This is a genomic window from Mesorhizobium sp. M1088 (genome assembly GCF_040318575.1).
Lineage (GTDB): Bacteria > Pseudomonadota > Alphaproteobacteria > Rhizobiales > Rhizobiaceae > Mesorhizobium.
Window position 1 is genome coordinate 1 of sequence record NZ_JAMYMO010000017.1, and the last position, 55956, is coordinate 55956.

Consider the following 55956-nt stretch of genomic DNA (forward strand, 5'->3'; position numbering starts at 1 on the left):
AAGGACCGTGCTCAAAGGCCGGACATATGGACGCAAGCGATCGAAAACGACGCAAAACAACCGTTGCAGGCAGGGCGCCGTCCACATATGGATCCCAGGGTCTGCGCTCCGCTTCGCGTTCGCTCCGCCCTAGGATGACGAAGGTAAGTGCTTACTTCCTGCCACCCCGCCGCTCCGCTCGATCGAAAAAACCAGCGATCCTGCCCGGCAGGATCCCGGACTCCAAAAACGGTGCATGCCCCTGGCCCTCCACGGTGATCGTCTCGATATCGGTATGGCGCGTCCGCATCTGCTCGAGCATTTCGGCGGACAGCAGCTTCGAATTGGCGCCGCGTATGACGAGCATCGGGATGGCCGCCAGCGCGTCGAACTGTGGCCAAAGATCGGGCAGCGGCCGGCTGGGATCGAGCCCCGCCAGCGTCTCGACCAGTTTCGGATCGAAATCGGTCAGAAATCCCTCCTCGGTCTCGCGGTAGAGGGCTGATGCCATCCGCTCCCAATCCGCATCGGTCAGCGCCGCAAAATCCGCGCCATGGGTGCTGCGCAGGCCGCGGACCACCTCTGCGTACATCTTCGGCCTTGGCGCGGGGTCGAGGTAGGAGCGGATATGGGCGAGACCTTGCGACTCGATCACCGGGCCGATGTCGTTGAGAACGACGGCCTTCAGCACGGCCGGCCGCATCGCCCCGAGCACATGGATGATCAGTCCACCGCGCGAGGTGCCGATGAAGGCAGCCTCGTCGGCGCCAAGTGCAGCCAGCCCGGCGAGAATATCCCCCGCTTCGATGCCGATATTGTAATGGCCGATATCGGCATCGTAGGCGGACTGCCCGCGCCCGCGATAATCGAAGGCGACAACCCTACGCCTCGCCTGCGTCGACAGATAAAGCGCCAAATCGTGAAAATCACGGCAATTGCGGGTCAGGCCAGGCAGACAAACGACTGGCCAACCGCCGGAATTCGCTTCGCCGTAGATGCGGGCGTGCAGGCACAGCCCGTCCGGCGCGGCGTAGAAGAAATCGGAAAAACCCTGCTCGATTCGCATGTAGACTCCGTTCCTCTCACCGCCGGATCGCTTCGATTGCTACAGGCGAGGGGCAGGTAAGGTCAAATAGGGAAGGCGCCGGCGTTGGAGGTCCCTCAACGGGAAGATTGGCTGCCATAGTCGCTTTCGCCAGGTTTCGTAGGATGCAGAAAGGCACTGTCCCCGCAGCTGCCGATCTCCCACTTGGGGGCAGGGCTATTGCAGATGGAAAGTCGAGGCTTTCGCTCTACGACGGACCCCCACCCCTAACCCCTCCCCACAAGGGGGAGGGAGACTTCCGTTGGCACTGACCTCGGCAAATTGCCTGCCTTTCGGCGCCAAAAGGGGAAGTAAGGGCATGCGGCAGCATTCCCTCCCCCTTGTGGGGAGGGTTAGGGTGGGGGTCCATCTTCGTAAGAATCCAAATGCGATTGCCCTGCGCTTGGGGGGATGTCTGGTGATTGGCAAGGAGGGCAGGACAGAGCGGGCCGCTGTCCCGCCAACTCCACGTCCGGAACCTTCATAGCCAGAAACAAAAAAACCGCCTCGGTGGGCGGGTCGTTGGAGCCAATTAGCACCATTACCGAAATTAGTAGCATAGCTGCCGGCACAAAGCAAGAACAAAATACGCCGTGGCCGACAAATTCGCGTTTCTTCGTAGCCTGACTCGGTTTGAAGCCCGGTCGTCACCCCCGGCCGTTCACCAAGTCCCCGACAATGTCATATTTGCCGGAGATACGCATCTTGTAGACCTCGTAATTCTCCATCACGCGCTGAACGTAACTTCTTGTTTCCGTATAGGGAATCCGCTCGATCCAGTCGACGACTGCATCGACGTCCTCGCCGCGCGGGTCGCCGTATTTCGCCACCCACTGGGCGGCGCGGGCGGGGCCGGCATTGTAGCCGGCGAAGGTCAGCACGTAGGAGCCGTCGAAACGGCCGAGCTGCTCGCCCAGAAAGGCGGCGCCCAGCGTTGCATTGTAGCCGGCATCGGTGGTCAGCCGCGCCTGCGAGAAAGTCATGCCGGCCTTCTTCGCCAATTGCTTGGCCGTGCCTGGCATCAGCTGCAGCAGTCCGCGCGCGCCGGCGCTGGAGACGGCGCCGATGTTGAACTCGCTTTCCTGCCGGGCAATCGCATAGGCCAGCGCCTTGCCCGAGCCGGAGACGTTGGCGGTGTCGGGAATGACGCCGAGCGGATGCGACAGCGCGCCTACGTCGATGCCGCGGGCGCCGGCGATCTTGCCGACCTTCAGCGCCATGAAATGGTTGCCTTGTCTTTCCGCCAACACCGCAAGCAGCGCCAGTTCGCCGGGGCTGTTCAGCTGCCCGGCAAGGTCGCGGTAGAGGGTTTCGGCATAGCGGTCATAGCCTGCCTGCTGCAGCCGCTCGATGGCGCTGACCGCCTCGCGGGTGGTAAAATTCCGGCGGTCGGCGGCACTTGGCTGGGGGTAGACGATATTGAGGGTCTGCCGGCCGACACGCTCGCCGGCGAGCTGGCCGTAAAAGGTCGTGCCGTAGCTAGCGGCACGGCTGAAAAAATCCTTGGCATTGCCGGGCCCGCCGACTTCGGCGGCACGGCCGAGCCAGTAATAGGCGCGCGACAGCGACATCGGCCCTTGGGCGAGCTCCGCGATTTGCGCAAAATGCTTGGCGGCGGTGCTCGGGTCGTTGAGGCCGCGCAACGCGTACCAGCCTGCATGGAATTCCGCCTCGGCGGCATTGGCGGGACTTTCGGCGGCATGCGCGGCGACTATTCTGTAGGCGGTCTTCATGTCGCCCTGGTCGACCAGCTCGCGCGACAGCACCCGGCGTTCGACCCACCAGGCGTCCGCATCGACCAGAGCGTCACGATCGCCCGGCGCCTTCATCACCAGCGCGGCTGCGTCGGAAAATTTCTGTTGCTTGCGCAGATATTCGGCTTCGGCAAAGAGATAGCCGACCGCCCGCTGCGCTGCCGGCACCGCCTTCAGCAGCTTGGCCGCGTTCTTGTCGCCCTTGCTGACCGCCGCCCAGGCGTCGGCCAATTGCTGGGCGCCGGCGAGACCGGCGACGCGTAGCGCCGAAGCGACCCGGTCGGCATAAAACATGCGCTCCATGCGGAAGCGATGGTCGGCGGCCGGGATCAGCGCGCCGAACTCGCGGATGACCGCCGCCTCGTCCCCGGCTTCGAGCTTTTCGGTGCGCCAGAATGGCGACAGCACCGAGCGCGCCGCCTTGGTATTGCCTAGCGCTACATAGGAGCGCGCAAGGATCACCACGCCCTCGAAGGTCAGCGGCTGGCTGCCGTCGAACGCCCGCACCACGACCTGTGGCGCGGGGTTCTCGCGATAGAGCGCGCGCTCGCTGTTCTTGCGCAAGGCGATCGTGCCCGGCCAGTTCGGCAGCATCTTCGCGGCATCGGCGATGTCGCCGCTCGGCACCTGGTCGCCGCCATAGAGCGCAATCGCCCAGGCAAGGATGTGCCGATCGAGCGATTTGGCCGGCAGCGCTTCGCGCACCTGGCGCGCGCGCTGAATGTCGTTTGCCGCAAGCGCATCGAGACCGCTCTTCAGCGCCGCGACGCTGGCGGATGGCGAAGGGGACTGCTGCAGTGCATCGTTCTGCGGCTCCGTCATCGGGATCGCCGACGTGACCTGCCCATCGACGCTGCCGCCGATCGCCGCGCCGGGGACCAGCACAACGATCGCGCCGAGAAGCGCGAAAAGATGAGGCCGCCTGGTCGGCATGGATTTGGTCATTTCCTATTCTTCGATGCTACCACTGGCACAGATGAACTGCAGCCTATTCGTCTGTGATGAAGGGCCCGTAAAGAAAACCTTATCGAGGTCGTTCGAATTGCAATTGCTGGCGCAATGCTTGCCGCGCAACAATGTCGAGACTATGGTGCGCCGCTTCGCTTTCGGCTAGAAGGCGCGCACGACAAACACCTACAGCGCCGCGGGTCTTCTCAGACGCGCAAAGGACGTTGTAGCAATTTAAATTTGGCGCATAACCCTTTCCGAAATCGACTGCGATTTTCGGGGTCATGCGCTAGTCCCAAGGAGTTGGACGACATGCTAAGAGGCTCGCTGACCGCGCTCGTCACACCGTTCGAAAAGAGCGGCCGTTTCGACGAGAAAGCCTTTCGCGCGTTCATCACCTGGCAGATCGCCGAAGGCACGACGGGCGTGGTCCCGGTCGGCACCACCGGCGAGTCGCCGACGCTGTCGCATGACGAGCACCGCCAAGTCGTCAAGGTTTGCATCGAGGTCGCCAAGGGCCGGGTTCCGGTCGTCGCCGGCGCCGGCTCCAACAACACCGAAGAGGCGGTCGGCCTGGTCCAGTATGCCGAGAAGGCGGGTGCCGACGCGGCCCTTGTCGTCACGCCCTATTACAACAGACCGACACAGCGCGGCCTCTATGCGCATTTCGCCGCCGTCGCCAAGGCAACCAGTCTGCCGATCATCATCTACAACATTCCGCCGCGCTCGGTGGTCGACATGAGCCCCGAGACGATGGGCCAGTTGGTGCATGACTTCAAGAACATCGTCGGCGTCAAGGATGCCACCGGCAAGGTCGAGCGGGTTTCGGAGCAGCGCGCCACCTGTGGCAAGGATTTCATCCAGCTCTCCGGCGAAGACGCCTCGGCGCTCGGCTTCAACGCGCATGGCGGCGTCGGCTGTATTTCTGTGACGGCAAATGTCGCACCCAGGCTTTGCGCTGAATTCCAGGAGGCAACGCTTTCCGGCGACAGCGCCAAGGCGCTCGACCTGCAGGACCGTCTGTTGCCGCTGCACAAGGCGATTTTCATGGAGCCCGGCGTTTCCGGCGCGAAATATGCGCTGTCGAAGCTGGGCAAGGTCGAGAACGTGCTGCGCTCGCCGCTAATGACGGTCGAGCCGTCGACCGCCGAGAAGATCGACGCGGCGATGAAGCACGCCGGCTTGATAAACTAGGGATGAGGCGCCACCTCTCCGCATCATGAATCAAGTCAGAAAAGCCGATCCCAACAACAAGACCGTTGCGGAAAACCGCAAGGCGCGGTTTTCCTATGAGGTGCTCGACACGATCGAGGCCGGCCTGGTGCTGACCGGTACGGAAGTGAAATCGCTGCGCCAGGGCCAGGCCAATATCCAGGACAGCTACGCCTCGGTCGAGGGCGGCGAGATCTGGCTGATCAACTCTTATTTGCCGGAGTATCTGCAGGCCAACCGCTTCAACCATGAGCCGCGCCGCCGCCGCAAACTGCTGCTCAACAAGCGCGAGATGGCAAAGCTGGCGCAAAGCGTCGACCGCGAAGGCATGACGCTGGTGCCGCTGAAGATCTACTTCAACGACCAAGGCCGTGCCAAGCTGCTGCTCGCCGTTGGCCGCGGCAAGAAGCTGCACGACAAGCGCGAGACCGAAAAGCAGCGCGACTGGTCGCGCGAGAAGGGCCGGCTGCTGAAGGAGCGAGGGTGAGGAGCGGTCCGCGAAGCGGAGGAAAAGCCAGCGATTTGGCTTTTCGAGCGACGAACGCCCGGAGCCTTAGCGGCGGGCAGGGCGGACCAAAAGGGATAGGTCTCGTTTGAAAAACCGGATCGTCTTATGGGGCGCGGCCGGTCTGCTCGTGGCGGGCCTCGTTCTGGCCGGCGGCTATACCTACTTCCAGACGTTTTCTCCGGACCGCCGCAAATATCCGGTCAGGGGCATCGACGTCTCCCATCATCAGCGGCAGATCGACTGGCGGCGTGTTGCCGCCGACGATGTCGCCTTCGCCGTGATCAAGGCGACGGAAGGCGGCGATCATGTCGACGATGCCTTCGCCGCCAATTTGCGCGCGGCCCGCGCCGCCGGTCTTGCCGTCGGTGCCTATCATTTCTTCACCTTCTGCAGATCGGGTGCGGATCAGGCACGCAACTTCATCTCGGTGGTGCCGCACAATCAGCCTTTGCTGCCGCCGGTGGTAGACATCGAGTTCGGCGGCAATTGCCCGCAGCGGCCAACTCCCGAACAGCTGAGCGCCGAACTCTCCGCCTTCCTCGGCCCGGTCGAGGCGGCGTTCGGCAAGACGGCGATCCTCTATGTGACCGACGAGGTGGCGCAAGCCTATGCCGGGCAGCTAGCCAGCCGCCCGCGCTGGCTGCGTTCGCTGGCGCTGCGGCCGGGCCATGACAACTGGATCTACTGGCAGTATCACAACCGGGGCCGCGTCGACGGCATCAGCGGCGACGTCGACCTGAATGTTCTCCAGGGCGGACCTGCGACGCTGGCCGCATTGTTTGCCGCAGCGCCTGAAACGACAGCGTCGGATTGATGCTATTCCCGTCCACCAAAACACCCTCTCATATCGCAGGCGGCGCCGTGCTAAGTACATTTGATGCCGGAGCGCCCTTCATCAACCAATGACAGCAACGCCCCGCCTGCTGCGACGGACGGCGGCGACCCCCGCCTGGCATTTGTCTATGCGGAGGCGGTGCGTGGCCTCCAGCACCAGCAGGGCGTGGTTGAAAGTCTCAATACGCGCGCCGGCAATCTGATCTTCGCAACCGCGTTCGCGAGTTCTCTCCTCGGAGGCAGGGCGCTCCTGGATGGCGTGGGGCCCTGGGACTGGCTGGCGCTGATATTGCTTTTTCTTATCGGGCTGCTGGTCGCGATTATGGTGTGGCCGTATTATAACTATACGTTCCGTTTCGATCCAGAGAAGCTGCTCCAGGACTTCGTTGATCAGCACCCTCCCGCAACCCTGGACGGGATGCACCGAGCGCTTGCGCTGCGCATCAAATCCGACATGGCCAGCAATTGGCGGATCATCCAACGCCTGCGCGTCGCGCTGCAGCTTGCATTGTTTCTGTGGTTGCTGGATCTCCTGGCCTGGTTGTTCGCGATCGCCCGAATCTAGGGCTCGTGCCCTGGCGGGCGTCGTCCGACTCTATGTCTTCAGAAAAGCTTCTATCTGACTGAAGACGTTGACGAACATCGCTTCCGTCAACACGCCGGTATTGGTGTTGTAGCGCGAGCAATGATAGCTGGAAAACAGCGTGATGCCATTGGCCTGCTGCTGCCCACCATGCCGGAACGGATAGGCGGCAACGCGTTGGCCGAGCGCCCGCACGGTCGACTGGTGCGCGATCGAGCCAAGCGCCAGCACAGCGCGCAGATTTGGAAATCGCGCGATCGTCGGCACCAGGAACGTCCGGCAGGTCGCTATCTCGGCGCCAACCGGCTTGTTGTCCGGCGGCACGCAGCGCACCGCATTGGTAATCGCCGTACCGACAAGCTCCAGCCCGTCATCCGGTCGCGCTTTGAATTCGCCGCGCGCAAAGCCGTGCGCGATCAGCGTGTTGTAGAGCAGGTCGCCGGCAAAATCGCCGGTGAAGGGGCGCCCCGTCCGGTTCGCCCCGCGCAGTCCAGGCGCCAGCCCGACGATCAGCAGACGCACTGCGTCCTCGCCTTCCGGCGGCAAAAAGGTCGGCACCGGCGCGTTGAACCAGGACGGCTCGCGCCGCCGCCACTCGGCGATGAAGTCGTGCAACCGCGGGCAGAGCGGGCAATCGCGATCGGGTTCGGGGGAGACGACCAGGGGAGCGGTCAAGGCAACGACCGTCAATAGTCTTCCTCGTCGACTTCGGCCGGTTCGGGCCGGCGCACCGGCCGCTCCGACGGGTCGCGGCCGACTTCATTCTTGAGCGTCATCAAGTCGATGAAATGGTCGGCCTGGCGGCGCAGATCGTCGGAGATCATCGGCGGCTGCGAAGCCATGGTCGAGACGATCGACACCTTGCGCCCGCGCCGCTGCAGCGCCTCGACCAGCGTGCGGAAATCGCCGTCGCCCGAAAAGATGACATAATGGTCGACGACATCGGCAAGTTCGAGCGCATCGACGGTCAGCTCGATATCCATATTGCCCTTGATCTTGCGCCGGCCGGTCGAGTCGGTGAATTCCTTGGCCGGTTTGGTCACCACCTTGAAGCCGTTATAGTCAAGCCAGTCGATCAGCGGCCGTATCGAGGAGTATTCCTGATCCTCGACCAGCGCGGTGTAGTAATAAGCGCGCAGCAGATAGCCGCGTTTCTGGAAACTCGCCAGAAGTTTGCGGTAATCGATGTCAAAGCCCAGCGCGCGCGAGGTGGCGTAGAGATTGGCACCGTCGATAAAGAGAGCGATTTTTTCACGAGGATCGAACATGGAAAATGTCCTTTTTCGAAATAAGCGGTCGTCTAAATGCGTGGCGACTATCGGCCGGTCTGATAATAGACCTGTTGGCCTTCATCGTTCGAGATAACGCCAGTTTTACGGCAATCCAAGGCACCATGGCGCACCGCAAGCAATTGTGATCGGCGCTGTGTCGCCGCAGGCGGCCCGCGTCAGAGCTGCGCACCGCCATAAAAGCTTGTATTTTGGCGGCGTTCGGGTTATGGACCGCGCCTGTTTTCCATCAAATCCAGGCATGAAAGGGGCAACTCATGGCCCGCGTAACCGTTGAAGATTGCATCGACAAGGTCGACAACCGCTTCGAGCTGGTGCTCCTGGCCGGCCACCGCGCCCGTCAGATTAGCCAGGGCGCGCAGATCACCGTACCGCGCGACAACGACAAGAATCCGGTCGTTGCGCTCCGCGAAATCGCCGAAGAGACGCTGTCGCCGGACGACCTCAAGGAAGATCTCATCCATTCGCTGCAGAAGCATGTCGAGGTCGACGAGCCGGAAGCCGATGGCGAGGCGATTGCCGACCAGACCGGCAGCGCCGTTGCGGCCACCGATGCCGACGACGCCGAGGACAACGTCACCTTCGATCGCATGACCGAAGAAGACCTGTTGGCCGGCATCGAAGGCCTGGTGCCGCCGGAAAAAAGCGACGATTATTGATCTTAGCGACAACTGCCGACACTTTCGCGTCGGCAGTTTCGTGGCTATCTATGACATGCGCCGTACGCCAGTGCGGCGCATGATTCATTTCAGCATTGCGAGATCCCGCCCATGATGCGTCAGTATGAGCTTGTCGAGCGCGTGCAGCGCTACAAGCCTGACGTCAACGAGGCGCTGCTCAACAAGGCCTATGTTTACGCCATGCAGAAGCATGGCCACCAGAAACGCGCCTCCGGCGACCCGTATTTCTCGCATCCGCTCGAAGTCGCCGCCATCCTCACCGAAATGCACATGGACGAGGCGACGATCGCCGTTGCCTTGCTGCACGACACGATCGAGGACACCACGGCGACCAGGGCCGAGATCGACGAATTGTTCGGCCCGGAAATGGGCAAGCTGGTCGAGGGCCTGACCAAGCTGAAGAAGCTCGACCTCGTCTCGAAGAAGGCCGAGCAGGCGGAGAACCTGCGCAAGCTGTTGCTGGCGATCTCGGAAGACGTGCGCGTGCTTCTGGTCAAGCTCGCCGACCGCCTGCACAATATGCGCACGCTCGACCATGTGCCGGAAGCCAAGCGCCTGCGCATCGCCGAAGAGACGATGGACATCTACGCGCCGCTGGCCGGCCGCATGGGCATGCAAGGCATGCGCGAGGAGCTGGAGGAGATTGCCTTCCGCTTCATCAATCCGGAAGCCTACCGCGCCGTCACCGCACGGCTGGCCGAAATCTTCGAGCGCAACAAGGGCGTGCTGTCGGAGATCGAGAAGGCGCTCTCCGCGCTGTTCGACAAATATTCGATCAAGGCCGAGGTCAAGAGCCGGCAGAAGAAGCCGTGGTCGGTGTTCCGCAAGATGGAAGCCAAGGCGTTGTCCTTCGAGCAGCTGTCCGACATCTTCGGCTTTCGCGTCGTCGTCGATACCGTCGAGGACTGCTACCGGGCGCTCGGCGCCATCCACACCACCTGGTCGATGGTGCCCGGCCGCTTCAAGGACTACATCTCCACGCCGAAGCAGAACGACTACCGCTCGATCCACACCACCATCGTCGGCCCGTCGCGCCAGCGCGTCGAATTGCAGATCCGCACCTATCAAATGAACAAGATCGCCGAATACGGCGTCGCCGCTCATTCGATCTATAAGGATACCGGTGGCAAGATGAATGGTGCCGCCCATGCGATCTCGAAGGAAACCAATGCCTATGCCTGGCTGCGGCGCACCATCGAGCAGCTTGCCGAAGGCGACAATCCCGAGGACTTCCTCGAAAACACCAAGCTGGAGCTGTTCCAGGACCAGGTATTCTGCTTTACGCCGAAGGGCATGCTGATCGCGCTGCCGCGCGGCGCCACGCCGATCGACTTTGCCTATGCCGTCCACACCGATGTCGGCGACACTTGCGTCGGCGCCAAGGTCAATGGCCGCATCATGCCGCTGATGACGGAGCTGAAGAACGGCGACGAGGTCGAGATCATCCGCTCGAAGGCGCAGGTCCCGCCGGCGGCGTGGGAATCGGTGGTCGTTACCGGCAAAGCACGCTCGGCCATCCGCCGCGCCACCAAGAACGCTATTCGCAAGCAATATTCGGGTCTCGGTATCCGCATTCTGGAGCGCGCCTTCGAACGGTCCGGGAAGACCTTCACCAAGGAAAACCTGAAGCCGGTGCTGCACCGGCTGGCGCGCAAGGACATCGAGGATGTGCTGGCCGCGGTCGGCCGTGGCGAACTAGCCTCCACCGATGTCATGAAGGCGGTGTTTCCCGACTACAAGGACGAGCGCGTCACGCTGGTCGCGCCCAAGCAGCGCGAGGAGGGCTGGTCGAAGATCCGCAACGCCGCCGGCATGCTGTTCCAGATTCCGGGCCGCGCCGCGCGCAAGGACAAGAACCAGCCGCGCGACGACGCGGTGCCGATCCGCGGCGTGCGCGGCGATCTGCCGGTGCGCTTCGCGCCGGAGGGGGCAGTGCCAGGCGATCGCATCGTCGGCATCGTGCAGCCGGGAACCGGTATCACCATCTATCCGATCCAGTCGCCGGCGCTGCAGGCCTTTGACGACCAGCCCGAGCGCTGGATCGACGTGCGCTGGGACATTGACGAGCGCACCAAGGAGCGGTTCCCGGCGCGCGTCTCGGTCACCGCCATCAACGCGCCGGGTTCGCTGGCCGATATTGCACAGGTCGTCGCATCCAACGACGCCAACATCCACACGTTGTCGATGGTGCGCACCGCGCCCGATTTCACCGAAATGCTGATCGATCTCGAAGTGTGGGACCTCAAGCACTTGAACCGGCTGCTGTCGCAGCTAAAGGACAATTCGAGCGTCAGTGACGCAAGGCGCGTGAATGGGTGAATAGTGAATAGTGAATAGTGAAGAGGGTGCTCTCACTACCATTCACCATTCACCATGGACATGGAGTGAACGATGAACACCGATGAAGTGCTGGGTATTTTCCGCGAGGCCGGCGCCGTGCTCGAAGGGCATTTCATCCTGACGTCGGGCCTGCGCAGCCCGGTCTTCCTGCAGAAAGCGCGTGTTTTCATGCATGCCGACAAGACCGAGCGCTTGTGCAAGGCGCTCGCCGAAAAGATCCGCACTGACGTGCCCGGCAGGATCGACTACGTCGTCGGCCCGGCGATCGGCGGGCTGATCCCGGCCTATGAGACCTCGCGCCATCTTGGTGCGCCGGCGATCTGGGTCGAGCGGGAAGGGGGTGAATTCAGGCTGCGCCGCTTCGAGATCGCCAAGGGATCGCGCGTCGTCATTGTCGAGGACATCGTCACCACCGGCCTGTCGATCCGCGAGACCATCGACTGTCTGCGCGCACTTGGCGCCGAAGTCGTTGCCGCCGCATGCATCATCGACCGCTCGGCCGGCAAGACCGATGTCGGCGTGCCGCTGATCGCGCTCGCCGAATATGAAGTTCCGGCCTATCCGGCCGACAGGCTGCCGCCCGAGCTCGCCGCCCTACCGGCGATCAAGCCGGGCAGCCGCAACATCTAATGCATGTCGCCCAAAAGTGTGCGGCGGTTTTGGGACAACGACATGCATAAAAAAAGCCAAGAGGCGCTGCCGTGATTGCCGGCATCGATCATTTCGTGCTGACGGTTCGTTCGGTGGACGATACCTGCGCCTTCTATCAGCGCGTGCTTGGCTTCAAGCGCCTCGACGAGCCGGACCGACCAACGGCGCTGCTGTTTGGAACGCAGAAGATCAATGTGCATCAGGTCGGGCGTACCTTCGAGCCGAAGGCCAAGGCGCCGACGCCGGGCTCCGGAGATTTCTGCTTGATTGCTGCCCGGCCGCTCGCCGAGATATGTGCCAACCTCGCCGCCAATGGTGTGGTGATAGAGGTCGGCCCGGTCGAGCGTGTCGGCGCTCGGGGCGCGATGATGTCGGTCTATTTCCGCGATCCGGACGGCAACCTCGTTGAGGTCAGCGAATATCGATCCTGAGTGACGCTCCTTAAATTCGCCGCGATCATGCCCTGTTCAGAACGGCGACACCCAGGGCCGGCGCGAGCGGCCACCGAGCGGATGCCGTCGGCCTCGTTGTTCTTCGGCCAGCGCATCGCTATATCAAAGTCGTAGTTGCTTTTCGGCGACCGCAGAGCGCAGCATAGGCTGTCGCGCCTGGCTGGAAAGGCCGGCGTGAAGCCATCGACGGAACTAGGAACAGGAACAGAGTGCTTTTTCGACGGCGCAAGCCTGATGGTTTTTTCGAGCGGGTGCGTACTTATTTGTGGCCGCGCCGCTCGTTCTCGCGCTCGCTGCGGTATTTCTCCAAACGCATCCTGCGGCTTAGGGCCACGCCGCATGCCGTGGCCGCCGGTGTTGCGGCGGGCGTATTCGCGTCGTTTTTCCCGCTTGGCTTTCACTTCATCATTGCTGCCATCCTGTGCTGGCTGATCGCCGGCAATCTGGTCGCGGCAGCACTCGGCACGGTCTTCGGCAACCCCCTGACCTTTCCGCTGCTATGGGCCGCCTCCTGGGAGGTCGGCAAGCTGATCCTGCATGAACACCTGCCGGCGCATGGCCCGCCCGCGCATCTCGGCGACATGCTGCATAATCTTTCCTTTGCGCAATTGTGGGGACCGGTGCTGAAGCCGATGACGATCGGCGCAATACCGCTCGGCCTGGTTTTCGGCCTGCTGTTTTACGGCATCACCCGCTGGGGCATGGTCACTTTCCACGAGCAGCGCCGCAAGCGGCTGGCCGAAAGAGCGGCAAAGGCTGGAAAAACCGGGCCGGAAGTTCCTGCCGAATGATTATCGGTATTGGCAGCGACCTCATCGACATCAGACGCATCGAGAAGTCGCTGGAACGCCATGGCCAACGCTTCATCCAGCGCATCTACACCGAGATCGAACAGGCGCGCTCCGAAAACCGCGCGGCGCGTGCGGCCTCCTACGCCAAGCGTTTCGCTGCCAAGGAAGCCTGCGCCAAGGCATTGGGTACCGGTATGGCGCAGGGTGTGTTCTGGCGCGACATGGGGGTCGTCAACCTGGCCAGCGGCAAGCCGACCATGGCGCTGACCAATGGGGCGGCAGCGCGGCTGGACGAAATTCTGCCTGAAGGGCACCGCGCGGTGATCCACCTCACCATCACCGATGATTTTCCGCTCGCTCAAGCCTTTGTGATCATTGAAGCGTTGCCGGTCGAAGAAGCGCCACATTGATTGCATCTGACCACCGGCATGACGTTGCCCAGCGCGCGCCGAGACTCTATACCATCCAACGCACAATCGAGGACGACATGAGCGTGGCTGAAAAAACCCAGAAGAAATCCGGCGGACTTGGCGAAACCGTCAGCGTCATAGTCCAGGCCCTGCTGCTTGCGCTGGTCATCCGCACGCTCCTGTTCCAGCCGTTCTCGATCCCGTCCGGGTCGATGCGGCCGACTTTGCTCGAAGGCGACTATCTCTTCGTCACCAAGTGGTCCTACGGCTTCTCGCGCTATTCACTGCCGTTCGGGCCGAACATCTTTTCGGGCCGCATCTGGGGCTCAGAGCCGAAGCGCGGCGACGTGGTGGTGTTCAAGTTTCCGCCCGATCCTTCTGTCGATTATATCAAGCGCGTCGTCGGCCTGCCGGGCGACAAGATCCAGGTCAAGGATGGCCAGCTCTTCATCAATGACGTGGGCGTGCCGCGCGTCAAGGTCGGGCAGATCGACAACCGCGACATCACCGAGGAGAACGGGCCGGTCGATGTCTATCGCGAGACGCTGCCGAACGGCGTCAGCTACGACACGCTCGACCTGACGCAGGCTTCGATCGGCGACAATACCAAAGAGTTCAAGGTGCCGCCCGGTCACTATTTCATGATGGGCGACAATCGCGACAACTCGTCGGACAGCCGCTTCACCGTCGGCTTCGTGCCGGACGAGAATTTGGTCGGCCGCGCCAACCTCATTTTCTTCTCGATCGGCGGCAGCGCCAGCCCGCTCGAAATCTGGAAATGGCCGTCACTGATGCGCGCCTCGCGCCTGTTCCATTTCGTCAATTAGGGCCATGGCGGCGACGAAACGGCTGACCGCCGATGCGCTCGCCGAGGCGCTCAGGGAGCGCACCGGCCACAGTTTTGGCGACCATCAGCGCCTGCAGCGGGCGCTGACCCATGCCAGCGCTCGCGGCAGTCACGCCGGCGTCGACTACGAACGTTTCGAATTCCTGGGCGACCGCGTTCTCGGCCTTGTCGTTGCCGATATGCTGCTGGCGGCATTTCCCGACGCCGCCGAGGGTGAGCTGTCGCTGAGATTGAACGCTCTGGTCAACGCTGAAGCCCTGGCGGAAATTGCCGAGGAGATCGGCCTGCCGGAACTTATTCGCGCCGGTTCGGACGTACGCGGCCTCGACGGGCGCAAGCGCGTCAATCTGCGCGCCGATGCATTGGAATCGCTGATCGCCGTGCTCTATCTCGACGGAGGGTTGGAAGCGGCCCGTGCCTTCATCCACAGATACTGGCAGCCGCGCTCGCAAGCCATTGACGCCGCCCGTCGCGATGCGAAAACCGAACTGCAGGAATGGGCGCATCAGGCGGCAGGCGCAGTGCCGGTTTACATAATCGACAGCCGCGAGGGACCGGACCACGATCCGCTGTTCACCGTCAGTGTCAAGGTCGGCGCCTATCCGCCGGCGACCGGCAGCGGGCGCTCCAAGCGCGAGGCGGAGCAGGCTGCAGCCGCGGCACTTCTGCAGCGGGAAGGCGTCTGGCTCGATCAAGGGAGTGCCGCATGACCGCCACCGAAGCTCCGGCAACAGAAGCTCCCGCTACCCGCTCCGGCTTCGTCGCGCTGATCGGCGCGCCCAATGCGGGGAAATCGACGCTGGTCAACCAATTGGTCGGCGCCAAGGTGTCGATCGTGACGCACAAGGTGCAGACCACCCGCGCTATCGTGCGCGGCATTGCCACCCACAACAACGCGCAGATCGTCTTCGTCGACACGCCGGGCATATTCAAGCCGAAGCGCCGGCTGGACACCGCGATGGTGACCACAGCGTGGGGCGGTGCCAAGGACGCCGATATCGTGCTGCTCTTGATCGATGCCGAGCGCGGCATCCGGGGCGATGCCGACGCCATCCTCGAGCGGCTGAAGGATGTCCGGCAGCCGATGGTGTTGATCCTCAACAAGGTCGATCGGGTCAAGCACGAGACGTTGCTGGCATTGTCGGCGGCAGCCAACGAAAGGGTGCCGTTCAAGCGCACCTTCATGGTTTCGGCGCTGACCGGGTCCGGCTGCAAGGACCTGCTCGACTATCTAGCCGAGACCTTGCCGGCCGGCCCCTGGTACTATCCGGAGGACCAGATCTCCGACCTGCCGATGCGCCAGCTCGCGGCCGAGATCACCCGCGAAAAGCTCTATCTCAGGCTGCATCAGGAACTGCCTTATTCCTCCCACATCGAGACCGAGAAATGGGAAGAGAAGAAGGACGGCTCGGTGCGCATCGACCAGACAATCTATGTCGAGCGTGACAGCCAGAAGAAGATCGTGCTCGGCCATAAGGGCGAGACGATCCGCGCCATCGGCCAGGCCGCGCGCATGGAAATCGCAGGCATACTCGAGCAGAAGGTGCACCTCTTCCTGTTCGTCAAGGTGCGCGAGAACTGGGGCGACGATCCCGAGCGCTACCGTGAAATGGGGCTCGAATTTCCGCACTGAGCCTGTTTGGGCGATCCGCAGAGCGGCCTGTTGGCCGCCTCAGGATTTTGAGAGGTCGCCGGGGTGCCCGATCGGTCGACTTGCATCTTGAACAGCGTCGAATCATTCCGGAAGCCATGCGTCGACCACGTCGGTCGAGCCGTTTCTTATTGGCACCGGCGCGGCCCGAAATCCTGAGCGGGTTCTGAGAAATTTCCGATATTTCATGCAGAACCGGCCAGTTAGACCGGTTGGAGCACCTGCCGACACTGCGATCGTCCATGGTTCCCGTTCGTCGTCTCTCCGTCACACACTCTGCCTATAGGCTGTGCGAAAGACCCGCTTCCGAGCAAACCGGAACCGGCGGGCAAGCAGCCAGATCAGGACATGACCGGGACTTGGAATCGCACGACCCCATCCGTCAGATCGAGTTTGCAAACGCCGTCGCTGTTGAGATCGAGCGCGTGCTGGCGCGGCAAGGCAAGGTGACGAACAGCGATGCGGTCGTTGCAGCGGGCAGGGTCGCCGGCGCCGTTGCCGCCGCCGTCGCTTTGCTTGCGCCGACCGACATCAGTGCGATCGACACCATGCAGGAAAGATTACCCGGCATGGCGTCGCGTTTCGTGCGGATATTGGCAGCCGAAGCGGCGGAACGCCGTGCCCGGACGCATCTGTCGACGGCGCACGAAGGCCAAGGGGCAGACATCCAACGCCTGGCCGGAACGGGCGACCTCGACTCGATGCGGCTCGAGGACTGGGCCGGTCGGGTTGCCGGGTCGACGTTCCTGCAGCAAAATCTCGGCATATCGCGCTCGACCCTGCATCGCTGGCAGCGGAGCGGCACGGTCGTTGCGTTGCGCACCGGTGGCCGCAAACATGTATTTCCCCTGGCCCAGTTCATCGACGGCAGGCCGGCGCCGGGTGTCAAGGAAGTGTTATCCGCGATGCCCGATCCACGGCATGCCTGGTCGTGGCTGATCGGCCCCGCGCCCGGCCTCGCCGGACGTATTCCCATTGAAATGCTCAAACGGGATCTGGTGGCGGAAGTCGTTCTTGCCGCACAGAACGCAGCGATGGCGAAGTCGGCTTGATCTCGCTGCCAACGTTAGAAGTCTATTCTAAAAAAAGAACACGTAGAAGGAATGTATGTCGGGTGCCGATCGGTTTGCCGGCTAATGGCATAAGTATATTTTTGTACAATTGTGACAGTGTTTCGTTTGTGCCACGGGAAAAATGTGAAGCAAATATGAAGTGATATTTGTGCAACATGGATTTATTCTGTTATGCAAACGTTGATTATTTTTGCAATCGTCATTGAGACTGGAATGCGGATGAGTATGTTCGCCGCCTGAAGAGGGGGTGCGGTGCGCGCCTTTTTCGACGTGGGTGAGGCGTTCAGCCGTTCAACCCATGAATCCAAAGCCATTTTTAACTTTGACTGGAGAGGTCAGAAAATGAATATCAAGAGCCTTCTTCTCGGCTCAGCCGCGGCATTCGTCGCGGTCTCCGGTGCGCGCGCCGCCGACGCTGTTGTGGTCGCCGAGCCGGAACCCGCCGAATACGTCAAGATCTGCGACGTCTACGGCGCCGGCTACTTCTACATTCCCGGCACCGAGACCTGCCTGCGCATCGGCGGCTATGTCCGCTATGACGCCAGCTTCGGCGACGCCGGCCGCGTTTTCGATGGCGCGACGACACACGACCTTTTGGACGGTGACGAGCAGCAGACCTGGAACAAGAATGCCCGCTTCAATTTGAAGACGTGGACCGGCCAGGAAACCGAGCTCGGCACGTTGAAGACCTATACCGAGACCCGTTTCAACTTCGGCAATACCAAACGCACCGTGAGCGGTGTTGATTTCAGCGTGCAGGACAACAAGGCGGTTACCCTGAACTTCGCCTGGATCCAGCTTGGAGGTTTCCGCGTCGGTAAGGATGAGACTGTCTATGATTCGTTCATCGGCTACGCCGGCAACGTCGTCCAGGACACTATCATTCCTTACGGCACCAAGGACACCAACCTGATCAGTTACTACTTCGACGGCGGTAATGGCTTTACGGCAGTCGCCTCGGTCGAAACGGGCTCCGGCGCTGACCAGTCGATCGACAGCTACGTTCCGTTTGTCGCTGGCGGCGTGAAATACAAGGGTGACTGGGGTGCGATCACCGCGGTCGGCGCCTATAACAGCACGTCGGAAGAATGGGCCGGCAAAGGTCGCCTCGACGTCAAGCCGATTACTGACCTGACCCTGTTCGTGATGGCGGGCTACGGCAGCGACGACAACGTCGCGAAGAACTTCTACAAGCCGTGGACTGGCAACTTTGCCGTCTGGGGCGGCGGCAGCTATGCCGTCAACAAGAAGACCTCTTTGAACGCCCAGGTCTCCTATACCGACGACCAAGACTTCGCCGTTGCGGCCAACGTCGCCTACACCATCGTTCCTGGTTACACGATCACCGCCGAAGTCGATTATTACGACAATTTCGATGCCGACGATGCCGACGCAATCGGCGGCATCTTCCGCTTCCAGCGCTCGTTCTGATCAAACGACGATCTCGCAAAAAACGGCCCGTAGCGATACGCTACGGGCCGTTTTGATTTGGCGGCGGATACGTCGCTCATCTTGATTTCGCCATCCAACCGGTGACAAGCTCTCGTCATGGAATGGCGCGACGAGGGAATCATTCTCGGCACCCGCAAGCATGGCGAAACCAGCGCCATTCTCGAGGTGATGACGCGCGCGCATGGCCGCCATCTCGGTCTCGTGCGCGGCGGCCGTTCGCGCAAACAGCAGCCTGTCTTGCAGCCCGGCAATCGCGTCGACCTATTGTGGCGGGCGCGGCTCGACGAGCATCTCGGCACCTTCCAGGTCGAGGCTATCGAGATGAACGCCGCCCGGCTGATGGACAGCGCCGTTGCCGTCTACGGCCTGCAGACGATGGCCGCGCATTTGCGTCTTCTGCCTGAGCGTGACGCCCATGGCGGCCTTTACGAGACGCTTGCGGTGATGATCGCTCATCTCGACGATGCCGATGCCGCCGGCGAGCTGGTGGCCCGCTTCGAGCTGCTGGTACTCGACGAACTCGGTTTCGGCCTCGATCTCAGCCAGTGTGCGGCGACCGGCACCAGGCAGGACCTTGCCTATGTCTCGCCGAAATCCGGCCGCGCCGTGTCGCGGGCGGCGGGCGCGCCGTGGCGCGACAAGATGCTGGCGCTGCCTGCCTTCCTGCAGCGCGGCTCCGGGCTGCGCGCTGATCCGGCGGCGATCGAGGACGCCTTCCGGCTGACCGGCTTCTTTTTGACCCGCCATGTCTACGAACCGCGCGGCATCGAGCCTCCCGGCGCCCGCGCCGGGTTTCTCGCCGCCTTGCGCAGGCATCATTCACCCGGCCGTGAATCCGGCAAGGCAAGCGCCGGGGAAGCCGCCACCGGGGAAACCACCAGATGAGCGAAGTTGAACCTGATCCCGAAAACGTTTCGCCGCTCGGCCTTGGCACCATTTCGCAGGTGGGCGAGGCCTATGCGACGGCCGAGTTCAAAGTGAATTTGACGCGGCCGATCACGCCAAGGACGGGCGAGGTGGTGTGCGAGGGCAAAGTGGTGCACAAGGGCCGCACGCTGACGGTTTCGGAAGCGGCGCTGAAGGACGCCAACGGCAAAGCTGCTAGCTTTCGGCACCGAAACATGCTCGATCTTTCCGGCCAATCTGGCGGCACGTTGAATGGACCGGCCGTTTGGCCGCCGCATTTGAATGTCACTGAACATTGAATGTCAGTGACAACTGGCCTGGTTTGGGGGAACCGCCATGTTTGAAGGCCTGATTGGCCTCGTCGCCATCATCGTGCTGTTCGTCATCATTTCACGCCAGCAGAGCCGCATCGGCCTGATCGAGCGCGAGCTTGGCGCCTTGCGCAGCCTTGTGCTTTCGGGCACGCCTGCGCTGCCGCCGCAAGCCAAGGAACCGGCTGCAAACGACAGCAAACCGGCGGATGCCGCAATCCCGCTTGCGGCCGCAGCCGACATGGCCGTATCGCCACGGCCCGCAGCGGTCGTGTCAGCTGCAGAGGCCGATGCCGATACAACGGCGCCGTCCGCGCCGGGGTCGGCGCAACCGGCGGCAGCGGCGAAGGCAGCTCGCCAGTCCGACGTCGAAACGGCGCTTGGTACCCGCTGGGCGGTCTGGGTCGGCGGCATCGCGCTGGCGCTGGGTGGCTTGTTTCTGATCCGCTACACCATCGAGGCCGGCATTTTCGGGCCACGCGTGCGGCTTGTCATGGCGGCGGCACTCGGGCTGGTGCTGGTCGCCGGCGGCGAGTTCATCCGCCGCACCGGCTTCAGGGTGCCGGTGCAAGGTGCTGCCGGTGCCTATATCCCGGCGATCCTGACGGCGGCCGGCGCTTTCATCCTGTTCGGTACCGTCTACGCCGCGTACAGCATTTACGGCTTCATCGGCCCGACGCTCGCTTTCACGTTGCTCGGCGCCATCGGGGTGGCGACGATCGCGGCAAGCCTGGTCCACGGCCAGGCGCTGGCCGGCGTCGGCCTGCTCGGTGCCATGGTGACGCCGCTGCTGGTCGCCTCGCAGGCGCCCAATCCGTGGGCGCTGTTCGGCTATCTGGCGATCGTGCTCGCCGCCACCTGCGTCATTGCCCGCATCCGCGACTGGAGGCTTTTGACGGCCGCAGCCTTCGTCGCGACGGGGATCTGGACCATCTTCTATATGACCGACGCGCCGGGGGCGAACCTTGACGTCATCCTCTTTATCGACGGGGTGACACTGGCCGTGCTCGCCTTCGTCTGGCTTGGCCGCCGCGACGATGCGGGCGCCGGCAGCGGCTTCGACTGGCCGTCGATCGCGCCGGGCTTCTTCGTCGGCCTTTCGGCGCTGGCCCTGTTTGTCGATCCGGCCTTCGTCGCCATCCGCGGTGCATTGCCGGGGGCCGCCCTTGTCGCAGCCCTGGTGGCGGTGGCGCTCTACCGGCCGCGGGCGCTTGCACTGCTGCACGCCGCCGGGCTGGCGACGGTACTGGTCTATCTCGGCATCATTCCGCCGACCACGATCGCTTCAGATTTTTCGGGTGGAGCTCTCGGCGTCGACGGCATGCCGGTCGTGGCGTCCGATGCCTTGATGTTCAGGGTCGGCATCGCTCTCGGCCTGGTCTTCATCGGCGCCGGCTTTTGGGCGGCGCGCCATTTTGCGGCCTCTGGCTGGCTGCGCGCCGCCGCATGGGCGGCCTGGAGCGCTGTCGCGCCACTGGTCATCCTGCTGGCGCTCTGGTCTACCTTCGGCAATCTCGACCGAGACCTTGCTTATGCGGCGGTCGCAGCCGTTTTGGTCGGAGTCTTCGTCGCCGGCGGCGAGTGGATAGCACGCGGCGAAGCGCCGCCGCTAACCGGCGGCGCTGCTGTCTCCTTTGCGCTCGGCGGGGCGGCGATTGCCGGCCTGCTGATGCTGCACATGGCCTTTGGTTCCGGCTGGACAACCATCCTGCTCGGAGCAGCCGCCGCCGTGCCGGCGCTGGCGACGCGCTGGCGCAGCTATCCGGTGCTTGGCTGGATTTCCGTTGGTGCGGTGATTGCAGTGCTTGGTCGCGCTGCCTTCGACCCGACCATCGTCGGTGCCGAGTTCCTGTCGAAGACGCCGGTGTTCAACTGGCTGCTGCTTGGATATGGCGTGCCGGCGCTCGCTTTCGGTTTTGCCGCCTGGCAGCTTGCCCGAACCACCAACGGCCGACCGCGCCTCGCAATGGAGGCCGGCGCCGCGCTGTTTGCCCTGCTCACCGTCGCCATGCTGGTGCGCCATGCCATGCATGGCGGCGTCATCGATACGGCTGCTGCGACGCTTGCCGAACAGGCGATCTACACGCTGATCGCCATCGGTGCCGGTGCCATCCTGGTCGCCATCGACATGCGCTCGCCAAGTTCGGTGCTGCGCTACGGCTCGATTGCAGCGGGCGTGGTCTCGGTCGCGTTCATCGTCCTCCAGCATTTTCTGGCGCTGAACCCGCTGCTGACGGATGAATCGACCGGCAGCATTCCTGTGTTCAATCTTCTGTTCCTCGCCTACCTCTTGCCGGCGGTTGCGGCCGGCGCACTGGCGCTCTATGCCCGCGACAAACGACCGAAATGGTATGCAGCGATGCTGGCGATGGTGGCGGCGGTGCTCGGCTTCGCCTATGCCACGCTGTCGGTCAGGCGCCTGTTCAAGGGCGAGTTCATCGGGCTGTGGAGCGGTCTCGGCCAGCTCGAGACCTATACTTATTCGGCACTGTGGCTGGTCATCGGCGTGGTGCTGCTCACCGCAGGTGTATGGCTGAAGTCGCAGGTGCTGCGCATAGCGTCGGCGGCGCTGATCTCGATCGCCGTGCTCAAAGTCTTCATCTTCGACATGTCGGAACTGGAAGGCGTGTTGCGGGCGCTGTCCTTCATCGGCCTCGGCGCGGTGCTCATCGGCATCGGCCTGTTCTATCAGCGGCTGCTGACAAGGGCGGCGAAAGCAAAGCTCGAGACGAGCAATAGCTGACGATTTCAATTTGGCCGGGAATAAACCTGCCACTGGCAGCGTTATTCATTTGCTTGGGTGACCGGGGCGGCGGACCGCTTCGCGCTGGCCGCTTGCGCCGCGCTGCAAAGGCGCGTTCAATCATCACGGACAGGGGCCCTCCAGAACCAGCGGTCATGGACGAAAAGAAGGCAGCAATCCTTGGTGAAATACCGCGTCTGCGCCGCTATGCACGCTCGCTGTTGCGCGACCGCGATTCCGCTGACGATCTCGTCCAGGATTGTCTCGAGCGGGCACTTGTGCGGCTCGACAATTGGCAGACAGGAGAAAGCCCCAGGAGGTGGCTGTTTACGATCATGCATCATTTGTTCATCGACCAGATGCGCAAGGTGAACCGGCGCGGCGAGGCAGCGATGCTGCCGCTCGAGGCGAGCGAGGCGCAGGCAGCACCCGCCGAGCAGGTCGAGAGCATCGCCTCGCGCGAGATCGTCGACGCGCTGCAGGCGATCAGCCCTGACCGGCGCGCGGCACTTGTGATGGTCGCCATCGAAGGGTTTTCCTACGCCGAAGCCGCCAACATCCTTGGGGTTCCCGCCGGCACCTTGATGTCGCGCATCGCGCGCGGGCGCGAGGAACTGCGCGCGCTGCTTGATGATACCGCGCGCCGCCGGTCGATAAGGATCGTCGAGAAATGAGCCGACGCGATTTCTCCGAACGCGACATCCACATGGCTCTCGATGGCGAGTTGCCGGGCGACGAGCGGACGGCCTATGAGGCATGGCTCGAGGCCAATGCCGAGATGAAGGCCAGGAGCGCACGCTACGCCGCCGACCGGGCAGCGTTGCGCGCAGCCTTTAACGGCGTGCTGGACGAGCCCGTCCCGGTGCGGCTGACCAAGGTGGTGCTTGGCGAGGCGCCGGTGGTCAGAGTGTCGCCATCGCGCTCGCGTTGGTGGCTTGCGGCCGCCGCTGCCGCCATCCTGGTGATTGGCGGCGCTGGCGGCTACCTTGCCGGCATCGGCCGCCTCGGCCTGGAAAACACGGCCGAAGACCAGCTTGCCGAAGAGGCGATCGCCGCCCATGTCATCTATGCCGCCGAAAAGCGGCATGCGGTGGAAGTGCCGGCAAGCGACAAGGATCATTTGCAGAGCTGGTTGTCGAACCAGGTGGGTTTGAAGCTCGTCGCACCGGATCTGGCGGCGCAAGGTTTCCAACTGGTCGGTGGCCGGCTGCTGCCTGCCGGCCAGGGCAAGGCCGCGATGCTGCTTTACGAGGACGACAAGGGCGAGCGCATTTCGCTCTTCGTCATCGCCGAATCGGCAGCCAAGGCCAAGGGCACTTATGGGGAAGAAGATGGTCCTGAGGCCGTCTACTGGCTGGACAAGGGTTATGGCTGCGCCGTCGTCGGATCGCTGCCGCGCGAGCAGCTGGCCGCAGTGGCCAAGAGCGCCTATGGCCAGCTTCTGGCGGGCTTGAAAAGCTGAGCAGGATCTCGTTTTTCCGGAGCCGCGCCGATGCCGAAACACGAAGGTCGTTTCAAAGCCTTTGCGCGACCTGCCTGCCTTGAAAACTGTCACAATTCGGCCCTAATCGAGGTGCGATAGCGCTTGCTGAATGCTGGCACTTCGGCTGGTGTGACCGATGTTTAGACTAGGGCAGTTTCCACAACCCAATCGAGGTTTTCTGAGCCCGCATGCCTGCCGAGATTCGCAAGGCCCGCGCGTCCGACGTCGATGACCTCGCCGCCATCGAAAAAGCTGTTTTCTCGAGCGACCGCATTTCTCGTCGCTCTTTTCGCCAACTGATCGAACGCGACACCGCCGAACTGCTGGTTGGCGAGAACGATGGCCACGTCGCCGGCTATGCGGTCGTGCTGTTTCGCAAGGGCAGCGGCGTCGCGCGGCTTTATTCGATCGCCGTCGGTCCATTTTTCGGCGGCCGCGGCGTTGGCCGCCTGCTGCTGGAACAGGCTGAAGCCGCCGCTTTCGAGCATGGCCGCATGATGCTTCGTTTGGAAGTCCGCGAGGACAACCCGCGCGCCATCCAGATCTACGAGCAGAGCGGCTACCGCAAGATCGGTCGTGAACCGGACTACTATGAGGATGGCGCCACTGCGCTGCGCTATGAAAAGACCTTGCGCGGCGACATTCCGGTCGCCACCGAAGTGCCGTTTTATCAGCAGACTTGCGAATTCACCTGCGGACCATGCTGCCTGATGATGGCGATGGCTAACTTCGACCCCGGATTCGTGCCGGATCCGGTTATGGAAATCAGGCTGTGGCGTGAGGCGACGACCGTTTTCATGATGTCGGGGCCGGGCGGCTGCGAACCGTTCGGGCTGGCCGTCGCTGGCTATGAGAGCGGGCTTGCTGCTGAGATCTATGTCTCCTTCTACGGCGCGCTGTTCCTGCAGTCGGTGCGCAGCGAGGACAAGCGCCGGGTGATGGAGCTGGCGCAGGTCGACTTTCGCCGCCGCGCGGAACTTTACGGCATCCCGGTGAATTACCGTTCATTCGGGCTTGACGACATTCGCACCGCGATCGCAGAGGGAAAACTGGTACTGGTCCTGATCAGCGGCTTCCTGATGTTCGGCAAGAAGGTTCCGCACTGGGTATTGGCCATCGGTGACGACGGCGATCATATCCTGATCCACGACCCTTGGGTCGAGGACGAGCGGCAGGAGACGATCCTCGATGCTGCCAACATTCCCGTGCCTTACGGCATCTTCATGAACATGGCGCAATTCGGCCGCGACGGATTGCGCGCCGCCATCACTCTCGGAAAGCGCGACAGCCAATGACCTGGGTCATCCTTACCGGCCGGCAGAACGATCTCGACCAAGTGGCGACGCCGCACAAGATCATCACCAATCGCGACTACCTTGCCCATCCGGCACTCTTTCGCGGTCAGCGGCCGAAGGTAATCAACCTGTCGAACAATTACGGCTACCAGAGCCGCGGCTACTACGCCTCGCTGCTCGCGGGTTCGCGTGGCCATAAGGTCATCCCGACGGTCGAAACAATGATCGATCTGTCGGAGCGCAAGCTCTATGAGCACGCGTTGCCGGAACTCGAACTCGCACTCAACAAGTGCCGCAAGGATCTGGGCGGCGCTTTCCCGCAGAAGGTCTGCATCTTCTTCGGCATCGGACCGTCCAGGATCTGGGACCGCTTCGCAAAACTTCTGTTCGACTGGTTCCGTGCCCCGGCACTCGAGGTCCACATCAGGGACAGCGCCGAATGGGCCTCGATCCGCAAGATCGGCTTCCATCCCCTGGCCAGGATGACCGAGGACGAGGAAACGCACTTTCTCCAGTGCCTGGAGACCTACACCAACCGCGAGTGGCGCGACACCAAGGGCCGCACGCCGGCGCGCTACACTTTCGCAACGCTGGTCGATCCGCATGAGGAACTGCCGCCGTCGGAGATTTCGTCGCTGCGCCACTGGGCCAAGATCGCTGAAAAGATGGGCGTCGAAATCGAGCCGATCACCAAGCGGGATCTGGCCAAGCTCGCCAACTACGACGCGCTGTTCATCCGCGAGACCACTTCGATCTCCAACCACACCTACCGCTTTGCCCGCCGCGCCCAGCAGGAAGGCATGCCGGTCATCGACGATCCGCTGTCGATGATCCGCTGCACCAACAAGGTCTATCTCAACGAGCTGATGACCTACAACAAGGTACCGGTGCCGCCGACGGTGATGATTGCTGGCACGTCGGACCTGGAAGTTGCGGCACAGACGCTGGGCTTCCCGCTGGTGCTGAAGATCCCGGACTCCTCGTTTTCGCGCGGCGTCAAGAAATGCGGCACCTTCGAAGAGTTGAAGACGCTCGCAACCGAATGGCTGGAGGATTCCGACCTCCTGATCGCGCAAAAATTCATTCCGACGGAATATGACTGGCGCGTCGGTGTCCTCGGCGGCCAACCCTTGTTCGCCGTCCATTATCTGATGGCCAAGAAACATTGGCAGATCGTCAATCATAAGGCCAACGGCAAGCCCGACCAGGGCGGCATCAAGACGTTCACCCTGAAGGAAGCACCGGCCCATGTCGTCGAGACGGCGGTGAGCGCGGCGCGCTGCATTGGCGATGGCCTCTACGGCGTCGACCTCAAGGAAACCAGGGACGGCGTCTTCGTCATCGAGGTCAACGACAACCCCAACCTCGACCACGGCTGGGAAGACTCCGGCGAAAAAGACGAGGTCTGGGTGCGGCTGACGCAGTGGTTCCTGGAGCGGCTGGACCGGCCGGGGCGATAATATCCGAACTGAGGGGAAAAAGATGCTGTTCTTCGTAACCGAGGATTTTCGTGGCTGCGACCGCAAGGAGATCTACCGCCGTTTCCGCGACCAGGGCCGCCTGAAGCCGGACGCGCTTCTCGTGCACCACAGCTGGATCGCAGCGGATATGAGCCGCTGCTTCCTGCTGGTGGAGGCCGATGACGTCACGCTCCTGCAACGGTGGGTCATCGAATGGGCGGATCTGGTCGAATTCGAGATCGTTCCCGTGGCGACGAACAAGGATATGGTGGAGGCATTGAGCGGACATCTCTGACCCGTTGGGAACCTCCTGGTTCGCCACACCTGAATGCCGCCTTCTCCTATCAAGGAATTCGCGGATCGAGCGTCATCTCAAGGAGCCGGTTGCCCGCGCTTCCGCGAGACTGTCGCACTTAGCCGGACTGCCGGATCGTCGCGCTCGACTTCAGCAGCCGATTAATGTCCGACGCCTTTGACGGCACCCCGATCAAATAGCCTTGGGCCTCAACACAACCCTCCTTTTGCAGGAATTCAAGCTGCGCTTCGGTCTCGACACCTTCGGCGGTGACGGTGATGCCCAGCTGTGCGCCAAGCCCGATGATGGTGCGCACGATCGCCGCGGTATCGCGACTGTCGATGTCACGGGTGAAAGAGCGATCGATCTTGATCTTGTCGACGGGAAAGCGCCTGAGGTAGCCCAGCGACGAATAGCCGGTGCCGAAATCATCCAGCGCGATGCGGACGCCCAGATCGCGTAGCTGCCTGAGTGTCTTGAGCACCAGATCGCTCTCGTCCATCAGCACCGTTTCGGTGATTTCCAGTTCAAGCCGGTTGGCCGGCACGCCCGAGAACGCCAGGGCCGAGATAACGCTGCGGGCAAAGGTACCGCTTTTGATCTGTACGGCGGAGACATTGACGGCGATGCGCCAAGCCGCCCAGCCTGCCGCGGTCGTGCAGGCTTTTCGCAGCGCCCATTCTCCAAGCGGCACGATCAGCCCGGTCTCCTCGGCGGCCGGAATGAAGTCGTCCGGCCGTACCAGGCCGCGCACCGGCGAACGCCAGCGCATCAAGGCTTCGGCACCGACGATTTCGCCGGAGGCGATGTTCATGATCGGCTGGAAATCCAGCTCGAATTCCCGGCGCGACAGCGCTGCCCTGAGATCGATTTCGAGCGCCCGGCGTGCCCGCACCATCGCGTCCATGGCTGGTTCGAAGAAGCGGTACAGGTTGCGCCCTTCGCTCTTTGCCCGATAGAGCGCCATATCGGCATTTTTCAGCAAAGTGTCGGCGTCCTTGCCGTCATTCGGAAACAGCGCAATGCCGAGACTGATGCCGACACGCATGTCGTGTCTTTTGTCGCGAAACGGCTTTCCGATGATCTCGACGATGCGTTTGGCCAGCTTTTCCGCGTCGCCCGGGCTTTTGAGATTGAACTGGATGATGACGAATTCGTCGCCGCCGAAGCGGGCGACAACGTCCGTTTCATTGCGCAGGCACCGTTGCAGCCGTTCGGCCACGCATTTCAGCAGCCAGTCGCCGGCGGGGTGGCCCCAGCTGTCGTTGACCGCCTTGAAATGATCGAGGTCGAGCGAGAATATCGCCAGCGATCCGTCTCTCGTCTCACTCAGGGCTTGGTCGAGCCGTTCGCGAAGCATCGAGCGATTGGGCAGGTTGGTCAGTGTGTCGTGGTGCGCAAGATGGGTCATGCGCTCTTCCACGCGCCTGCGCTCGGTGACGTCGTCGAACGTCGCGACCCAGCCGCCGCCGCTCATCGGCCGGCGCGCAACCAGCAGCGTCCTGCCGTCAGCGAGATGGCGATGCGTTACGTGTGTTTTCCCCGCCCGCAGGCAGGCTTCGATTTGCGAGATTTCGCTGTCGGGGTCGAGCTTTGTATAAATGCCCAGTTCCAGCAGCCGCTTGAACGCATCACGGTGGCTCATACCAAGCGGGAAGTCGGCCGGCCTGACATGATAAAGTTCCAGGAAACGTTCGTTGCGCACGATCAGCTTGCCATCCGCATCGTACATCAAAAGGCCTTGCGACATGTTGGCAAGTGCCGCGTCGAAACGGCGATGCTGCTCCTTCAACTCCTGCTCGGCGCGCCGTTGCTCGGTGATGTCCTCGTAGATCGATACCCAACCGCCTGACGCCAGCGGCCGGTGCGAAATGTTGACGATACGCCCGTCTGCAAGCGTTTCCTCATAGGTGGAAGGTTTTGCCTGGTCGATATAGGGCTTGCGGATGGCATAGAGTTGCTCAGCGCTTTGCGAGGCGATGCCGATATCCACGCTGTGCTGGAGGATGTCGAAAAACCGGATGCCGGGCCGCACCACTTCGGCGTCGAGGCGAAAGATACTGATGTAGTTCCCGTTGCAGATGATCATCCGTTCATCGGCATCGAACATGCACAGGCCATGCGACATGTTCTCGACCGCTGCCGAAAAACGCTCGTTCTGTTCGCGCAGCTCGTCTTCAATAGGTTGCGGCTGACCAACGCCTTTGGCCCTCTGTCGGCGGACGGACGAACCAGCCTTGATACCGGCAACGGGCATGAGGCAAGCCTATGGACCATGGTTAACCATGGCACTGTTGTCCCTGCCGGTTAATTTACCGTTTTCAGCCGGCTGGAACGGCAGTCTGGCGTCGCGACTTTTCGATCGCCGCAAAGCGTTTGAGAAAGGCATTCTGCGCCCAAGTCACCGAGCGCGGCGTGACGTCGAAGCGCTCGGCATTGAAGCCGCGCGGCCGGCCGAAGAACTCCGTCGCCTCTGCCGTCGAAAAACCCGCAAGCAGCGTTGCTTCGAAATAAGCGGCGATCTGATCCGCTCGCTTGATCTCCTTGCGCAGTCCCGCGTCGAGTTCGGCCGGCAGTGAAAAGCGCAGATGGATGGCGCGCTGCAGCCTGATCTCGCAATCCCTGTAGCTGCCGCCCATGACGGATTTGAACGGCGAGATCATGTCGCCGATGACATATTCCGGCGCGTCGTGCAGCAGCGCCGCCAACCGCGCGTCGGCGTCGGCATCCGGCATCAGCTCGCCGACAAGCGTTTCGACCAGCAGCGAATGCTGGGCGACAGAAAAGGCGTGCTCGCCTCTGGTCTGGCCGTTCCAGCGTGCGACGCGGGCAAGGCCATGGGCAATATCGGAGATCTCGATGTCGAGCGGCGAGGGATCGAGCAGATCGAGCCGTCGGCCGGACAGCATGCGCTGCCAGGCGCGCGGCGGCGCCCCGGCGCGATCGGCAGCCATCAGGCGTCCTCCGCGCCAATGGCTTCCCGCGGAAAGCTGAATTTCGCCCAGGACGGGATAGCGAGCGACACGGCGACGTCCTCCGCAAGGATCGGCAGGCCGGCGTCGAGCGCTGCCTTGACCCGGTCGATGCGGGCAATGGCAAGGCCTGTCCTGGCCGCGGTCGAGCCAAGCGTGCCGACCGGTCGCCCCTCCACGGTCAACTCTGCGCGCGAAGTGGGCAGGGTGCGTTCGGCCGAGACAATCAACACCCGACGCCTGGCAGTGCCGCGATGCTGCATGCGCGAGACGACCTCCTGGCCGACGTAGCAGCCTTTCTTGAAGCCGACACCGCCGATCTCGTCGAGCAACACGTCATGCGGAAAAGCGTCGCCGAGCTGGTAGTCCGCACCGCTTTCGGCAATGCCATGGGCGATGCGAAAGGCTTGCCATGCAGCAAGGTCGCCGCCATCTGCGGTGTCATCGTAGAAGCGCTTGACGGCAGTATCGACAAACCGCGCATCAGCAAACGGTGCTGATTCAAATTGCGAAGTGGTTGAATCGCTTCCCCATGCGACGGCCACAACCGGCTGATCCAGCTTGGCAATTTCGACTTTGGCGCGCAATTTGTAGAGCGTCAGCCGGCGCATGAAATCATCGGCGGTCTCGGTACGGCATTCAAGTCGGAAAGCATTTTCGCCGGCGCGCGAGATCAGGAAGTCGAAAAGGATCTTGCCTTGCGGCGTTAGCAGCGCGCCGGGCTTTGCTTCGCTGCTGCCGAGCACGTCGAGGTCGGTGGTCACGATGTTCTGTAAGAAGTGCTCGGCATCCGGCCCGGACACGGAAACGAGTGCGCGATCTCTGAGCGGGGCAAAGGGCATGGTGGGAAAACGAGCCTGATCTTGCAAAACTATCGGCCATTACGTAAGCCGCTGGAACTTCCCCCGCAAGAGACCGGATCCGTATGGCCCCCATCTACGATCTCATCCTGACAGGCGGCACCGTGGTCAATCACGACGGCCAGGGTTTTCGCGACGTCGGCATCAATGGTGGGCGCATCGCTGCCATCGGCGACCTCCGCCAGGCGTCGGCCGGTGAGACGATCGACTGCCGTGGGCTGCACATCCTGCCGGGCGTCGTCGACAGCCAGGTGCATTTCCGCGAGCCGGGCCTGGAGCACAAGGAAGATCTGGAAACGGGCTCGCGGGCAGCGGTGCTCGGCGGCGTCACCGCCGTCTTCGAGATGCCGAACACCAATCCGCTGACCACCAGTGAGGCAACCCTTGCCGACAAGGTGCGGCGTGCCACCGGCCGCATGCATTGCGACTTTGCCTTCTGGGTTGGCGGGACCCGCGACAATGCAAAAGACGCTGGCGATCTCGAGCGGCTGCCTGGTGCGGCCGGCATAAAAGTTTTCATGGGCTCGTCCACCGGCGACCTGCTGGTCGAGGACGACGAAGGCGTTGCCTCGATCCTGAGGAACACACGCCGCCGCGCCGCCTTTCACTCCGAGGACGAGTTCCGGCTGCGCGAGCGGCTTGGCGAGCGCATCGCGGGCGATCCGTCCTCACATCCGGTGTGGCGCGACGAGATCGCTGCGTTGCGCTGCACGGAGCGCCTTGTGCGAATCGCGCGCCAGGTCAGCGCCCGGATCCATGTGCTGCACATCTCGACCGCCGAGGAGATAGGCTTCCTCGAACAGCACAAGGATGTCGCGACCTGCGAGGCGACGCCGCATCATCTGACGCTGAGCGCCGACGATTATGCGCAGTTGGGCACCCTGATCCAGATGAACCCGCCGGTGCGCGCCACGCGCCATCGCGACGGGGTCTGGTACGGCGTTGCGCAAGGCATCGTTGATGTGCTCGGCTCCGACCATGCGCCGCACACGCTGGCCGAGAAGGCAAAGCCTTATCCGGCGTCGCCGTCCGGCATGACCGGGGTGCAGACGTTGGTGCCGATCATGTTGGATCATGTCAACGCCGGCCGGCTGACGTTGCAGCGCTTTGTCGACCTGACCAGCCACGGCCCGCAGCGTATTTTCGGCATCGCCAGGAAAGGCCGTATTGCCGCCGGCTACGATGCCGATCTGACCATCGTCGATCTGAAGCGCCGCGACACCATCGCCAACGCCCAGCAAGGCTCCAAGGCCGGCTGGACGCCTTATGACGGCAGGCAGGTGACCGGCTGGCCCGTCGGCACCATCGTGCGCGGCCGGCGCGTGATGTGGGAAGGCGAGATCGTCACGCCAAGCCAGGGCAGGGCGGTGGAATTTTCCGAGGCGCTGGCGCGCTAGTCGCCGGCGACGAAGAACGTCCATTGTCCGGTCGGCGTGATGCCGACGCGGTAGAAAATGTAGGCACCGAACTGCTTCATGTCGTCATAGTCGCTGGCGGTGACGATCTTGAACAGCTCGACCCGTTGTCTGGCGTCGAGCTTGTCCAGTGGCAGGGCGAAGAAATAGGGCCAGACATAGAGATCCTGCGGCGTGCCGGCATCGACATGGACAAAACCGGCACTGAGCACTTCTTCCAGGATGGCGAGGATCTCCTGGCCTTCCGTATCGCCCGAAAGGCCCTTCAGGAAGGCGATCGGGTCGCCCTCGATGTCCCCCAGCGACAATTGGGTCATCGTGTCGCCCTTGCCGATCAGCGGGCGAAGTTTTTCGATGTCGCCGCTTTTGCAGGCCTCGACTATCAGATCGTGCATGCGCCTGACCGGTTCCGGCAACTTGGCCAGGTCGTAGACGACTTCGGGCACGGGCGCGTCCGGATCGACATGCGGATTGGCCATGCCGCCATCGTTGGCCGGCCCTTTCGGTTCGGTTTGTTCCGGCTCGTCGGATGGCGTCGGCTGGCTGGCCGGTGGTGGCGTCGTGCCGAGCGGGCCGGGCATCGGCACGGTACTTCCGGGCGGCGACATGTCAGCGTCGGGCGGCGGCGTGACCGGTGAGGGAAGGTCTTCGCGCTTGATCTCGCTGAGAGCTTGAGAGGGACTGCTCGCAAGAAACAGTGCAGAAGGAATCATCGCGCAGGAAGCGGTGAACCAAATGCTGAGGACCAGGCCGCGCGGCTTGCCTGATATCGAAAAATTCACCGCCTGCTACTCCCTGGTTCCAGCCCATCCATGTGCCCGGACATGATGTCCGGCGGCGCGCCGTCGTCAAAGAACCGGGGTCAGTGACGCAGTCTTTCGGGCTCGAAGGCCCCGGCAATCACCTTTTCACGCATGCGATCGAGCAGGGCAAGCGCCGAGGTCTCGCCATTGGTGCGCAGCATTTCGCCGAATGCCGTTTCGAGGGCCGCCTCGGCGATGATTTCCGGCTCGATCCCGGCCGACAATCCTTCTGCCCAGGCTTCGCTGTGGCTTTCCACGGCGGTCAGGCGCTTTTCTTCCCTGACCAGCGCGTCGATGTCGTTGACGCCATGTTCCATTGCGATGTCCACCCTTTCAAGCGGTGATCCGTTGGACAGGGATCAAGCTTGAGTTGTCCCTTTTACACGCAGGCGCAGTAAGTATTTGTAAATGCGACATTTTTTTGGTCGTCGTCTACAATTTCCGTCGCGTCCAGCAAACCTGCGTCCGATCCGTTTCAAACTTAGCCGATTAGGCAGGCCAAGGGGACGGAAACCTTCAGTTTGAGTTAATTTCACATCTGCGCGCTAACGTTTCGTTAACATAGTTGCAAAAGTGCAACATCAGGTTTGCACCAAGACCTCACTCGAGGCAAGCGGAGAAGCGTCGAACGCGTCCGCCGCAACGGCGCCGACCCTTGATGCGGCTTTTCCGCAAAGCGGCTGCCGCCGTCAGTTTCCGTAGCGCGAGGCGATGTCGCGAGACAGCGTCTCGCCTTCCTTCATGTAGCGGCTGATGGCTTCCGTCGCCGAGGCGGTGCATTGCGTATAAGTGCCGCCGAACGACCGGTAACCGCGGTTGAAGCTGGCGATGAAGCGGGCGCGCCGCTCCGGGTTCGGATTTTCCGATGCGATCAGTTTTTCCATCTCGGCTCGCCACCGATCGCCCTTCTCGCCACACAGATTACGCAGGAAATGCAGCGAGCCGAGCACTTCCGCCAGCCGCATCAGCCCGGGCTCGAACGGTGCTTCGGCGGCAATCGCCGGGCGCGCACCGACAACCACACTGACGGCGAGGCATGCGGCGAGAAACGAAGACGTGCGGCTCATGGGTCCTTGTGCTGAAACAATTTGTCGCCTGCAAGGCGATTCTCTGGCTCAGATCTCGCCGTCTTTGTCGGGACCGAGTAGATCGTCGGCAATTTCAAACACTGCATCGGCGAGCGGCATCGCTGTCATTTCGGCCAGCGTATAGAAAGCCGCGGTCTCGGCATCGTCGCTGGCCACCGCCTCGCCGCCAGCATACTCGGCCCCAAACACCGTCAGCCAGTAGTCGACCGGATGCCCGTCGCCGCTGCCGTCGATGTGGATTTCCCGCAGCGGCCGGTAGCTGCGCGCCTGCAATCCGGTCTCTTCCAGCAATTCGCGCCGTGCTGCCTGTTCCAGCGTCTCGCCGGCTTCGACCTTGCCGCCGGGAAAGGCATGGAGACCTTGCGAGGGCGGCCTGGCCCGCTTGACCAGCAGCACCGTGTTCTCGCGCACGACGCAGACCGAGACTGCCGGAATGATCTTGCGTGCTTCCATGGGCTTCGGATCGCTCGATTGGCATAGCCCGTTGTGGACCGGCCGCCGGCGAACAGCTTTAGCGGTTGCGAAAGGCGGATTCCATGGCCACTTTCACATGCCACCAATTCGAGAGCTGAATTCATGTGCGGACGCTTTGCTTTGACGGCCACTCCGGACCAGACCGCCGCCTTTCTCAGCCTAGCGGAACTTGAGGAGTTTCCGGCCCGCTACAACATCGCGCCGACGCAGCCGGTGCTGATGGCGTTCGCCGGATTGCCACAGGCGCCGGGCTCGAACCTGCCCGACCGCCGCTCGATGCTGGTGCGCTGGGGCCTGATCCCGGCCTGGGTCAAGGATACGCGTAACTTCCCGCTGCTGTTCAACGCGCGTTCTGAGGGGGCTTCGGAAAAGGCGTCGTTTCGCGCTGCCATGCGCCATCGCCGCGCCCTGGTACCGGCTTCGGGATTCTACGAATGGCACCAAACCGGTGGCAGAAGAGGGCAGCCCTATTGGGTGCGGCCAAGGCATGGCGGGCTTGTCGCCTTCGCCGGGCTGATTGAGACCTATGCTGAGCCGGGCGGCTCGGAAATGGACACCGGCGCTATTCTGACCGCCCACGCCAATGCCGATACTGCCCATATCCACGACCGCATGCCGGTAGTGATCCACCCCGAGGATTTCGCGCGCTGGTTGGATTGCCGCACGCTCGAGCCGCGCGACGTGGCCGATCTGCTGAGACCCGCCCAGCTCGATTTCTTCGAAGCGATCCCGATTTCCGACCTCGTCAACAAGGTCGCCAATACCGGGCCGGAGATTCAGGAGAAGGGCGTCGTCGAGCTTGAGCCCGACAAGGTCAAGCGCCAGAAGTCCGGCGCGAACGACAGTCAGATGAGTTTATTTTAGCAAAAGCTACTATTACTGGTTCGCCGTGAGCGCCTCAAATCTTTCCCGACGGCATTCTCAGGCAGCGCGCGGCGAAACGATTTTTTGCGCCGGCTTCTTCTTCTTCGCGGTGTGCAGAAGAGCTGCGACGATTGCTGCCGGGCCGATCGCCCGGTAATGGCTGGCGAGCGCCGGTTGCTTGGCGCGGTTGGATTCTTGCTTAGGCATTGTTCTCTTCCCTGGTAACGTCTTCGTGTCTGCGTTTGCTGGCCGAATCCGACCAAATCGTGACGCTTGCTGATCTAGCCGGCGAATGTTTCATCACAGTGCCGACCTGTTTAATAAAATGTTTCAGTGGCTCAATTCCTGTGAGCCAACGATATTTTTGGCGAAGGTAGCGACTTGACGGCAACACCGGGCAAGGCGATAAAGCCGGCCATGAGAACGTCTTTCGCCATTTGTGGCATTTGCATTATTGGCTAGCCTCGCGCTGGTCCTGGACGTTTTCGCCTCATCTCCTCCCAGATTGGACAAACGCCCCGGCCAGCAGGCTGGAGCCGATTTGCGCCTCGGCGTAACCGACTCCATCCAGAGCACGATCCCAGAAGGTCATGCCAAAGTAACGCACCGGGAACGCACGTATGTCTGACGCATCGAAGAGCCTGCGCCTCTACAACACGCTAACGCGGAGCAAGGAGGATTTCTTCCCGATCGATCCGCGCAACGTGCGCATGTATGTCTGCGGCCCGACGGTCTATGACTTCGCCCATATCGGCAATGCGCGGCCGGTGATCGTCTTCGACGTGCTGTTCCGCTTGCTGCGCCATCTCTACGGGCAAGCGCACGTCACTTACGTCCGCAACATTACGGACGTCGACGACAAGATCAACGCTCGCGCGCTGCGCGATTTCGGCGGCGAAATTGCATCGGGCAAGCTGTCGCTGAACGAAGCGATCAGGCGGGTCACCGAAAAGACCGCCGGTCAGTTCCACAAGGACGTCGCGGCGCTCGGTTGCCTGGAACCGACGGTCGAGCCGCGCGCCACCGAGTTCGTCGAGCCCAGGCCCGACGGCAAGGTCGACATGATCTTCTTGATTCAACGCTTGATCGAACGCGGCCATGCCTATGTCGCGGCTGGAGAAGTCTTGTTCGACACCGCTTCCATGCCGGATTATGGGCAGTTGTCGAAGCGCAATCTCGATGAGCAGCAGGCCGGCGCCCGCGTCGCCGTCGATGAGCACAAGAAGAACCCGCAGGATTTCGTGCTGTGGAAATTGTCTTCGCCCGAGGAGCCGGGCTGGGACAGCCCGTGGGGCAGGGGTCGGCCGGGCTGGCACATCGAGTGCTCGGCGATGTCGGCCGCCTATCTCGGCGAGGTGTTCGATATCCATGGCGGTGGTCTCGACCTGATCTTTCCGCACCACGAGAACGAGATCGCGCAATCGCGTTGCGCCCACGGCACCGAAACGATGGCCAAGATTTGGATGCACAACGGTTTCCTGCAGGTCGAGGGCCAGAAGATGTCCAAGAGCCTGGGCAATTTCTATTCGATCACCGAATTGCTGGAGACGGATACCTTTGGCGGCCGCAAATGGCCGGGCGAGGTGCTCAGGCTGGCGATGCTGATGACGCACTATCGCGAGCCGATCGACTTTTCCGTGCGCAAGCTGGAAGAGGCGGAGAATACGCTGCGCAAATGGAAGCGGGCGGCCGATCTGGCGCCGCCGACGGCAAAGCCGGTGCCGGCGGATGTGATCGAAGCGCTGTCGGATGACCTTGCCACCTACGCCGCATTCCAGTTGCTGACGCAGTTGGCTGGTGATGCTGTTGATTTCAACGCAGGTAGCGGCAACGCAGCCGCCGAAGACAACGATGCTGCCGCTTCACTGAAGGCATCGCTTCTGTTCCTCGGCTTCGACATCGCAACAGCCAAGGTGGATGAAGACGCCATTGCCAAGGCGATCGCCAAACGCCTCGCGCTGATCGCCGCCAAGAACTGGGCCGAGGCCGACCGCATCCGCGACGAGTTGCTGACGCAAGGCATCCAGTTGAAGGACGGCAAGGACCCCGTCACCGGCGAACGCATCACCACCTGGGAGGTAAAAAGATGATCGATCATCTCGGCATCACCGTTTCGGATTTCGACGCGTCGAAGGCTTTTTACGACAAGGCGATGGCGCCGCTCGGCGCCTCGCTGCTCTACATGGTGCCGCAGGAATATACCGGCGGCGCCAAGGTCGGCGGCTACGGCCGCGACCGGCCGGTGTTTTGGCTGCATGCCGGCAAGGACAAGCCGAAGGATCATCAGCATGTCGCCTTCACGGCTCGCAGCCGCGCCGAGGTCGTTGCCTTTCACGCCGCGGCGATTGCCGCCGGCGGCAAGGACAATGGCCGGCCGGGCCTGCGCCCGCACTACCATCCGAACTATTATGGCGCTTTTGTTTTCGATCCCGACGGCAACAATATCGAGGCGGTTTGCCATGCCGCGGAGTAGTGCGCGATGAGCCTCGACAACAGACCAGTCTATACAGGCGGCTGCCAGTGCGGCGCGGTGCGCTTCCGCGTCGAAGGAGCTCTCGGCGATGCTTCCGTATGCCATTGCCGCATGTGCCAGAAGGCGAGCGGCAATTTCTACCTGCCGCTGGTCTCGGTGCGCGGCGCAAGGCTGGACTGGACGCGCGGTGAGCCCAAACGCTTCCGCTCGTCCAACGCGGCTTTGCGCGGTTTCTGTGCCGAATGCGGCACGCCGCTGACCTTCGAAGCGCCCGACGGGGTGGCCCTCGCCATCGCCACATTCGACCACCCCGAGGAGATTGCGCCGACCATCCAATGGGGTGTCGAAGCCAAGCTCCCGTACGTGGATCACGTCCACGAATTGCCAGGTGAGGAAACGATGGCCGACGTCTCGCCGGCCTCCTATCTCGCCGATCTCGTCTCCTACCAACATCCCGACCACGACACCGAACAATGGCCGCCGGAGGAAAAATCATGACCGAAACCGTTCGTACCGGCGGCTGCCAGTGCGGCGCCGTGCGCTTCCGCATCCACGGCGCGCTCGGCCGCCCGTCCATTTGTCATTGCCGCATGTGCCAGAAACAGTTCGGGTCGTTTTTCGGCGCGCTGGTGACAGTGCCGAGCGACGGCGTCGAATGGGTGCGCGAGGAGCCGAGTTACTTTCAGTCGTCGGTCAACATCGATCGCGGCTTCTGCACCCGCTGCGGCACACCGCTGACCTACCGCCAGCCCGGCGCGCTGGAGATCGCCATCGGCGCCTTCGACGACCGTTCCGATCTGGCGCCGCAGATCCAGGTTAACTACGCCGCCAGGCTGCCTTGGGTCGAGACGATCTTCGACGCGCCGATCCATGACGACCCGGATTTCTACGCGCGACAGGAATCCATCATCTCCTTCCAGCATCCCGATCACGAGACGGCCAACTGGCCGCAGCAGGGCCTGAAATTATGAGCAGCGAATTCCGTACCCTCTATCCCGAGATCGAGGCTTTAGAGTCCGGCATGCTCGACGTTGGCGATGGCCATCAGGTCTATTGGGAGCGCTCCGGCACCAGAGGGGCCAAGCCGGCTGTCTTCCTGCATGGCGGGCCGGGCGGCACCATTTCGCCAAAGCACCGGCGGCTGTTCGATCCGAAGCTGTACGATATCATCCTGTTCGACCAGCGCGGCTGCGGAAAATCGACGCCTAATGCCTCGCTTGAAGCCAACACCACCTGGCACCTGGTCGCCGACATCGAGCGCCTGCGAAAAATGTGCGGCTTCGACAAATGGCTGGTGTTCGGCGGTTCGTGGGGTTCGACGCTGGCGCTGGCCTTTGCCGAGACCCACCCCGAGCGGGTCAGCGAACTGGTCGTGCGCGGCATCTACACGCTGACCCGCGCCGAACTCGAATGGTACTACCAGTTCGGCGTGTCGGAGATGTTCCCCGACAAGTGGGAGCGGTTTCTGGCGCCGATCCCGGAGGCCGAGCGCGGCGACATGATGGCCGCCTACCGCAAACGGCTGGTCGGCAGCGATCCTGTGGCGCAGGTCGAGGCCGCCCGCGCCTGGAGCCTGTGGGAGGGCGAGACGATCACGCTGCTGCCGGAACCGGAAACCAGCGGTCCCTTCGGCCAGGATGATTATGCCTTGGCTTTCGCCCGCATCGAGAACCACTATTTCGTCCATGCCGGCTGGCTGGAAGAGGGACAGCTGCTGCGCGATGCATGGAAGCTTAAGGATATCCCGGGTACCATCGTTCACGGCCGCTACGACATGCCGTGCCCGGCGCGCTACGCCTGGGCGCTGCACAAGGCGTGGCCGAAAGCGGATTTCCATCTGATCGAAGGCGCCGGCCACGCCTATTCGGAGCCGGGCATCCTCGACAGGCTGATCCGCGCAACGGACATGTTTGCCGGGAAATGACCATGGCTCGCGAGCGCCTTTATCTGTTCGACACCACGCTGCGCGATGGTCAGCAGACGCCGGGTATCGACTTCTCCGTTGAGGACAAGATCGCCATCGCCAAGCTGCTCGACGAGTTCGGCATCGACTACGTCGAGGGTGGCTACCCCGGCGCCAATCCAACCGACACCGCCTTCTTTGCCGAGCGTCGCACGGCCGATGCCAAGTTCGTTGCCTTTGGCATGACCAAACGGGCAGGAGTGTCGATCTCGAACGATCCTGGGCTTGGCGCGCTGGTCCAGTCGAAGTCGGACGCCATCTGCTTCGTCGCCAAGAGTTGGGACTACCATGTCCGCGTCGCGCTCGGCTGCACCAACGAGGAGAACCTCGAGGCGATCAAGGCCTCGGTCGAGGCGGCGCTCACTGCCGGCAAGGAGGCGATGGTCGACTGCGAGCATTTCTTCGACGGCTTCAAGGCCAACCCCGATTATGCGCTGGCCTGCGCCAGGACGGCCTACGATGCCGGCGCGCGCTGGGTGGTGCTGTGCGACACCAATGGCGGCACGCAGCCCTCCGAGGTGCGCGCCATCGTCGAAAAGGTGATCGCCACTGGCATACCGGGCGACCATCTCGGCATCCACGCCCATGACGACACCGGCCAGGCGGTGGCGAATTCGCTTGCCGCCGTGGAGGCCGGCGTCCGCCAGATCCAGGGCACGCTGAATGGCATCGGCGAGCGCTGCGGCAACGCCAACCTGATCTCGATCGTGCCGACATTGGCATTGAAGCCGGCCTTTTCCCGCCGCTTTGCTACAGGCATTTCGGCAGAGGCGCTGACCGGTATATCGCGCCTGTCCCGCGCCTTCGACGAGTTGCTGAACCGTGCGCCCGAAGCGCAGGCGCCCTATGTCGGTGCCTCCGCTTTTGCTACCAAGGCCGGCATCCATGCCTCGGCGCTGGCAAAGGAGCCGGCGACCTACGAGCATGTGCCGCCAGAGACCGTCGGCAACCGCCGCCGCGTCATGGTTTCGGACCAGGGCGGCAAGGCCAATTTCCTGGCTGAGCTGAAACGGCGTGGCATCGACATGCCCCGGGACGACCATCGCCTCGACGCGCTGATCGCCGTGGTCAAGGAGCGCGAGGCCGAGGGCTATGCCTACGAAGGTGCCGACGCCAGCTTTGAGCTTTTGGCGCGCAAGATGCTGCACGGCCTGCCGGAATTCTTCCGCGTCACTTCTTTCCGCTGCATGGTCGAGCGCCGGTTCGACGCCAACGGCCAGCTGAAGACGGTCTCGGAGGCGATCGTGAAAGTGCTGGTCGAGGGCGAGGAGAAGATGTCGGTGGCCGAAGGCCACGGCCCGGTCAACGCGCTCGACATTGCGCTGCGCAAGGATCTCGGCAAATTCCAGAGCGAGATCGCCGATCTCGAACTGGCCGACTTCAAGGTGCGTATCCTCAACGGCGGCACCGAGGCGATCACCCGCGTGCTGATTGAATCGCATGACGGCACCGGTGCGCGCTGGTGGACGGTCGGCGTCTCCGAAAACATCATCGATGCTTCCTTCCAGGCGCTGATGGATTCGATCGTCTATAAGCTGATGAAGAACCGCGACATGGCGGGCTTGGCGGCGGCGGAGTAAGAAATGGGCTTTTCGATAAGTTGGCTGGGCTTTCGCGGTTACGGGATAAAGGAAGCTGCGGCGTTGTTCGGACGCGAGATTGGCGATCCATCGGAGATTTTCGAAGCGCCTGTGAACGCCTATGCCAGCGAAAAGAACTGGGCGATCATCATCCTCGATCCCTGCAGCTTTCCGAACCCGCCTCAGCAATATCTGGCCGCGATTTCGCAAGAGCGGGAAATCGTGATCGCGCACATAGAAGAGCATGTAATGTTCGCGCGCGCCGAGCTCTGGCGCGACGGAAGGAACATCTGGAAAGTCTGGCACAGCGGCGACAAGACCGTGCGGGACTTGCATGTCACGGGTGATCTCCCTGCGTCTTTCGAAGCGCTGAAGCAACAGTGTTTTTCAAAGCAGGATGAAGAAGATAGCAAAGGTACAGAGGTCGATCTTGTTTTTGACCTTCCCCTCGATCTTGCGGCGGAACTGACGGGCTTTCGGCACGATGAAGGTTCGCCCGACAACGTCTTTTTCGAACTCAAGGAGAAGCCTGCTCCGCCTTGAGACCGTGTCGTGCCGGGCCTGCAATCACTCTCGCAGACAGCGGCAATTGTTCGACATTTAGCGGTCGTGTTGAACCATCAGCAAGACTCCATTGATCCATCAGCAATTTGCGATGGTTTTGGGCAAGCCGCTGGCGCATAGCCTTGGGCCATGACTACCCAAGCACTTCACATCGAGGCCGACACCAAAGCTCGTCGCGGCTTCCTGCTGGCGCTCGGCGCCTACCTGCTTTGGGGGCTGCTGCCCTTCTACATGAAGGCTGTCGCGCATCTGCCGCTGGCCGAAGTTATCGCCCACCGCATCGTCTGGTCGGTGCCGATCGCGGCCGCTGTCCTGGTCTGGGCCGGTCGCACTGCCGATTTCAAAGCGGCAGTTCGTTCGCCGCGCATCATTTCGATGGCGGTGCTGACGGCGGCGCTGATCTCGGTCAACTGGGGCATCTATGTCTGGGCGATCGCGGTCGAACGCACCATCGAGACCGCGCTCGGCTATTACATCAACCCGCTGGTCAGCGTCGTTGTCGGCGCGCTGCTCCTCGGCGAGCGGCTCGACCGTCTGCAGATCGCGGCGGTGGTGCTGGCGGCAATCGCGGTCGCGGTGCTGACCATCGACGCTGGCAAACTGCCCTGGGTGTCGCTGGTGCTGGCCTTTTCCTTTGCCGCCTATGGCTTCTTCCGCAAGACGCTGCCAATCGGCCCGAGCCAGGGCTTCCTGCTTGAAGTGCTGCTGCTGTCGGTGCCGGCACTCGGCTACATCATCTTCCTGATCGCCACAGGACAGGATCATTTCGTCTCGAGCTCGCTGAACGACACCGCCTTGCTGATCGGCTGCGGTCCGGTCACCGCCGTGCCTCTGCTGTTGTTTGCGTTCGGCGCCAGGCTGCTGCGCCTCTCCACCATCGGCATCATGCAATATATCGCGCCGACGATCGTCTTTTTGATCGCGGTGCTGATTTTCGGCGAACCTTTCGGCAGTGTTCAGGCCATAGCCTTCGGGCTGATCTGGGCGGCACTGGCGATGTACTCCTGGTCGATGTTTTCTTCGGCGCGCAAGACCGTTTCCGCATCAGCTCGAGCCGCGTAACGAAGAAAGGCGGCTGGCCGGTCTTAATGCCGGCAGCCGCGTCTTTCACGAGCGCTCAGCGCTTCGGCCCGAAGCCGGGATATGGCTGCAGCGGCACGACGGCGGCAATATCCATCATGCCGGCCTTGACCAGCGGCAAAGTTGCAAGATGGTGGCGCACGTCGGCATCGCTGCCGGCTTCGAACATCATGCCGCTGCCGGGAATGTCGCCCCGATTCCACACCTGACGCACGGCGCCTTCGGCATAGAGCGTGCGGCGCTGCTCGGCCTCGCCAGGCAGCAGCGGCGCGAAATCGGCGTCGGTGAACTTTTCGGTGTTGCGCGCAAGAAGGGCAAAGAACTGCATCGGAATCTCCTGATGTTGGCCGTTGGAATGGCGGAAATATTCGCTTCTGCTGGCCAGACAGTCCAAGACTGATTAGGCTAAATTTGAGACCTCACGGGACTTGAGCATCGAAGCAACAATGTTCGACCTGCGCCAGCTTCGCTATTTCATCACGGTGGCCGAAACCGGCAACGTCGGGCGTGCCGCCGAATTGCTGCACATCTCGCAGTCGCCGCTCAGCCGTCAGATCATTCAGCTGGAGGAGCAGCTGGGCGTCGCACTGTTCGAGAGGGCGAGGCAGCGTGTTCATCTCAATGCCGAGGGCCGCGCTTTTCTTGCCGAGGCGCGTACGCTGCTGGCCCATGCAAGACGGCTGGAGGAGCTCGGCCGCAATCTCGCCAGCGGTACGGTCGGCCGTCTCGCCATCGGTTATGTGGAAGGTGCGGTCCATGCCGGGCTTGTCGCTCGGATGCTGCGCCAGTTTCGCCGCGACCGGCCCGAATTTCATCTTCAACTGAAGGATCAGCGTTCCGCCGCCCAGATCGAAGCGCTGCGCGAACGATCGCTCGATCTGGGCCTCGTCTACACGCCTCCTCCTGCCGACGATCCCGACATCGCCGCCATGCTCATTATGCGCGAGCCGCTGGTTCTGGCGATGCCGGAAGGCGATCCATTGGCAGAAATCGCGGAGATACTGCCGCAGCAACTGGACGGACGCACCTGGATCACGGTGGTGCGCCAGCCTGACGACACCAACCGCAGCCAATTTCTCGCCGCCTGCGCGAAGGCGGGCTTCCTGCCCGACATTGCCTATGAGACGACCGATCCGTTGACGTCGTTGGGCCTGGTCAGCGCCGGGCTTGGGCTGGCGACGGTGCAGGCCAGCCTGCGGAGTGCCGCGCCGCCTCAGACCGTGTTTCGCGATCTGCCGTGGTTTGAACGCACCGTCTCGATCCATCTCGCCTGGCGGCGTCAGGACAAGCGTGCGGTCATCGGAGACTTGAGGAAGGCAGTAGGCAAGGAGTGAATAGTGAATAGTGAATGGACAGGCGCCGGTTTGGAAAGTCTTCTACTTCACCATTCACCATTCACCATTCACCATTCACCATTCACCATTCACCATTCACTCTACATCTTATCAATCACCGACTGCACACCCTCCGTCGGTGCATCGACGGAGGATCCCGCCACCATGATAGCGGCGACGATTGCTTCCGGATCCTCGACCACCAGCGGCTTGACCCGTTGCGCCGTGTGGATGAAGCCCTCCGTTGCCATGTGGTCGAGCAACGCCAGCATCGGATCCCAGAACCCTCCGACGTTGCCGAAGACGATCGGCTTGCGGTGATGGCCGAGCTGCGCCCAAGTCATGATCTCGACGATCTCCTCGACCGTGCCGATGCCGCCGGGCAACGCCACAAAGGCGTCGGATTTCTCAAACATCCTGTGCTTGCGCTCGTGCATGTTGTCGGTGATGACGAGCTCGTCGAGCCGGTTAAGCGCGGTTTCGGTCGCCTCCCGGTTGATCAGAAAGCGTGGAATTATGCCGGTTACCTTGCCACCGGCCTTTAATGCCCCTTCAGCGACGGCACCCATGATCCCTTTAGTGCCGCCGCCATAAATCAGACGCAGGCCGGACTTGCCGATCGAGCGGCCAAGCAGGTGTCCGGCCTTGATATAGGTCTCATCTCGGCCCGGGGACGAGCCGCAATAGACGCAGACAGATCGAATCGTGTTCATGTTATGATTGGTGATAGGGACTATAGGCATGGTCAAGCCCCGGGGCGGGCTTTTTCTTGTCGGCTTTGGCAAAACAGGCTAGACCGAAATTAGGTGGCTAAGGGGCAGGGAAACATGGCAATTAATCCATTGAAGGCGTTTTTGTTCGCGGCTGGCGGCTCTGTCGCAGCAGCGGGAACCGCCTATGTATCGGGCGCACTCGACCCGTATCTCAATTCTACCCGGCCTGCGGAGGTCGCGGCGCTGACGCCGCCGGCTTCGAAACCGGCCGCTCCGGCGACCGAGGACCGGCTGCCGCCTGCGTCTGCCGCGTCCACCGATGCGGCAGCGCCCGCCGCGCCGGCCACAGCAGGTGCAATCGTGCCGACCTTCGACATCGTGCGCGTCGAAAGCAACGGCTCGATCGTCGTCGCCGGCAATGCGGCGCCCAACGCCAAGGTCGAGATTCTCAACGGTTCGGCTGTGCTCGGCTCGACGGTCGCCGGTCCCGACGGCGCCTTTGCCATTATTCTCGACGATCCGCTGAAGCCCGGCGACTACACGATCACACTGCGCTCGACGGCTGGCAATGTCGTGACCGCCTCGGCGCAGACCGCCGTCGTTTCGATCCCCCAGAATTCCACCGGCCAGGTGCTGGCAATGGTCGAGGAGCCGGGCAAGCCGTCCGAACTGCTCACTGTTCCGGCCCCTCAGGCGAAATCTGACGCCTCGCCGCCTGTCGGCGAACAGGCGGCCGTTCAGCCACCCGCCACGGGCATCGAATTGCCGGCTGCCGCAGCGCCGGTGCCAGCCGCCCCGGCGGCTGACGTTCCAGCAGCGTCTGCTCCTGCCGCGCCGGCCGCTGTTGAAGCCGCGCCGGCTCCGGCAGCGCCCGCCACACCGGCAGCGCCCGCTACTTCCGCGGCGGAGCGGAAGATCGTCGTCGAAGCTGTCGAAATCGACGGCAACAAGATTTTCGTTGCCGGCGTCGCCGATCCCGGCCGCAAGGTGCGTGCGTATGCCAACGATATCCTGCTCGGTGACGCGAAGACCTCGCCCGACCGCCACTTCCTGGTCGAAGCGACACGCGACATCCCGGTCGGCACCTACACCATCCACGTCGATGCGCTCGATGCCGACGGCGTGACGGTGGTTGCCCGTGCGGCTGTGCCGTTCGAGCGCGAGCCTGGTGAGGCGGTTGCGGCCGTGGCGCCGGCCGAGCAGAAGCCTGCCGGGATAAAACCAGCCGAGCCGAATGCTCCGGCGACCGAAGGCGCACCGGCAACGGCCACCGAAACGCCCGCAACTGTCCCCACTCCTGCAACCGAGGCCCCGGCCGAAATGGCTGTCGCAACGCCTCCGGGCGAAACGCCCGAGACAGTGGCGCCAAAGCTCGAACATGCCGATGGTGCAGTCATCATCCGCCGCCATGACACGCTGTGGCGGATTTCGCGGCGGGTCTATGGCCAGGGCATGCGCTACTCGACCATCTATCTCGCCAACCAGGACCAGATCAGCAATCCGAACCGCATCTGGCCGGGGCAGGTGTTCAAGGTGCCGGAGAAATCGAAGGAAGGCGAGCCCGCCGATCTCAAGGCAATGGGCGACCAGATGACGACGGCGCCAGTCAAGGCCGAATAGCCTTCTGCCCATCAGGATAGCTTGCGGCAGGGCCAGTCATCGTTTATCGCCGATGGACGATGACCGAATCCCCCCTCGTAACGGACCGAAGCCGCGCGGCAGATGAACGCCCGCCGGCCAACTGCACGCCGGCCAACTGCATGCCGGATAGCCGCGCTGTCGCTGTCCGGCTCGCGGCCCTTTCGCATCCAGCGCGGATCGAAATTCTCAAACACCTTTCCGCAAGCCGTTCCTGCTGCTGTCGCGAGGTCGTCGAGCATCTCGACCTGGCGCAGTCCACCGTTTCCCAGCATTTGAAGATCCTGGTCGAGGCCGGGCTGATCCGCTTCGAGCCTGACCGCCAGCGCTCCCGCTATGAGCTCGACCGCGCCGCGCTCGCCGATGTTTCGGCATCGCTGGCCGCGCTGGTCGATTCCTGCTGCTCCGGCCGCTAAAATCATAAGGTAAACAAGAATGGCCGAGAAAACCGTTTCCGCAGATTCTGGCTCGACCTTCAGAACGTTGCGCAATCTCTGGCCCTATATGTGGCCGGCCGACCGCGCCGACCTGAGGGCCCGAGTGGTATGGGCCACCGTACTGCTGGTGGTCGCCAAGCTGACCCTGGTGGCCGGACCCTATTTCTTCAAATGGGCGACCGACGCACTGGCCGGCGATAGCAAATCGCCGCCGCCGCTGCCGGCCCTGCTGCTGGCGCCGGTCATGCTGGTCGTCGCCTACAATGCGGTGCGGCTGGTGCAGCTCGGCTTCAACCAGTTACGCGATGCCCTGTTTGCACGGGTCGGCCAGCATGCGGTCCGCCGGCTCGCCTTCCGCACCTTCGTGCACATGCACGAACTGTCGCTGCGCTTCCACCTCGAACGGCGCACCGGCGGACTGTCGCGCGTCATTGAGCGCGGCACCAAGGGCATCGAGACGATCGTCCGCTTCACCATGCTGGCGACGGCGCCGACAATCGTCGAATTCGCGCTCACCGCCGGCATCTTCGCCGTCACCTATGGCTGGCTATACGTCTTGGTGATCGCGGTCACGGTCTGGCTCTATGTCTGGTTCACCGTCAGGGCGAGCGATTGGCGTATTTCGATCCGCCGTGAGATGAACGAAAGCGACAATGAAGCCAGCACGAAGGCGATCGACTCGCTGCTCAACTACGAAACAGTCAAATATTTCAATAACGAAACCATGGAGGCCGAGCGGTTCGACCGGTCCACGGCGCGCTACGAGTTGGCGGCGACCAGGACCTGGACCTCGCTTGGCTGGCTGAACTTCGGCCAAGGTGTGATCTTCGGTATCGGCATGACCGTCGTCATGGTGATGTCGGCGCTCGAGGTGAAGGCGGGCACACAGAGCGTCGGCGATTTCGTCTTCGTCAACGCCATGCTCATGCAGCTTTCGGTGCCGCTGAATTTCATCGGCATGATCTACCGCGAAATTCGCCAGGGCCTGACCGACATCGAAAACATGTTCGATCTGCTCGACGTCAAGCGTGAGATCGTCGATCGGCCGGGCGCCAATCCGCTGGTCGTCGATGCCGGCAGGGTCGAGTTCCGCGACGTACATTTTTCCTACGACCCCAACCGCAAGATCCTGAAGGGCATCAGCTTCGAGGTGCCAGCTGGCAAGACGGTGGCCATCGTCGGCCCCTCCGGAGCCGGCAAGTCGACCATTTCGCGGCTCTTGTTTCGCTTCTACGACATCCAGCGCGGCCAGATTCTGATCGACGGCCAGGACATTCGCGACGTGACGCAGGAGAGCTTGCGCGCTGCCATCGGCATGGTGCCGCAGGACACGGTGCTGTTTAACGACACCATCGCCTACAATATCCGCTACGGCCGCGTCGGCGCCAGCGAGGAGGATGTGCGCAAGGCGGCAGAACTGGCCCAGATCGGACCGTTCATCGAGCGGCTGCCCGACGGCTATCGCTCAATGGTCGGCGAGCGCGGATTAAAACTGTCCGGCGGCGAGAAGCAGCGGGTGGCGATTGCCCGCACCATTTTGAAGGCACCGCCGATCCTGATGCTCGACGAGGCGACCTCGGCGCTGGACAGCCACACCGAGCAGGAGATCCAGGCGGCACTCGACCTGGTCAGCCAGGGCCGCACCACCCTCGTCATCGCCCATCGGCTGTCCACAGTGATTTCGGCCGATGAGATCATCGTCCTGCAGGATGGCCAGATCGCCGAGCGCGGCACCCATGTCGCCTTGATAGCCAAGCGCGGCCTTTATGCATCGATGTGGGACCGCCAGCGCGAGGCAAGCGAGGCCGAGGAGCGGCTGCGCATTGCCCGCGAAAGCGACGAGTTCGGCGTCGTCGTCCGCCGCCGCACCTCGGAGGTGAGCTGAAAATTCGTGCTTGACCTCAACTTAAGTTGAGATCGTAGGCCGTTTTGGATCGCAGCAAAATGCGTCGTTCAAAAACGGAGACAATCGATATGAATGGGATAAATCAGGCAGGTACTGGCGGCAGCGTATTCCGGGTGGACAAGTTTGTCGTTCCGGCCAACGCCCGCGAGGAGATTCTTGCCAAGGTCCGGATGACGCATGAATTGCTGCGCCAGCAGCAAGGGTTCGTCCAGGATTTCCTGCTCGAGCAATTCTCGGGGCCGGGCGAGTTCAACCTCGTGACCATTGTCGAATGGGAAGGGCAGGCCGCCGTCGACAAGGTCGTGCCGATCATCAAGGCTGCGCATGAGCGCAGCGGCTTCAATCCTCAGGAGACCATTTCGCGACTTGGCGTCAAGGCCGATATTGCCAACTATCAGCGGATTCCCGGGATGTAAGCTCTCTACGGCCAGCCGGCGCCCGGCGCAGTAGCGTCGACGCTGAGCACTTGGCCGGTACGGGCATCGCTGATCATATGTTCGAAGCCGCGCCATTCGGCGGCGACGATGAACAGCGTTTTTCCCTCGCTGCCGCCGAGCATGCAGGCAAAGCAGCCGCGGTCGACATCGACGCTTTCGAGCATCGCGCCGCCCTCGCGCACCCGCACGCAATGCCGGTTCGGAACGTCGGCATACCAGGCCGCACCTTCGGCATCGAGGCAGATGCCGTCGGGAAAACCGTTGCCGAGATTGGCCCAGATCCTGCGGTTGGAAAGGCCACCATCGGCAGCGATGTCGAAGGCGGTCAGCCGGTTTGCGTGGGACTCGGCAACGACCAGCGTCTTGTTGTCGGGCGTCACCGCCATGCCATTGGCAAACGCGAGGTTCTCAGCCACCTGCTGAACCGAGCCATCCGGTGCAACTTGCACGATGGTGCCGGGACCGAAATGCTGGCCGAGGGCCGGAGCAGGCCCACCGCCATTGACGTATATGTTGCCGCGCCCATCGACCACGATCTCGTTCCACGGGCTCTTTGATAGTTGTCTCAGATCGGCATGGGTGACCAATGTCCCGTCTGCCTCCTGCCTGAGGATCAGCCCTTCGCGGCCGGACACGACAAGCAGGCGCCCGTCCGGAAGCCAGTCAATGGAATAGGGCAGGGTGGCCGGCACGGTGAGCACGATCTCGCTGTTGCCTAGGGCGTCAACGGCGATGATCTGGCCCGTGCCCCAGTTGCAGAGCCACAGCCGGCCGTCGTGCCAGCGCGGTGACTCGCCGAAGGCCAAGCCGTTCATCACCACTTGCACTTGCCTGGCTACTGATTTCTGCATGGGCCGAGAACCTCCGGGTTTTTGCGCAAATCGTCATGGCCGAAAGGCCGATGAGAGGCGCTGTCTTGCCAAGGACGGGCGAGAGTGCTGCGTTCCGACAATCGCAATGAACATTTCCGGTTGATCACTTCGGCAGTCCGGATGCTGCTAACGGCATCCCGAAACGGCGGCGACCGCCACCCCCCGAGCGTTCTCATTGTCGCGTTGCGACCGCGGGGTGTTTCCGCTATTGAGGCCGGACTTGGAACCAAGGTTGCCCTCATCCCATGAGCCTCGTTGACACGATCAAGAATGCGTTCGTTCCGATCCATCGCGAGGGTTATCCCTTTATTGCTGCGTTCGGCGCGGCGACGCTCTTTCTTGGCTATTTCTCCTCGACCCTGTTCTGGATCGGTCTCATCCTGACGGCCTGGTGCGCCTATTTCTTCCGCGATCCCGAGCGTGTCACGCCGATCGACGACCGGCTGGTTGTCAGCCCGGCCGACGGCATCGTCTCGGCGGTTGGCCCGGCCGTGCCGCCGCGCGAGCTTGGCCTCGGCGGCGGTGAAATGACCCGCATCTCGGTGTTCATGAACGTCTTTTCCTGCCACGTGAACCGCTCCCCGGTGCGCGGCCGCATTTCCAGGATCGAGCATCGGCCAGGAAAATTCCTCAATGCCGAACTCGACAAGGCAAGCACCGAGAACGAGCGCAACGGGCTGGTCATCGAAAGCCCCAATGGAACGGTCGCCGCGGTACAGATTGCCGGCCTGGTGGCGCGGCGCATCGTCTGCTGGGCCGAGCCCGGCGGCGCCATCGGCACCGGCGAGCGCTTCGGGCTGATCCGCTTTGGCTCGCGCGTCGATGTGTTCCTGCCCTCGACCGCGACGCCGCGTGTCGCCGTCGGCCAGACCGCGGTTGGCGGTGAGACGGTGCTGGCGGAATTCGGCGGCGTTGCTGCAACGCCGCTCGTGCGGGTCTCCTGACCGGTGGCGCCGCCGTTCAAGAAATTCGAGGCGCATGGCGGCGGTGGCCCGCGCATTCGCGAAATCCCGATGCGCATGGTGCTGCCCAATCTGGTCACGGTGCTTGCCATCTGCGCCGGCCTGTCCGGTATTCGCTTCGGCTTCGAGGGCCGCTTCGAGCCAGCGGTGGTGATGGTGCTGCTCGCCGCCTTCCTGGATGGTATCGACGGCCGTCTGGCGCGAATGCTGAAGGCGACTTCCAAATTCGGCGCCCAGATGGATTCGCTGGCCGATATCGTCAATTTCGGCGTGGCACCGGCGCTGGTGCTCTATGCCTTTCTGCTCGACAGGGCAGGTTCGCCGGGCTGGATCGCCGCGCTGCTGTTCACCATCGCCTGTGGGATGAGGCTTGCCCGTTTCAACGTGCTCGACGAAGAGCTCGACCGTCCGCAGTGGCAAACCGAATATTTCGTCGGCGTGCCGGCGCCGGCGGGTGCGGTGCTTGTAATGCTGCCGCTCTATCTGTTCTTCCTCAGGCTTGGGCTTGAACCCAGCCGCCTGGCAGCCTTCATTGCCACCGGCTTTACAATATTGGTGGCGTTCCTGCTGGTCAGCAGACTGCCCGTCTATTCCGGCAAGAGCGTCAGGATACCGGGCGACAGGGTGCTGCCGATCATCCTCGCAGTCGTCCTCTACGTCCTGCTTTTGATGACCTATCCCTGGTATACGCTGACGGCCTCGGTTGCCGGCTATCTGGTCTTCTTGCCGTTCAGCGTGCGGGCCTATTCGAGACGCGCCAAGCGCGAAGGCGAGAAGGTGCCGTCCTCGGATATTGGCTGACGGATTTGGTGCCAGTTCGCGTTGCGCCTGGCAGTGCATGATTCCAAAAAGGCTCGCAGAGCACGCGGCGCTGTGGAACGCACCTCAAAAACCCCGTTTTCGGAACTTGCTGGGCGGCTAGACCGTTTGTGTTGGTAGGTCCGCCTGAGCGGCTGCTCGTGATACGTCGTCAACGTAGCGCAAGCTGCCGCATCGGGCGCAGAACCATCGGAAAACGAGGAGAAATGGCTGTCATCCTCATCGGCGCGTTACTGACTGTCGCCGGCCTCGTGTATATGGCGATTGCGGCCATCATGCGCGGGCGGCTTAGTGAGCCGGCCGCTGTCTCCACCGCGCCGGACAGTCCGACGCCCAATCTCGCAACACCAGGTCCGACTCTGGAGCCGCGACGACGCGGGCTCCGTTTTCTCGGCCTGTCGCAGAACTGGCCGGGCCTGCTGATGATGGCCGTCGGCGTCATTCTGCTGTTGTCGGTGGTAGTCCTCTAATGCATTCGCGCAAAAGTGTGCAGCGGTTTTGCGATAACGACATGCATAAAAACAAGAATCTAAAGCGCGTCGCACAAGGCCGGTCGAACGCGACGCGCTTTAGAATTTTCGACAGCAAGCCTCAGGCGGCTGCGCTCAGTCCCAGCCTCTCGAGCGCCAGCTTTCTAGTCGAGACATAGTCGGTCTTGCCGGAGCCCAGTACCGGGATCTCCTCGACCTTGACGATGTCGTTCGGCACCATCAGTTCGGCCGCCCCGGCTTTTTTGCCGAATTCCCGCAATTCGTCGGGATCGGCATTGTCGGCCGTGGTGACCAGAACGAGGCGCTCGCCGCGCCGCTTGTCCGGCACTGCCACCACGGCGTGATGCTCTTCCGGCCACAGCGACTGCACCAGCATCTCGACCGCGCCAAGCGATACCATCTCGCCGGCTATCTTGGCGAAGCGCTTGGCGCGGCCGCGAATGGTGATGAAGCCTTCGCGATCGACCGAAACGATATCGCCGGTGTCGTGCCAGCCTTCGAACGGCTGCAACTCGCCCGGCCGGTCGCCGGTCATGTAGCCCATCATCAGGTTCGGCCCGTCGAGCCACAGCCGGCCGGCGTCGCTGATGCCTTCGACCGGTTCGAGTTTCATGCGCATGGCCGGCAGCAGCCGCCCGACCGTTCCGTCGCGGCCGTGGATGGCGGTGTTGACGGCAACCACTGGTGCGGCCTCGGTCAAGCCAAAACCTTCGATGATCTCGGCCTGGAAGCGCTCGCGGTAAACCCGGCGCGTCTCCGGCTTCACCGCCTCGGCACCGGCCACGACGAAGCGCAGGCTGGAAAAATCGCCGTCCTTGGCGGTGCGGGCATAGTTGGCGAGGAACGTGTCGGTGCCGAACATCACCGTCGGCCGGACCTTGCGCGCCACCTCCGGAATAAGTTTGTAGTGGAGCGGTGACGGGTAGAGGAACAGCTTTACTCCGGTGACCAGCGGCAGGATGGTGCCGCCGGTCAGCCCGAACGAGTGGAACACCGGCAGCACGTTGAGCAGGATATCGGCCGGCGAGATGGTGATGCGGGCTTCCGCCTGCATCGCATTGGCAAGAAGATTCCGGTGCGACAGCACCACGGCCTTGGGCGTGCCTTCCGAGCCGGAGGTGAACAGGATCACCGCCGGCTTGGCCGCATCCTGGCGCTGCAACGGCCGGCGCCACAGCAAGGCGGCTGCGGCCTTGTCCAGCACGGTCACGCTTGCGCGGACATCCTCCAGCCACAGCAGTTTCGCCCCGCCCTTTTCCACCGCCTCGACGATGTCGGCGAGGTTGGCCTTTTCGACAAAGGCGCGTGAGGAGACCACGGTGCGGATCATTGCCGTGCGGACGGCGGCGGTGACGCTGGCCGGGCCGGCGGTATAGTTGATCATTGCTGCCACCCGCGCAACCGACAGAAGTCCGACGAACGACAGCACGACGCCATTGGCGTTGGGCAGGAGCAGCCCAACCGCTTCGCCCGGCGCTGTTATTGCCTCGAACCGTCGGCCCAAAACCCTGGCGCCGATGAACACTTTCCGGTAGCTCAGGGCACCGCCAATGACGTCCTCGATTATTGGGTGCGAAGCGCCAACACGATCGGCCGCATCGCGCATGGCGAGGAACAGCCCTCGGTCGAGATCACTGCCGAAAAGCCTGGCCTCGGCGAAGCGATCAAACAGCGCATTGGTGTTGGAGGCCTGATCTGGGTTCCGCGCCACCAGCTCGGCGATGGTCATCGGCTCCAGCGCGCTGATCGACAGCTGCGGAAACCAATGGCGCGGCGCCTTGTCCGCCGGCGTCAGCGAGGCCGGCAGGCTGCGTGCGCCGGCAACGAAGACCGGCACGATACGGGCGTCGGCCTGCATGGCGATACGGGTGATGGCGCGAAACAACCGAAACGACTTGACGTCTGGCTCGACCGCATCCGGCAGGTAAACGGCGAGCCGGCCCTTGCCCTTCAGCACCCGCACCAATCTGCGGCTGACGAAGACATGCTCGGCGTTGAAGGCGATGGTGCGGCCGAGCTCGCGCCACGGCTCCAGCCACGGCGATCTGGCCGAAGCCTGGTCGAGGATGTGCAGCGTATCCTCCGGCAGCAGCGACAGCATCAGCGCCGGCTCGATGCGTGACTGATGCCAGATGACATAGATGACCGGGGCCACCGACCTGCGCGCAATCTTGATGCGGTCGTCGCTGATCCGGTAGGCGAGCTTGAACGGCACGTAGAGCAGCGCCTGGCTCAAACGCAGGCCGAGGCGGAACTTCTCCACCACGCCGATCAGCAGCCAGGCCGCGACAAGACCCGCAAGCAGCGCCAGTGTCAGGATCATCGCCGCATCTCCCAACGATCTCACGTCGCGGCTCTTCACCGGCCGCTTCGGGTGAGAACCTAGCCGAAGTTGGATCAACGTCAATGCGGCTCCATTTTTCCCTCTCTCCCATGTTTGATTCGCCTATGTTGATTCGCCTATGTTGATTCGGCTCGGCTGCTTATCGCAGCTACGCCGCTTTCATCCTTCCGCTGATGAAGCGGAATTCCTGCGTCTTGCCGCCAAAGCCATAGGCGGCCGCAGGCACTTCATGCACGAGGGCGTAGCTTTCCTCATGCACCTTACCCAGCAGCCGGCCGAATGCCGCGAAAATTGCCTGCAGATACGCCTCCAGTTCGAGCTTGGTGTTGGTACCGTCGACAACCTTGATGTCGAGCCAGGCCGTGTTGGTGCCATGCTCGGCCAGCGACTTGCCGCCGGCGAACCAGTGCTCGGGGTCGTGATAGGAAATGGCAACAGCTGTGATCGTCGCGTCCTTGCGCAGATGCGTGGCTGTCAGTTCGGTCACTTCCCTGGCAATGGCGGCGGACAAAGCGGCATCGGGCTTGCCGGTAACGCTGACATTGATGATCGGCATGTTTCTTCTCCTCGGTTTCAAGCGGCGCCTCTTCGCCGTCGAGAAAATCATGCCATCGTCCTTTGATCAAAAAAATAGAATTGTTTTTGATAAACACTTTGATAGCATCGAATTATGCAGTTGTTCGATCCCGACCTCCTCAAGACTTTCCTCGCTTTCGTCGATGGCGGTTCCCTGGCGCGGGCCGCGTCGATCGTCGGTCGCTCGCCGTCCGCAGTGACCGCGCAGATGCAGCGGCTGGAGGATGTTGTCGGCGAACCGCTGCTGGTGCCGCAGGGGC

General features: G+C 62.6%; 59 protein-coding genes (1 of these 59 only partly in view). 42 read left to right on the forward strand and 17 right to left on the reverse strand.

Annotated elements, in window-relative coordinates; translation table 11 throughout:
• Window positions 1–151: 151 nt before the first annotated feature.
• Both NKH49_RS19680 and NKH49_RS19685 read right to left on the reverse strand, forming a co-directional pair.
• A complete protein-coding gene (locus NKH49_RS19680; RefSeq protein ID WP_352927410.1) occupies window positions 152–1045 on the reverse strand; it encodes an alpha/beta fold hydrolase in 894 nt (297 codons plus the stop codon).
• 665 nt (window positions 1046–1710) lie between these two features.
• Window positions 1711–3750, reverse strand: a complete 2040-nt coding sequence (locus tag NKH49_RS19685) for a lytic transglycosylase domain-containing protein (protein ID WP_352927483.1) — start codon at window positions 3748–3750, stop codon at window positions 1711–1713.
• Window positions 3751–4077: 327 nt separating this feature from the next.
• On the opposite strand from NKH49_RS19685, the gene dapA reads away from it, so the two are divergent.
• From dapA to NKH49_RS19705, 4 genes are all read left to right on the forward strand, one after another.
• Window positions 4078–4959 (forward strand): 4-hydroxy-tetrahydrodipicolinate synthase, encoded by an 882-nt coding sequence (gene dapA, locus NKH49_RS19690; RefSeq protein ID WP_352540767.1) that lies wholly within the window; start codon window positions 4078–4080, stop codon window positions 4957–4959.
• 25 nt (window positions 4960–4984) lie between these two features.
• Window positions 4985–5464 (forward strand): SsrA-binding protein SmpB, encoded by a 480-nt coding sequence (smpB, locus tag NKH49_RS19695; RefSeq protein WP_023768487.1) that lies wholly within the window; start codon window positions 4985–4987, stop codon window positions 5462–5464.
• Window positions 5465–5570: 106 nt separating this feature from the next.
• Window positions 5571–6299 carry a GH25 family lysozyme gene (locus tag NKH49_RS19700; protein WP_352471042.1) on the forward strand — a complete coding sequence of 243 codons (729 nt, stop codon included), beginning with the start codon at window positions 5571–5573 and terminating at the stop codon, window positions 6297–6299.
• 63 nt (window positions 6300–6362) lie between these two features.
• Window positions 6363–6884, forward strand: a complete 522-nt coding sequence (locus NKH49_RS19705; protein WP_352471043.1) for a hypothetical protein — start codon at window positions 6363–6365, stop codon at window positions 6882–6884.
• A gap of 30 nt (window positions 6885–6914) precedes the next feature.
• Here NKH49_RS19705 and NKH49_RS19710 read toward each other — a convergent pair whose 3' ends face one another.
• Window positions 6915–7592: a uracil-DNA glycosylase gene (locus NKH49_RS19710; protein ID WP_245274739.1), complete on the reverse strand. Its 678-nt coding sequence runs from the start codon at window positions 7590–7592 to the stop codon at window positions 6915–6917.
• The gene (locus tag NKH49_RS19715; protein ID WP_023677774.1) at window positions 7589–8170 is read right to left on the reverse strand and encodes a LabA-like NYN domain-containing protein; all 582 of its coding nucleotides are present in this window, start codon (window positions 8168–8170) and stop codon (window positions 7589–7591) included. The genes NKH49_RS19710 and NKH49_RS19715 overlap by 4 nt, the downstream gene beginning before the upstream one ends.
• Window positions 8171–8448: 278 nt before the next feature.
• Between NKH49_RS19715 and rpoZ the strand changes: the two genes are divergently transcribed.
• The 19 genes from rpoZ (at window position 8449) to NKH49_RS19810 (ending at window position 27031) form a co-directional block, all read left to right on the forward strand.
• Complete coding sequence (gene rpoZ / locus NKH49_RS19720) at window positions 8449–8850, forward strand: DNA-directed RNA polymerase subunit omega (protein ID WP_023677773.1); 402 nt, start codon at window positions 8449–8451, stop codon at window positions 8848–8850.
• A 111-nt stretch (window positions 8851–8961) separates the two neighbouring features.
• Window positions 8962–11190: a RelA/SpoT family protein gene (locus NKH49_RS19725; protein WP_352927414.1), complete on the forward strand. Its 2229-nt coding sequence runs from the start codon at window positions 8962–8964 to the stop codon at window positions 11188–11190.
• Window positions 11191–11262: 72 nt separating this feature from the next.
• Window positions 11263–11841 (forward strand): orotate phosphoribosyltransferase, encoded by a 579-nt coding sequence (gene pyrE / locus NKH49_RS19730; RefSeq protein WP_352927417.1) that lies wholly within the window; start codon window positions 11263–11265, stop codon window positions 11839–11841.
• Window positions 11842–11912: 71 nt separating this feature from the next.
• Window positions 11913–12293: a VOC family protein gene (locus NKH49_RS19735; protein WP_352540770.1), complete on the forward strand. Its 381-nt coding sequence runs from the start codon at window positions 11913–11915 to the stop codon at window positions 12291–12293.
• 230 nt (window positions 12294–12523) lie between these two features.
• Entirely contained in the window at window positions 12524–13105 is a 582-nt protein-coding gene (locus NKH49_RS19740) for a DUF2062 domain-containing protein (protein WP_023677769.1), read from the forward strand.
• On the forward strand, window positions 13102–13515 hold the full coding sequence (gene acpS, locus NKH49_RS19745; RefSeq protein ID WP_352467214.1) for a holo-ACP synthase: 414 nt from the start codon (window positions 13102–13104) through the stop codon (window positions 13513–13515). Before NKH49_RS19740 ends, acpS begins: the two co-directional genes overlap by 4 nt.
• A 77-nt stretch (window positions 13516–13592) precedes the next feature.
• On the forward strand, window positions 13593–14342 hold the full coding sequence (lepB, locus tag NKH49_RS19750) for a signal peptidase I (protein ID WP_352471047.1): 750 nt from the start codon (window positions 13593–13595) through the stop codon (window positions 14340–14342).
• Window positions 14343–14346: 4 nt separating this feature from the next.
• Window positions 14347–15072 carry a ribonuclease III gene (rnc, locus tag NKH49_RS19755; RefSeq protein ID WP_352471048.1) on the forward strand — a complete coding sequence of 242 codons (726 nt, stop codon included), beginning with the start codon at window positions 14347–14349 and terminating at the stop codon, window positions 15070–15072.
• On the forward strand, window positions 15069–15995 hold the full coding sequence (gene era, locus NKH49_RS19760) for a GTPase Era (RefSeq protein ID WP_023677765.1): 927 nt from the start codon (window positions 15069–15071) through the stop codon (window positions 15993–15995). The genes rnc and era overlap by 4 nt, the downstream gene beginning before the upstream one ends.
• A gap of 230 nt (window positions 15996–16225) precedes the next feature.
• Window positions 16226–17065, forward strand: coding sequence for an antitoxin Xre/MbcA/ParS-like domain-containing protein (locus tag NKH49_RS19765; protein WP_352927422.1), 840 nt, complete (start codon window positions 16226–16228; stop codon window positions 17063–17065).
• Between the two features lie 363 nt (window positions 17066–17428).
• On the forward strand, window positions 17429–18517 hold the full coding sequence (locus tag NKH49_RS19770) for a porin (RefSeq protein WP_352927425.1): 1089 nt from the start codon (window positions 17429–17431) through the stop codon (window positions 18515–18517).
• Window positions 18518–18634: 117 nt separating this feature from the next.
• Complete coding sequence (gene recO, locus NKH49_RS19775; RefSeq protein WP_352771023.1) at window positions 18635–19423, forward strand: DNA repair protein RecO; 789 nt, start codon at window positions 18635–18637, stop codon at window positions 19421–19423.
• Window positions 19420–19743, forward strand: coding sequence for a PaaI family thioesterase (locus NKH49_RS19780; RefSeq protein WP_352818276.1), 324 nt, complete (start codon window positions 19420–19422; stop codon window positions 19741–19743). The genes recO and NKH49_RS19780 overlap by 4 nt, the downstream gene beginning before the upstream one ends.
• Window positions 19744–19780: 37 nt before the next feature.
• Window positions 19781–22498, forward strand: coding sequence for a DUF2339 domain-containing protein (locus tag NKH49_RS19785; protein WP_352818273.1), 2718 nt, complete (start codon window positions 19781–19783; stop codon window positions 22496–22498).
• A 155-nt stretch (window positions 22499–22653) separates the two neighbouring features.
• Window positions 22654–23172 (forward strand): sigma-70 family RNA polymerase sigma factor, encoded by a 519-nt coding sequence (locus NKH49_RS19790; RefSeq protein ID WP_023719875.1) that lies wholly within the window; start codon window positions 22654–22656, stop codon window positions 23170–23172.
• Entirely contained in the window at window positions 23169–23960 is a 792-nt protein-coding gene (locus tag NKH49_RS19795) for an anti-sigma factor family protein (protein ID WP_352471054.1), read from the forward strand. Before NKH49_RS19790 ends, NKH49_RS19795 begins: the two co-directional genes overlap by 4 nt.
• Before the next feature lie 209 nt (window positions 23961–24169).
• Entirely contained in the window at window positions 24170–25276 is a 1107-nt protein-coding gene (locus tag NKH49_RS19800; protein ID WP_352471055.1) for a peptidase C39 family protein, read from the forward strand.
• Window positions 25273–26736 carry a RimK family ATP-grasp domain-containing protein gene (locus NKH49_RS19805; RefSeq protein WP_352471056.1) on the forward strand — a complete coding sequence of 488 codons (1464 nt, stop codon included), beginning with the start codon at window positions 25273–25275 and terminating at the stop codon, window positions 26734–26736. The genes NKH49_RS19800 and NKH49_RS19805 overlap by 4 nt, the downstream gene beginning before the upstream one ends.
• Window positions 26737–26758: 22 nt before the next feature.
• Window positions 26759–27031, forward strand: a complete 273-nt coding sequence (locus NKH49_RS19810; protein WP_023719871.1) for a DUF3303 domain-containing protein — start codon at window positions 26759–26761, stop codon at window positions 27029–27031.
• Window positions 27032–27149: 118 nt separating this feature from the next.
• On the opposite strand, the gene NKH49_RS19815 is transcribed toward NKH49_RS19810, so the two are convergent.
• From NKH49_RS19815 to ygfZ, 3 genes are all read right to left on the reverse strand, one after another.
• Window positions 27150–29288: a putative bifunctional diguanylate cyclase/phosphodiesterase gene (locus NKH49_RS19815; RefSeq protein ID WP_352871505.1), complete on the reverse strand. Its 2139-nt coding sequence runs from the start codon at window positions 29286–29288 to the stop codon at window positions 27150–27152.
• Window positions 29289–29352: 64 nt separating this feature from the next.
• Entirely contained in the window at window positions 29353–29985 is a 633-nt protein-coding gene (locus tag NKH49_RS19820) for a YfbR-like 5'-deoxynucleotidase (RefSeq protein WP_023719870.1), read from the reverse strand.
• Window positions 29985–30845: a CAF17-like 4Fe-4S cluster assembly/insertion protein YgfZ gene (ygfZ, locus tag NKH49_RS19825; protein ID WP_352818267.1), complete on the reverse strand. Its 861-nt coding sequence runs from the start codon at window positions 30843–30845 to the stop codon at window positions 29985–29987. Before ygfZ ends, NKH49_RS19820 begins: the two co-directional genes overlap by 1 nt.
• Before the next feature lie 83 nt (window positions 30846–30928).
• On the opposite strand from ygfZ, the gene NKH49_RS19830 reads away from it, so the two are divergent.
• On the forward strand, window positions 30929–32260 hold the full coding sequence (locus NKH49_RS19830; protein ID WP_352818265.1) for a dihydroorotase: 1332 nt from the start codon (window positions 30929–30931) through the stop codon (window positions 32258–32260).
• Here the strand turns inward: NKH49_RS19830 and NKH49_RS19835 are convergent.
• The 4 genes from NKH49_RS19835 to NKH49_RS19850 all read right to left on the reverse strand — a co-directional run bounded on the left by NKH49_RS19835 (window position 32257) and on the right by NKH49_RS19850 (window position 34622).
• Complete coding sequence (locus tag NKH49_RS19835) at window positions 32257–33060, reverse strand: hypothetical protein (RefSeq protein WP_352501828.1); 804 nt, start codon at window positions 33058–33060, stop codon at window positions 32257–32259. The two genes, NKH49_RS19830 and NKH49_RS19835, sit on opposite strands and share 4 nt — an antisense overlap.
• Window positions 33061–33140: 80 nt before the next feature.
• A complete protein-coding gene (locus NKH49_RS19840) occupies window positions 33141–33398 on the reverse strand; it encodes a hypothetical protein (RefSeq protein WP_023677749.1) in 258 nt (85 codons plus the stop codon).
• Between the two features lie 372 nt (window positions 33399–33770).
• Window positions 33771–34148, reverse strand: a complete 378-nt coding sequence (locus NKH49_RS19845; protein ID WP_023677748.1) for a TIGR02301 family protein — start codon at window positions 34146–34148, stop codon at window positions 33771–33773.
• A 48-nt stretch (window positions 34149–34196) separates the two neighbouring features.
• Window positions 34197–34622 (reverse strand): NUDIX hydrolase, encoded by a 426-nt coding sequence (locus NKH49_RS19850; protein ID WP_352540784.1) that lies wholly within the window; start codon window positions 34620–34622, stop codon window positions 34197–34199.
• A gap of 123 nt (window positions 34623–34745) precedes the next feature.
• Between NKH49_RS19850 and NKH49_RS19855 the strand changes: the two genes are divergently transcribed.
• A complete protein-coding gene (locus tag NKH49_RS19855; RefSeq protein WP_352927431.1) occupies window positions 34746–35507 on the forward strand; it encodes an SOS response-associated peptidase in 762 nt (253 codons plus the stop codon).
• A gap of 57 nt (window positions 35508–35564) precedes the next feature.
• Here NKH49_RS19855 and NKH49_RS19860 read toward each other — a convergent pair whose 3' ends face one another.
• Window positions 35565–35714, reverse strand: coding sequence for a hypothetical protein (locus NKH49_RS19860; protein WP_023677745.1), 150 nt, complete (start codon window positions 35712–35714; stop codon window positions 35565–35567).
• A gap of 413 nt (window positions 35715–36127) precedes the next feature.
• On the opposite strand from NKH49_RS19860, the gene cysS reads away from it, so the two are divergent.
• The 8 genes from cysS (at window position 36128) to rarD (ending at window position 43149) form a co-directional block, all read left to right on the forward strand.
• Complete coding sequence (gene cysS / locus NKH49_RS19865) at window positions 36128–37597, forward strand: cysteine--tRNA ligase (RefSeq protein WP_352615885.1); 1470 nt, start codon at window positions 36128–36130, stop codon at window positions 37595–37597.
• On the forward strand, window positions 37594–37980 hold the full coding sequence (locus NKH49_RS19870) for a VOC family protein (protein ID WP_352835475.1): 387 nt from the start codon (window positions 37594–37596) through the stop codon (window positions 37978–37980). Before cysS ends, NKH49_RS19870 begins: the two co-directional genes overlap by 4 nt.
• A gap of 6 nt (window positions 37981–37986) precedes the next feature.
• Complete coding sequence (locus NKH49_RS19875) at window positions 37987–38478, forward strand: GFA family protein (protein ID WP_352471066.1); 492 nt, start codon at window positions 37987–37989, stop codon at window positions 38476–38478.
• Window positions 38475–38951, forward strand: a complete 477-nt coding sequence (locus NKH49_RS19880) for a GFA family protein (RefSeq protein ID WP_352835472.1) — start codon at window positions 38475–38477, stop codon at window positions 38949–38951. Before NKH49_RS19875 ends, NKH49_RS19880 begins: the two co-directional genes overlap by 4 nt.
• Window positions 38948–39904: a prolyl aminopeptidase gene (gene pip, locus NKH49_RS19885; RefSeq protein ID WP_352927437.1), complete on the forward strand. Its 957-nt coding sequence runs from the start codon at window positions 38948–38950 to the stop codon at window positions 39902–39904. Before NKH49_RS19880 ends, pip begins: the two co-directional genes overlap by 4 nt.
• Window positions 39901–41523 carry a citramalate synthase gene (gene cimA / locus NKH49_RS19890; RefSeq protein ID WP_352684574.1) on the forward strand — a complete coding sequence of 541 codons (1623 nt, stop codon included), beginning with the start codon at window positions 39901–39903 and terminating at the stop codon, window positions 41521–41523. Before pip ends, cimA begins: the two co-directional genes overlap by 4 nt.
• A 3-nt stretch (window positions 41524–41526) precedes the next feature.
• Window positions 41527–42066 (forward strand): hypothetical protein, encoded by a 540-nt coding sequence (locus tag NKH49_RS19895; protein WP_352501831.1) that lies wholly within the window; start codon window positions 41527–41529, stop codon window positions 42064–42066.
• A 150-nt stretch (window positions 42067–42216) separates the two neighbouring features.
• The gene (gene rarD / locus NKH49_RS19900; protein WP_352615876.1) at window positions 42217–43149 is read left to right on the forward strand and encodes an EamA family transporter RarD; all 933 of its coding nucleotides are present in this window, start codon (window positions 42217–42219) and stop codon (window positions 43147–43149) included.
• A 55-nt stretch (window positions 43150–43204) separates the two neighbouring features.
• Here rarD and NKH49_RS19905 read toward each other — a convergent pair whose 3' ends face one another.
• Window positions 43205–43495, reverse strand: coding sequence for a muconolactone Delta-isomerase family protein (locus tag NKH49_RS19905; RefSeq protein WP_352448978.1), 291 nt, complete (start codon window positions 43493–43495; stop codon window positions 43205–43207).
• A gap of 100 nt (window positions 43496–43595) precedes the next feature.
• Between NKH49_RS19905 and NKH49_RS19910 the strand changes: the two genes are divergently transcribed.
• Window positions 43596–44501, forward strand: a complete 906-nt coding sequence (locus tag NKH49_RS19910; RefSeq protein ID WP_352615873.1) for a LysR substrate-binding domain-containing protein — start codon at window positions 43596–43598, stop codon at window positions 44499–44501.
• A 101-nt stretch (window positions 44502–44602) separates the two neighbouring features.
• On the opposite strand, the gene NKH49_RS19915 is transcribed toward NKH49_RS19910, so the two are convergent.
• Window positions 44603–45214 (reverse strand): LOG family protein, encoded by a 612-nt coding sequence (locus tag NKH49_RS19915; protein WP_352471073.1) that lies wholly within the window; start codon window positions 45212–45214, stop codon window positions 44603–44605.
• A gap of 114 nt (window positions 45215–45328) precedes the next feature.
• Here NKH49_RS19915 and NKH49_RS19920 point away from each other — a divergent pair, with 114 nt between their 5' ends.
• The 4 genes from NKH49_RS19920 (at window position 45329) to NKH49_RS19935 (ending at window position 49611) form a co-directional block, all read left to right on the forward strand.
• Entirely contained in the window at window positions 45329–46834 is a 1506-nt protein-coding gene (locus tag NKH49_RS19920; RefSeq protein ID WP_352927441.1) for a LysM peptidoglycan-binding domain-containing protein, read from the forward strand.
• A gap of 59 nt (window positions 46835–46893) precedes the next feature.
• Complete coding sequence (locus tag NKH49_RS19925) at window positions 46894–47268, forward strand: ArsR/SmtB family transcription factor (protein ID WP_352471075.1); 375 nt, start codon at window positions 46894–46896, stop codon at window positions 47266–47268.
• Window positions 47269–47287: 19 nt separating this feature from the next.
• Complete coding sequence (locus NKH49_RS19930) at window positions 47288–49174, forward strand: ABCB family ABC transporter ATP-binding protein/permease (protein ID WP_352471076.1); 1887 nt, start codon at window positions 47288–47290, stop codon at window positions 49172–49174.
• Between the two features lie 89 nt (window positions 49175–49263).
• Complete coding sequence (locus NKH49_RS19935; protein ID WP_352471114.1) at window positions 49264–49611, forward strand: antibiotic biosynthesis monooxygenase; 348 nt, start codon at window positions 49264–49266, stop codon at window positions 49609–49611.
• A 5-nt stretch (window positions 49612–49616) separates the two neighbouring features.
• Here NKH49_RS19935 and NKH49_RS19940 read toward each other — a convergent pair whose 3' ends face one another.
• The gene (locus tag NKH49_RS19940) at window positions 49617–50483 is read right to left on the reverse strand and encodes an SMP-30/gluconolactonase/LRE family protein (RefSeq protein ID WP_352615863.1); all 867 of its coding nucleotides are present in this window, start codon (window positions 50481–50483) and stop codon (window positions 49617–49619) included.
• Between the two features lie 266 nt (window positions 50484–50749).
• Between NKH49_RS19940 and NKH49_RS19945 the strand changes: the two genes are divergently transcribed.
• The 3 genes from NKH49_RS19945 (at window position 50750) to NKH49_RS19955 (ending at window position 52755) form a co-directional block, all read left to right on the forward strand.
• On the forward strand, window positions 50750–51448 hold the full coding sequence (locus NKH49_RS19945; protein WP_352615861.1) for a phosphatidylserine decarboxylase: 699 nt from the start codon (window positions 50750–50752) through the stop codon (window positions 51446–51448).
• Between the two features lie 3 nt (window positions 51449–51451).
• Window positions 51452–52267 carry a CDP-alcohol phosphatidyltransferase family protein gene (locus tag NKH49_RS19950; protein ID WP_023677728.1) on the forward strand — a complete coding sequence of 272 codons (816 nt, stop codon included), beginning with the start codon at window positions 51452–51454 and terminating at the stop codon, window positions 52265–52267.
• A 224-nt stretch (window positions 52268–52491) separates the two neighbouring features.
• A complete protein-coding gene (locus NKH49_RS19955; RefSeq protein ID WP_352471079.1) occupies window positions 52492–52755 on the forward strand; it encodes a hypothetical protein in 264 nt (87 codons plus the stop codon).
• A 121-nt stretch (window positions 52756–52876) separates the two neighbouring features.
• On the opposite strand, the gene NKH49_RS19960 is transcribed toward NKH49_RS19955, so the two are convergent.
• Both NKH49_RS19960 and NKH49_RS19965 read right to left on the reverse strand, forming a co-directional pair.
• Window positions 52877–55099 (reverse strand): AMP-binding protein, encoded by a 2223-nt coding sequence (locus NKH49_RS19960; protein ID WP_352927446.1) that lies wholly within the window; start codon window positions 55097–55099, stop codon window positions 52877–52879.
• A gap of 169 nt (window positions 55100–55268) precedes the next feature.
• Window positions 55269–55676, reverse strand: coding sequence for a tautomerase family protein (locus tag NKH49_RS19965; RefSeq protein WP_352540794.1), 408 nt, complete (start codon window positions 55674–55676; stop codon window positions 55269–55271).
• Between the two features lie 114 nt (window positions 55677–55790).
• Here NKH49_RS19965 and NKH49_RS19970 point away from each other — a divergent pair, with 114 nt between their 5' ends.
• Window positions 55791–55956 carry the beginning of a LysR substrate-binding domain-containing protein gene (locus NKH49_RS19970; RefSeq protein ID WP_352501842.1) on the forward strand. It continues 689 nt past the right edge of the window, so the window shows 166 of its 855 coding nt (coding positions 1–166); its start codon is at window positions 55791–55793; the stop codon falls past the right edge of the window.

Coding starts and splice junctions, on each gene's coding strand:
- NKH49_RS19680 (WP_352927410.1), bottom strand. CDS start 1,045: ATGCGAATCGAGCAGGGTTTTTCCGATTTCTTCTACGCCGCGCCGGAC.
- NKH49_RS19685 (WP_352927483.1), bottom strand. CDS start 3,750: ATGCCGACCAGGCGGCCTCATCTTTTCGCGCTTCTCGGCGCGATCGTT.
- dapA (WP_352540767.1), top strand. CDS start 4,078: ATGCTAAGAGGCTCGCTGACCGCGCTCGTCACACCGTTCGAAAAGAGC.
- smpB (WP_023768487.1), top strand. CDS start 4,985: ATGAATCAAGTCAGAAAAGCCGATCCCAACAACAAGACCGTTGCGGAA.
- NKH49_RS19705 (WP_352471043.1), top strand. CDS start 6,363: ATGCCGGAGCGCCCTTCATCAACCAATGACAGCAACGCCCCGCCTGCT.
- NKH49_RS19715 (WP_023677774.1), bottom strand. CDS start 8,170: ATGTTCGATCCTCGTGAAAAAATCGCTCTCTTTATCGACGGTGCCAAT.
- rpoZ (WP_023677773.1), top strand. CDS start 8,449: ATGGCCCGCGTAACCGTTGAAGATTGCATCGACAAGGTCGACAACCGC.
- NKH49_RS19725 (WP_352927414.1), top strand. CDS start 8,962: ATGATGCGTCAGTATGAGCTTGTCGAGCGCGTGCAGCGCTACAAGCCT.
- pyrE (WP_352927417.1), top strand. CDS start 11,263: ATGAACACCGATGAAGTGCTGGGTATTTTCCGCGAGGCCGGCGCCGTG.
- acpS (WP_352467214.1), top strand. CDS start 13,102: ATGATTATCGGTATTGGCAGCGACCTCATCGACATCAGACGCATCGAG.
- lepB (WP_352471047.1), top strand. CDS start 13,593: ATGAGCGTGGCTGAAAAAACCCAGAAGAAATCCGGCGGACTTGGCGAA.
- rnc (WP_352471048.1), top strand. CDS start 14,347: ATGGCGGCGACGAAACGGCTGACCGCCGATGCGCTCGCCGAGGCGCTC.
- era (WP_023677765.1), top strand. CDS start 15,069: ATGACCGCCACCGAAGCTCCGGCAACAGAAGCTCCCGCTACCCGCTCC.
- NKH49_RS19770 (WP_352927425.1), top strand. CDS start 17,429: ATGAATATCAAGAGCCTTCTTCTCGGCTCAGCCGCGGCATTCGTCGCG.
- recO (WP_352771023.1), top strand. CDS start 18,635: ATGGAATGGCGCGACGAGGGAATCATTCTCGGCACCCGCAAGCATGGC.
- NKH49_RS19780 (WP_352818276.1), top strand. CDS start 19,420: ATGAGCGAAGTTGAACCTGATCCCGAAAACGTTTCGCCGCTCGGCCTT.
- NKH49_RS19785 (WP_352818273.1), top strand. CDS start 19,781: ATGTTTGAAGGCCTGATTGGCCTCGTCGCCATCATCGTGCTGTTCGTC.
- NKH49_RS19790 (WP_023719875.1), top strand. CDS start 22,654: ATGGACGAAAAGAAGGCAGCAATCCTTGGTGAAATACCGCGTCTGCGC.
- NKH49_RS19795 (WP_352471054.1), top strand. CDS start 23,169: ATGAGCCGACGCGATTTCTCCGAACGCGACATCCACATGGCTCTCGAT.
- NKH49_RS19800 (WP_352471055.1), top strand. CDS start 24,170: ATGCCTGCCGAGATTCGCAAGGCCCGCGCGTCCGACGTCGATGACCTC.
- NKH49_RS19805 (WP_352471056.1), top strand. CDS start 25,273: ATGACCTGGGTCATCCTTACCGGCCGGCAGAACGATCTCGACCAAGTG.
- NKH49_RS19810 (WP_023719871.1), top strand. CDS start 26,759: ATGCTGTTCTTCGTAACCGAGGATTTTCGTGGCTGCGACCGCAAGGAG.
- NKH49_RS19815 (WP_352871505.1), bottom strand. CDS start 29,288: ATGCCCGTTGCCGGTATCAAGGCTGGTTCGTCCGTCCGCCGACAGAGG.
- NKH49_RS19820 (WP_023719870.1), bottom strand. CDS start 29,985: ATGGCTGCCGATCGCGCCGGGGCGCCGCCGCGCGCCTGGCAGCGCATG.
- ygfZ (WP_352818267.1), bottom strand. CDS start 30,845: ATGCCCTTTGCCCCGCTCAGAGATCGCGCACTCGTTTCCGTGTCCGGG.
- NKH49_RS19830 (WP_352818265.1), top strand. CDS start 30,929: ATGGCCCCCATCTACGATCTCATCCTGACAGGCGGCACCGTGGTCAAT.
- NKH49_RS19840 (WP_023677749.1), bottom strand. CDS start 33,398: ATGGAACATGGCGTCAACGACATCGACGCGCTGGTCAGGGAAGAAAAG.
- NKH49_RS19845 (WP_023677748.1), bottom strand. CDS start 34,148: ATGAGCCGCACGTCTTCGTTTCTCGCCGCATGCCTCGCCGTCAGTGTG.
- NKH49_RS19850 (WP_352540784.1), bottom strand. CDS start 34,622: ATGGAAGCACGCAAGATCATTCCGGCAGTCTCGGTCTGCGTCGTGCGC.
- NKH49_RS19855 (WP_352927431.1), top strand. CDS start 34,746: ATGTGCGGACGCTTTGCTTTGACGGCCACTCCGGACCAGACCGCCGCC.
- NKH49_RS19860 (WP_023677745.1), bottom strand. CDS start 35,714: ATGCCTAAGCAAGAATCCAACCGCGCCAAGCAACCGGCGCTCGCCAGC.
- cysS (WP_352615885.1), top strand. CDS start 36,128: ATGTCTGACGCATCGAAGAGCCTGCGCCTCTACAACACGCTAACGCGG.
- NKH49_RS19870 (WP_352835475.1), top strand. CDS start 37,594: ATGATCGATCATCTCGGCATCACCGTTTCGGATTTCGACGCGTCGAAG.
- NKH49_RS19875 (WP_352471066.1), top strand. CDS start 37,987: ATGAGCCTCGACAACAGACCAGTCTATACAGGCGGCTGCCAGTGCGGC.
- NKH49_RS19880 (WP_352835472.1), top strand. CDS start 38,475: ATGACCGAAACCGTTCGTACCGGCGGCTGCCAGTGCGGCGCCGTGCGC.
- pip (WP_352927437.1), top strand. CDS start 38,948: ATGAGCAGCGAATTCCGTACCCTCTATCCCGAGATCGAGGCTTTAGAG.
- cimA (WP_352684574.1), top strand. CDS start 39,901: ATGACCATGGCTCGCGAGCGCCTTTATCTGTTCGACACCACGCTGCGC.
- NKH49_RS19895 (WP_352501831.1), top strand. CDS start 41,527: ATGGGCTTTTCGATAAGTTGGCTGGGCTTTCGCGGTTACGGGATAAAG.
- rarD (WP_352615876.1), top strand. CDS start 42,217: ATGACTACCCAAGCACTTCACATCGAGGCCGACACCAAAGCTCGTCGC.
- NKH49_RS19905 (WP_352448978.1), bottom strand. CDS start 43,495: ATGCAGTTCTTTGCCCTTCTTGCGCGCAACACCGAAAAGTTCACCGAC.
- NKH49_RS19915 (WP_352471073.1), bottom strand. CDS start 45,214: ATGAACACGATTCGATCTGTCTGCGTCTATTGCGGCTCGTCCCCGGGC.
- NKH49_RS19920 (WP_352927441.1), top strand. CDS start 45,329: ATGGCAATTAATCCATTGAAGGCGTTTTTGTTCGCGGCTGGCGGCTCT.
- NKH49_RS19925 (WP_352471075.1), top strand. CDS start 46,894: ATGACCGAATCCCCCCTCGTAACGGACCGAAGCCGCGCGGCAGATGAA.
- NKH49_RS19930 (WP_352471076.1), top strand. CDS start 47,288: ATGGCCGAGAAAACCGTTTCCGCAGATTCTGGCTCGACCTTCAGAACG.
- NKH49_RS19935 (WP_352471114.1), top strand. CDS start 49,264: ATGAATGGGATAAATCAGGCAGGTACTGGCGGCAGCGTATTCCGGGTG.
- NKH49_RS19940 (WP_352615863.1), bottom strand. CDS start 50,483: ATGCAGAAATCAGTAGCCAGGCAAGTGCAAGTGGTGATGAACGGCTTG.
- NKH49_RS19945 (WP_352615861.1), top strand. CDS start 50,750: ATGAGCCTCGTTGACACGATCAAGAATGCGTTCGTTCCGATCCATCGC.
- NKH49_RS19955 (WP_352471079.1), top strand. CDS start 52,492: ATGGCTGTCATCCTCATCGGCGCGTTACTGACTGTCGCCGGCCTCGTG.
- NKH49_RS19960 (WP_352927446.1), bottom strand. CDS start 55,099: ATGATCCTGACACTGGCGCTGCTTGCGGGTCTTGTCGCGGCCTGGCTG.
- NKH49_RS19965 (WP_352540794.1), bottom strand. CDS start 55,676: ATGCCGATCATCAATGTCAGCGTTACCGGCAAGCCCGATGCCGCTTTG.